Source organism: Alkalispirochaeta alkalica DSM 8900, assembly GCF_000373545.1.
Classification (GTDB): domain Bacteria; phylum Spirochaetota; class Spirochaetia; order DSM-27196; family Alkalispirochaetaceae; genus Alkalispirochaeta; species Alkalispirochaeta alkalica.
Map to the genome: position 1 here is coordinate 57,672 of NZ_KB891691.1, position 57,671 is coordinate 115,342.

General features: G+C 58.6%; 48 protein-coding genes, 2 tRNA genes and 1 riboswitch (2 of these 51 cut by a window edge). Of the genes, 30 read left to right on the forward strand and 20 right to left on the reverse strand.

Annotated elements, in window-relative coordinates:
* A protein-coding gene (locus B071_RS0100240; protein ID WP_438829511.1) for an MBL fold metallo-hydrolase crosses the window boundary here: on the forward strand, positions 1-369 show its 3' portion. The gene continues 447 nt to the left of window position 1, outside the view; the window shows 369 of its 816 coding nt (coding positions 448-816); its start codon lies off the left edge, out of view; its stop codon occupies positions 367-369.
* An 839-nt stretch (positions 370-1,208) separates the two neighbouring features.
* Here B071_RS0100240 and mgtE read toward each other — a convergent pair.
* From mgtE to B071_RS0100270, 4 genes are all read right to left on the reverse strand, one after another.
* Positions 1,209-2,594, reverse strand: a complete 1,386-nt coding sequence (gene mgtE, locus B071_RS0100250; RefSeq protein ID WP_018525094.1) for a magnesium transporter — start codon at positions 2,592-2,594, stop codon at positions 1,209-1,211.
* Between the two features lie 99 nt (positions 2,595-2,693).
* Positions 2,694-3,368, reverse strand: coding sequence for an MgtC/SapB family protein (locus B071_RS0100255; RefSeq protein WP_026244856.1), 675 nt, complete (start codon positions 3,366-3,368; stop codon positions 2,694-2,696).
* 328 nt (positions 3,369-3,696) lie between these two features.
* A riboswitch (M-box (ykoK) riboswitch) is annotated at positions 3,697-3,877 on the reverse strand.
* A gap of 103 nt (positions 3,878-3,980) precedes the next feature.
* Positions 3,981-5,108 carry an alanine dehydrogenase gene (ald, locus tag B071_RS0100265; RefSeq protein ID WP_018525097.1) on the reverse strand — a complete coding sequence of 376 codons (1,128 nt, stop codon included), beginning with the start codon at positions 5,106-5,108 and terminating at the stop codon, positions 3,981-3,983.
* Positions 5,109-5,225: 117 nt separating this feature from the next.
* Positions 5,226-5,310: transfer RNA gene (locus B071_RS0100270), tRNA-Leu, on the reverse strand.
* Positions 5,311-5,450: 140 nt separating this feature from the next.
* Between B071_RS0100270 and B071_RS0100275 the strand changes: the two genes are divergently transcribed.
* Entirely contained in the window at positions 5,451-5,930 is a 480-nt protein-coding gene (locus B071_RS0100275; RefSeq protein WP_040586773.1) for a peptidylprolyl isomerase, read from the forward strand.
* Between the two features lie 84 nt (positions 5,931-6,014).
* Here B071_RS0100275 and B071_RS0100280 read toward each other — a convergent pair whose 3' ends face one another.
* Positions 6,015-8,111 carry an ATP-dependent helicase gene (locus B071_RS0100280; protein ID WP_026244857.1) on the reverse strand — a complete coding sequence of 699 codons (2,097 nt, stop codon included), beginning with the start codon at positions 8,109-8,111 and terminating at the stop codon, positions 6,015-6,017.
* 93 nt (positions 8,112-8,204) lie between these two features.
* Positions 8,205-8,996, reverse strand: coding sequence for an RsmB/NOP family class I SAM-dependent RNA methyltransferase (locus B071_RS0100285; RefSeq protein ID WP_018525100.1), 792 nt, complete (start codon positions 8,994-8,996; stop codon positions 8,205-8,207).
* Positions 8,997-9,037: 41 nt separating this feature from the next.
* Here B071_RS0100285 and B071_RS0100290 point away from each other — a divergent pair, with 41 nt between their 5' ends.
* The 7 genes from B071_RS0100290 (at position 9,038) to B071_RS18030 (ending at position 17,031) form a co-directional block, all read left to right on the forward strand.
* Positions 9,038-9,703 (forward strand): HAD family hydrolase, encoded by a 666-nt coding sequence (locus B071_RS0100290; RefSeq protein WP_018525101.1) that lies wholly within the window; start codon positions 9,038-9,040, stop codon positions 9,701-9,703.
* Between the two features lie 112 nt (positions 9,704-9,815).
* The gene (locus B071_RS0100295; RefSeq protein ID WP_018525102.1) at positions 9,816-11,591 is read left to right on the forward strand and encodes a phospho-sugar mutase; all 1,776 of its coding nucleotides are present in this window, start codon (positions 9,816-9,818) and stop codon (positions 11,589-11,591) included.
* Positions 11,588-12,160 (forward strand): 3'-5' exonuclease, encoded by a 573-nt coding sequence (locus B071_RS0100300; protein ID WP_018525103.1) that lies wholly within the window; start codon positions 11,588-11,590, stop codon positions 12,158-12,160. Before B071_RS0100295 ends, B071_RS0100300 begins: the two co-directional genes overlap by 4 nt.
* Positions 12,161-12,172: 12 nt before the next feature.
* Positions 12,173-13,000, forward strand: coding sequence for an MlaE family ABC transporter permease (locus B071_RS0100305; protein ID WP_018525104.1), 828 nt, complete (start codon positions 12,173-12,175; stop codon positions 12,998-13,000).
* Between the two features lie 185 nt (positions 13,001-13,185).
* Positions 13,186-13,977, forward strand: a complete 792-nt coding sequence (locus B071_RS0100310) for an ABC transporter ATP-binding protein (RefSeq protein ID WP_040586815.1) — start codon at positions 13,186-13,188, stop codon at positions 13,975-13,977.
* A complete protein-coding gene (locus tag B071_RS0100315) occupies positions 13,962-15,467 on the forward strand; it encodes an MlaD family protein (protein ID WP_018525106.1) in 1,506 nt (501 codons plus the stop codon). The genes B071_RS0100310 and B071_RS0100315 overlap by 16 nt, the downstream gene beginning before the upstream one ends.
* Positions 15,468-15,516: 49 nt before the next feature.
* Positions 15,517-17,031, forward strand: a complete 1,515-nt coding sequence (locus tag B071_RS18030; RefSeq protein WP_051075232.1) for a sensor domain-containing diguanylate cyclase — start codon at positions 15,517-15,519, stop codon at positions 17,029-17,031.
* On the opposite strand, the gene B071_RS0100325 is transcribed toward B071_RS18030, so the two are convergent.
* The 4 genes from B071_RS0100325 to B071_RS18035 all read right to left on the reverse strand — a co-directional run bounded on the left by B071_RS0100325 (position 17,028) and on the right by B071_RS18035 (position 19,055).
* The gene (locus B071_RS0100325) at positions 17,028-17,627 is read right to left on the reverse strand and encodes a DUF2284 domain-containing protein (protein WP_018525107.1); all 600 of its coding nucleotides are present in this window, start codon (positions 17,625-17,627) and stop codon (positions 17,028-17,030) included. The two genes, B071_RS18030 and B071_RS0100325, sit on opposite strands and share 4 nt — an antisense overlap.
* Positions 17,624-17,803: an FMN-binding protein gene (locus B071_RS20215; protein WP_157702967.1), complete on the reverse strand. Its 180-nt coding sequence runs from the start codon at positions 17,801-17,803 to the stop codon at positions 17,624-17,626. The genes B071_RS0100325 and B071_RS20215 overlap by 4 nt, the downstream gene beginning before the upstream one ends.
* 187 nt (positions 17,804-17,990) lie before the next feature.
* Positions 17,991-18,064: transfer RNA gene (locus B071_RS0100330), tRNA-Ile, on the reverse strand.
* A gap of 145 nt (positions 18,065-18,209) precedes the next feature.
* Complete coding sequence (locus B071_RS18035) at positions 18,210-19,055, reverse strand: septal ring lytic transglycosylase RlpA family protein (protein WP_094354926.1); 846 nt, start codon at positions 19,053-19,055, stop codon at positions 18,210-18,212.
* Between the two features lie 63 nt (positions 19,056-19,118).
* Between B071_RS18035 and lysS the strand changes: the two genes are divergently transcribed.
* Together lysS and B071_RS18040 are read left to right on the forward strand one after the other, a co-directional pair.
* The gene (gene lysS, locus B071_RS0100340; protein WP_018525109.1) at positions 19,119-20,726 is read left to right on the forward strand and encodes a lysine--tRNA ligase; all 1,608 of its coding nucleotides are present in this window, start codon (positions 19,119-19,121) and stop codon (positions 20,724-20,726) included.
* Positions 20,727-21,058: 332 nt separating this feature from the next.
* Positions 21,059-22,681: a sensor histidine kinase gene (locus B071_RS18040; RefSeq protein WP_498365788.1), complete on the forward strand. Its 1,623-nt coding sequence runs from the start codon at positions 21,059-21,061 to the stop codon at positions 22,679-22,681.
* On the opposite strand, the gene B071_RS18045 is transcribed toward B071_RS18040, so the two are convergent.
* A complete protein-coding gene (locus tag B071_RS18045) occupies positions 22,614-24,380 on the reverse strand; it encodes a sigma-54 interaction domain-containing protein (protein WP_083914210.1) in 1,767 nt (588 codons plus the stop codon). The genes B071_RS18040 and B071_RS18045 overlap by 68 nt on opposite strands.
* A gap of 159 nt (positions 24,381-24,539) precedes the next feature.
* On the opposite strand from B071_RS18045, the gene B071_RS0100360 reads away from it, so the two are divergent.
* From B071_RS0100360 to B071_RS0100375, 4 genes are all read left to right on the forward strand, one after another.
* Positions 24,540-25,640 carry a sulfate ABC transporter substrate-binding protein gene (locus B071_RS0100360; protein ID WP_018525112.1) on the forward strand — a complete coding sequence of 367 codons (1,101 nt, stop codon included), beginning with the start codon at positions 24,540-24,542 and terminating at the stop codon, positions 25,638-25,640.
* Between the two features lie 2 nt (positions 25,641-25,642).
* Entirely contained in the window at positions 25,643-26,473 is an 831-nt protein-coding gene (gene cysT / locus B071_RS0100365) for a sulfate ABC transporter permease subunit CysT (RefSeq protein WP_026244860.1), read from the forward strand.
* 11 nt (positions 26,474-26,484) lie between these two features.
* Positions 26,485-27,339: a sulfate ABC transporter permease subunit CysW gene (gene cysW / locus B071_RS0100370; protein ID WP_103679939.1), complete on the forward strand. Its 855-nt coding sequence runs from the start codon at positions 26,485-26,487 to the stop codon at positions 27,337-27,339.
* Position 27,340: 1 nt separating this feature from the next.
* A complete protein-coding gene (locus tag B071_RS0100375) occupies positions 27,341-28,438 on the forward strand; it encodes a sulfate/molybdate ABC transporter ATP-binding protein (protein ID WP_215730259.1) in 1,098 nt (365 codons plus the stop codon).
* A 510-nt stretch (positions 28,439-28,948) separates the two neighbouring features.
* Here B071_RS0100375 and B071_RS0100385 read toward each other — a convergent pair.
* The gene (locus tag B071_RS0100385; protein WP_018525117.1) at positions 28,949-29,374 is read right to left on the reverse strand and encodes a GNAT family N-acetyltransferase; all 426 of its coding nucleotides are present in this window, start codon (positions 29,372-29,374) and stop codon (positions 28,949-28,951) included.
* Between the two features lie 5 nt (positions 29,375-29,379).
* Positions 29,380-30,828: an FAD-dependent oxidoreductase gene (locus tag B071_RS0100390; RefSeq protein ID WP_018525118.1), complete on the reverse strand. Its 1,449-nt coding sequence runs from the start codon at positions 30,826-30,828 to the stop codon at positions 29,380-29,382.
* A 461-nt stretch (positions 30,829-31,289) separates the two neighbouring features.
* Here B071_RS0100390 and B071_RS19485 point away from each other — a divergent pair, with 461 nt between their 5' ends.
* Both B071_RS19485 and B071_RS0100400 read left to right on the forward strand, forming a co-directional pair.
* Positions 31,290-32,387 carry an alpha/beta hydrolase family protein gene (locus B071_RS19485; RefSeq protein ID WP_438829513.1) on the forward strand — a complete coding sequence of 366 codons (1,098 nt, stop codon included), beginning with the start codon at positions 31,290-31,292 and terminating at the stop codon, positions 32,385-32,387.
* Between the two features lie 23 nt (positions 32,388-32,410).
* A complete protein-coding gene (locus tag B071_RS0100400; protein WP_157702953.1) occupies positions 32,411-33,859 on the forward strand; it encodes an MATE family efflux transporter in 1,449 nt (482 codons plus the stop codon).
* A 74-nt stretch (positions 33,860-33,933) separates the two neighbouring features.
* On the opposite strand, the gene B071_RS0100405 is transcribed toward B071_RS0100400, so the two are convergent.
* Genes B071_RS0100405 through B071_RS0100425 form a run of 5 tightly spaced genes read right to left on the reverse strand, consistent with a single transcriptional unit; the run spans position 33,934 to position 39,535 of the window.
* Positions 33,934-35,163: a CaiB/BaiF CoA transferase family protein gene (locus tag B071_RS0100405; protein WP_018525121.1), complete on the reverse strand. Its 1,230-nt coding sequence runs from the start codon at positions 35,161-35,163 to the stop codon at positions 33,934-33,936.
* Positions 35,160-36,332 (reverse strand): YkvI family membrane protein, encoded by a 1,173-nt coding sequence (locus B071_RS0100410; protein WP_018525122.1) that lies wholly within the window; start codon positions 36,330-36,332, stop codon positions 35,160-35,162. Before B071_RS0100410 ends, B071_RS0100405 begins: the two co-directional genes overlap by 4 nt.
* 2 nt (positions 36,333-36,334) lie before the next feature.
* Positions 36,335-37,495, reverse strand: a complete 1,161-nt coding sequence (locus tag B071_RS0100415) for a 2-hydroxyacyl-CoA dehydratase subunit D (RefSeq protein ID WP_018525123.1) — start codon at positions 37,493-37,495, stop codon at positions 36,335-36,337.
* Positions 37,496-37,499: 4 nt separating this feature from the next.
* Entirely contained in the window at positions 37,500-38,735 is a 1,236-nt protein-coding gene (locus tag B071_RS0100420; RefSeq protein WP_018525124.1) for a 2-hydroxyacyl-CoA dehydratase subunit D, read from the reverse strand.
* Between the two features lie 2 nt (positions 38,736-38,737).
* Positions 38,738-39,535: an acyl-CoA dehydratase activase gene (locus B071_RS0100425; protein WP_281109783.1), complete on the reverse strand. Its 798-nt coding sequence runs from the start codon at positions 39,533-39,535 to the stop codon at positions 38,738-38,740.
* A gap of 254 nt (positions 39,536-39,789) precedes the next feature.
* On the opposite strand from B071_RS0100425, the gene B071_RS0100430 reads away from it, so the two are divergent.
* Together B071_RS0100430 and B071_RS0100435 are read left to right on the forward strand one after the other, a co-directional pair.
* Complete coding sequence (locus B071_RS0100430) at positions 39,790-41,004, forward strand: CaiB/BaiF CoA transferase family protein (RefSeq protein ID WP_018525126.1); 1,215 nt, start codon at positions 39,790-39,792, stop codon at positions 41,002-41,004.
* A 713-nt stretch (positions 41,005-41,717) separates the two neighbouring features.
* A complete protein-coding gene (locus tag B071_RS0100435) occupies positions 41,718-42,959 on the forward strand; it encodes a methyl-accepting chemotaxis protein (protein WP_438829514.1) in 1,242 nt (413 codons plus the stop codon).
* Positions 42,960-42,964: 5 nt separating this feature from the next.
* Here B071_RS0100435 and pflA read toward each other — a convergent pair whose 3' ends face one another.
* Together pflA and pflB are read right to left on the reverse strand one after the other, a co-directional pair.
* Complete coding sequence (gene pflA / locus B071_RS15005; protein ID WP_018525128.1) at positions 42,965-43,777, reverse strand: pyruvate formate-lyase-activating protein; 813 nt, start codon at positions 43,775-43,777, stop codon at positions 42,965-42,967.
* A complete protein-coding gene (gene pflB / locus B071_RS0100445; RefSeq protein ID WP_018525129.1) occupies positions 43,777-46,053 on the reverse strand; it encodes a formate C-acetyltransferase in 2,277 nt (758 codons plus the stop codon). The genes pflA and pflB overlap by 1 nt, the downstream gene beginning before the upstream one ends.
* Positions 46,054-46,306: 253 nt before the next feature.
* Between pflB and B071_RS0100450 the strand changes: the two genes are divergently transcribed.
* From B071_RS0100450 to B071_RS0100505, 11 genes are all read left to right on the forward strand, one after another.
* Complete coding sequence (locus B071_RS0100450; protein WP_018525130.1) at positions 46,307-47,443, forward strand: acyl-CoA dehydrogenase family protein; 1,137 nt, start codon at positions 46,307-46,309, stop codon at positions 47,441-47,443.
* Positions 47,444-47,460: 17 nt separating this feature from the next.
* On the forward strand, positions 47,461-48,261 hold the full coding sequence (gene etfB / locus B071_RS0100455) for an electron transfer flavoprotein subunit beta (RefSeq protein ID WP_018525131.1): 801 nt from the start codon (positions 47,461-47,463) through the stop codon (positions 48,259-48,261).
* Positions 48,262-48,277: 16 nt separating this feature from the next.
* The gene (locus tag B071_RS0100460; protein WP_026244863.1) at positions 48,278-49,456 is read left to right on the forward strand and encodes an electron transfer flavoprotein subunit alpha; all 1,179 of its coding nucleotides are present in this window, start codon (positions 48,278-48,280) and stop codon (positions 49,454-49,456) included.
* 260 nt (positions 49,457-49,716) lie between these two features.
* Positions 49,717-51,327: an AMP-binding protein gene (locus B071_RS0100465; protein WP_018525133.1), complete on the forward strand. Its 1,611-nt coding sequence runs from the start codon at positions 49,717-49,719 to the stop codon at positions 51,325-51,327.
* Entirely contained in the window at positions 51,324-52,082 is a 759-nt protein-coding gene (locus B071_RS0100470; protein WP_018525134.1) for a YczE/YyaS/YitT family protein, read from the forward strand. Before B071_RS0100465 ends, B071_RS0100470 begins: the two co-directional genes overlap by 4 nt.
* Positions 52,036-52,800, forward strand: a complete 765-nt coding sequence (locus B071_RS0100475; protein ID WP_083914223.1) for a FadR/GntR family transcriptional regulator — start codon at positions 52,036-52,038, stop codon at positions 52,798-52,800. Before B071_RS0100470 ends, B071_RS0100475 begins: the two co-directional genes overlap by 47 nt.
* Positions 52,801-53,053: 253 nt before the next feature.
* Entirely contained in the window at positions 53,054-54,157 is a 1,104-nt protein-coding gene (locus tag B071_RS0100485; RefSeq protein ID WP_018525137.1) for a BMP family lipoprotein, read from the forward strand.
* A 311-nt stretch (positions 54,158-54,468) separates the two neighbouring features.
* Positions 54,469-55,485 carry a LacI family DNA-binding transcriptional regulator gene (locus tag B071_RS18050; protein WP_018525138.1) on the forward strand — a complete coding sequence of 339 codons (1,017 nt, stop codon included), beginning with the start codon at positions 54,469-54,471 and terminating at the stop codon, positions 55,483-55,485.
* Positions 55,486-55,530: 45 nt separating this feature from the next.
* On the forward strand, positions 55,531-56,160 hold the full coding sequence (locus B071_RS0100495) for a YgjV family protein (protein ID WP_018525139.1): 630 nt from the start codon (positions 55,531-55,533) through the stop codon (positions 56,158-56,160).
* Position 56,161: 1 nt separating this feature from the next.
* Positions 56,162-57,010, forward strand: coding sequence for a purine-nucleoside phosphorylase (locus tag B071_RS15015; RefSeq protein ID WP_215730260.1), 849 nt, complete (start codon positions 56,162-56,164; stop codon positions 57,008-57,010).
* 64 nt (positions 57,011-57,074) lie between these two features.
* Positions 57,075-57,671: the 5' portion of an ABC transporter ATP-binding protein gene (locus B071_RS0100505; RefSeq protein WP_498365789.1), read on the forward strand. 906 nt of this gene lie beyond the right edge of the window; 597 of the gene's 1,503 nt are visible here — the first part of the coding sequence; its start codon is at positions 57,075-57,077; its stop codon lies beyond the right edge, outside the window.

The following is a 57,671-nucleotide window of genomic DNA, read 5'->3' on the forward strand; positions in this document are numbered from 1 at the left end:
CACGCACCCGAGTTCGATTCTCTGGTCTATGCTGTTTCCGACGGAGAGAAGCATCTCTTCTACGGAACCGACACGGCCGGGATCGACGAGNCGGTGTGGGAAGATCTNAGGGCCAGGGGTGCGACCTTCGATGTGGTGGTTCTGGACCAGACCTACGGNATAGGCTTCCCCTCGTCGGACCATCTCTCTGCCGAGGGCACCGCTGCCACGGTGAGGCGCTTCAGGGAGGAGGGGCTTCTTGCCCCGGNAGGGCAGATTTTTGCAACTCATCTCTCCCACGAGGGAATTCTGGAGCATCACCAGATGGAACACTGGTCTCTGGAGAGGGGGTATCTCATCGCCTACGACGGACTGACGCTTACCATCTGAGGCGCAGCCCTTCGCCTCGGCCGAAAGTCTCTGCCTGGAGGCGCTCCGGACCGATCTNTTGAATTCTTGTTTACNAAAAACGATAATTCACAGTGGAGGGGGCCATGATTGTTCGGAAGGGTCTGGCTNTGTTTCTCCTGCTGGTCGGTGGAGGGGGGCTGTTCGGTGCGCCNTCGGGGTATCGGGCGCTGCGTCTGACCCTTGGTCCCGAGAGCCANGAGTATTCCCTGAACTCCCGGGTCTCCACGGGTGTGGGCGATTTTCATCTGGGTTCCTCCGATGAATCCTGGGATTCTGCNTGGGCCCTTCACGGACAGTATCTCCGTTCCCGCCGGTCCTTCCTCATCTACGGCGCGTCCCTCGGCCTGGCCCACGCCGAGGCCCGGGAGGGCACCAGAAAACTTGTCATGGAGTCGACCCTTGTGAGGGGGTACCTGGGAGGGGTGTTGCTGAACCGTCCCTCCGTGACTGTGGAGGTTCTCCCCTTTCTCGGNGCGGGTCACAGTCGCCTTTCCTTCGAGTCGGGACCGCTCTCTACCACAATGGAGGGCTACGTTCTTGAAGCAGGGGGAGATCTGAACNTTCTCTATCGGGGAATGGCCCGGCTGGATATCGGCTTTGGGGTGGGNCTTCTCTCCCGCCAGAATCGCTTCAGCGAAGGGCTGGCGGGAGGAAGCACGCTGGATGTCGACATCGACGCAGGCCTGGTCCGGGTCTTTTGCATCGCCGGGTTCCGCCTGTAGCACCTGAACCGGCGGGGATCTCCGGGCTGTTCCCCCCGGGGCGCCGGTGGGTTTCACCGGCGTGCCCGCAGGGCTCCCGTCGGGATGGTGCGGTACCTACAACAGAACCTGGGGCAGGAGGAGCGTTACCGCCGTAAAGTAGATCATCAGGCCCGTTACGTCCTTGATCGTAGTAATGATGGGGTCTGCTCCTGCCGCCTGGTCAAAGCCAAGCTTTACCAGAATCCAGGGAACGAAAAAACCCAGACCCACGGCGATGGCGATTGTCANAGCCAGAGAGATNCCTACNGCAACTCCCAAAGCGGGCATTCCCATCCAGAGGCCGGCGATAANTCCACCGACAGATCCCAGGNNGATCCCCATGCCCACGCCGTTTCTCAGTTCTTTCAGCCANTGGCGGAAGAAGTTCCCCATGCTGATCTGGCCCANGACCAGGCCCCGAGTGAAGATCGTGGATGATTGCGTTCCCACGTTTCCTCCCATGTCCATAATGACGGGAATAAAGATCGCCGTGGCGGCTACCGCATCGAGGAGTTCTTCGAAGACCCCGATCACCGCTCCGGCGAGCATTCCCCCTGCCAGGGTGATAAGCAGAAAGGGCATGCGCACCCGCAGAACGTGGGCGAAGCTCCCGTTGATCATGTTATGGCTNCGGTCAGATTCCCGTTTGGTGATATCGATCAATCCGACCTTGTCGTACATATCATCGGTTGTCTCTTCCCTGATAACATCCATGGCGTCGTCGGCGGTGAGTACTCCCACCAGGCGGTTTTCCCGATCCACCACTGGTAGTTCGAAGGCATCGGCGCGCTGCAGGAAGCGGGCTGCATCCTCCTGGTCATCGCTGGTGCTGAGTACGTCCAGATCGTAGCTCCCCAGGAGCTGGGCGACCTGCGTTGCCGGCTCAGCCACGACGAGTCTGCTCAGGGGGATCATGCCCTCGATATGACGCGTCTCGTCGGTCACGTAGAGCATGGTTACGGGAAAGTCGATCTCCTTTTTCTTCATCCTCAGCCGGTTGAGGGCTTCCTCTACCGTCATGGTCTTGGTCACCTGAAAAAAGACGGGTGACATGATGCGGCCCACCGTGCCATCGGCGTAGCCCATGAGCTGGGCTGCGGCCTGGCGCTGCTCCCTGGGAAGTCCCTCCAGAAGNCGCTTGGCAACTTTTGCCGGAAGCTCATCGAGGAACCGGACCTGATCGTCCGGGTCGAGCTCGGTGAGAAGCTGGAGCGTCTCTTCCTTTGTNAAGGATACCACCAGGTCCTTCTGCATGACCGGGTCCATCATCTCGAAGACATCGATGGCAACATCCTTGTCGAGGAGCCGGAACACCACGGCGCGGTCGTGCTCCTCGCAGTCCTGAAGTCCGTAGAGCAACTCTGCGGGGGTCATATCCTTCATTTCTGCTTTCAGGGGTTCGAGGTTCTGCCTCTTCACGTGGTCGTGTGCGAAATCTGCAAAAGTATCGGTTATGTTCATTCTTTTCTCCCGTTTCTGTCTGGCCTGTGTGTGTCCGTGGCCGTTATGTGCAGCCACGGCCTCTCCTGGTCTGGTGCGCGACCTGGATCGCGCTGCCGGTTACGCGGCGTCCCAGTGGATCGCCTGAACCGATTCTTCCAGACCAATCCTGGAAATAATCTGTTCCAGCTTTGCTGCTTCGTTCCTCTTCATCATCACACGAGCTGTGATAGCGATGCGGCCGTCCTGATCGGACTCCTCGCGGGATACTCCCCGGAGCGGGATCGCTTCGGCGCTCATCATGGCGTGCAGAACGCTCCGGATGTGGGGCTCTTCGGCGACTCCGCAGAGAATCGAGAGCTGGTACTCGAGAAATGGCTCTTCCCGGCCCGCTCCGTGGATTCCCGTGGAGAAGCGCAATACAGTGTTAGCCACCACAATCACCACCGTTCCCAGCGCAGCAGGAGCCATAAACCCGAAGCCCGCCAGAGCGCCGATCGCGGCTGCAGACCAGATTGTGGCGGCGGTGTTCAGCCCGGAGACGGAGTAGCCTTCCTTGAAGATTACTCCCGCACCGAGAAATCCGATTCCCGATACGATCTGGGCGGGTATCCGCGTGGGGCTGGTATCGCCTTCCACCATCACCGAAAGAAGGACAAAGAGAGCTGCACCTGTTGCCACCAGACCGTTAGTCCGGATTCCTGCGGTGCGGTTTCTCCACTGTCGTTCGGCGCCGATCAGCATCCCCAGCAAAAGCGCTGAGACAACTCGTAATGTGAAAATGTGCAGTGCCATGGGCACCTCCCTTGTTCATCACCCTCGCGGGTACGTCTCCGGGAAATGCCTGCAGGGAGGTTTCAGAAGACAGGTACGCTGGAGGATGGTTTGTCGGGTTTTCGTGAAAAATTACACAAATCCGGTAAAGGATCGCTGTCCATTCATCCTCCTTCCTGTTGTGCTATCGGTTGGGTTTGATGCCGGCCGGGGAGATCTCTCGGGAGAACTCGAGCACCACCGATAAAAAAAGGCCTTCTCCGGAAGATCCGGGAAGGCCTCTGGTTGCCACGTCTGGTCTCCCGAAGCGGAGATCTGACGGAGCGCCCTGTTGAGTTTTCTCGTCAGGGCAGGCCTTCCTCGTTGCGGTTTTAGCACTGCGGGGCGTTTGGAAACCCGTAACGGGGTTTGCCCGAGCCGCGTTATGCAGATCCTTAATCCGAATCTGCCTGTTCAACCCCTTGGTGTCTCTCGACATTTCGGGGCAGCGGCGTGTATCCACGCAGGAGCCTCACCTCACAAAGGCAGGGGTAACATACTCAGAAGATGTGCGTGTGTCAAGCCCTCTTCCTCCGGACTTTGTTTTTTGACCGGCTACCCCCGATGAGGCGATGGTCCCCCTGTGGGAGGGATTCAACGGGGGGCAGTACCCAGCGCTTCCTGAACCTCCCGACAGGGCAGGGAGAAGGCCCGGGCCACGCCGGGGCAGGTCAGGTGATGGTCGCAGGTGTTTACTCCCAGAGCGATTCCCCGGTTCTTTCGGGCCGCCTCTTCCAGGCCCAGGGCGGCTATTTCCAGGCCGTAGGGCAAGGTCGCAGCTGTGAGGGCCTGGGTTGAAGTTCGCGAGACCGCTCCAGGCATATTCGCCACGCAGTAGTGAAGAACCCCCTCGACCTCGTAGACGGGATCATCGTGGGTTGTGGCCCGGGCCGTTTCCACGCATCCGCCCTGGTCAATCGCCACATCGACGATCACCGACCCCCGTTTCATCTGCTTCAGATCGTTGCGGGTGACGATCCGGGGCGCCCTGGCGCCTGTAACCAGAACTGCCCCGATTACGAGGTCGCTNTCCCCGAGCACCATCTCCAGGTGGCCACGGTTGCTCGAGAGAGTGGTCAGGCGNCCCTGGAAGATATCGTCCAGATAGCCCAGGCGATCCATGCGGATATCGAGGATGGTGACCTGGGCTCCCAGTCCGAGCGCAATCTTGGCAGCGTTGGTTCCCACGATGCCGCCCCCCAGGATGGCGATCTTTCCTTTTTCCACACCGGGGATGCCGCCCAGCAGTACACCTCGCCCCCCCTGGGGGCGTTCCAGAAAGCGGGCTCCTTCCTGAACGCTGAGCCTGCCGGCGATCTCGCTCATGGGTTTCAGGAGCGGCAGTTGACCCGGCCTGGGCTCGACCGTCTCGTAGGCCACTCCCGAGACACCCTGTTCGATCAGGGCTTTGGTAAGGGCCTCGTCTGCGGCCAGGTGGAGGTAGGTAAAGAGAATCTGCCCCTCCCGCAGGAGGGGGATCTCCGAAGGCAGGGGTTCCTTTACTTTCACGATCATGTCGCAGGATGCGTAGATCTCTTCAGGGCTTTCGCACATCACGGCGCCGGCCCGGGCGTATTCCTGGTCGGTGAAGCCCGCTCCCAGGCCTGCTCCGGCCTGGATCAGCACCTGATGCCCCTCCCTGATGTAAGCACGTGCGCAACCCGGGGTTATTCCNACCCGGTATTCCTGTCGTTTCACTTCGGTAACAGAACCGATCTTCATGTTCAGCCTCCACTGGTGTAGGTCCGGGATCGAGAATGGTCTCGGGTAACACCACGATTTTACGGCGACCTGAAGGAGAAAGGAAGCGNCAAGGGCAAAAGTCTGTGAGATTTGTTCTGCCGGAGACGGGACTTGAACCCGTACAGCTGNAATAGCCGGGGGATTTTAAGTCCCCTGTGTCTACCAGTTCCACCACTCCGGCAACAGCGGAAGTCTATTCCGGTCCGCTCGTGCTGGTCAAGGAAATGATCGGNGAAAGCAGNCAAGAAACCCCGAGGGAAAGAATGGAAGAAGGGCGGCGAAATGGTTGTCCGGGAAGGGTGAAGCTGGTACGTTACAGCCATGAGCATACAACAATGGGACTCCGCTCCCGCGATGACGATCGAGACCGATCGTGTGTACACGGTAACGATGGAAACCTCCAAAGGTTCCATCACCCTGGAACTGTACCCCGAGCATGCCCCGGTAACGGTGAACAACTTCCTCTTTCTGGCTGGGGAGGGCTTCTACAACGAGGTCACCTTCCACCGGGTGATCAGCAACTTCATGATCCAGGGGGGGGACCCCACCGGTACGGGTCGGGGAGGCCCGGGATACCGCTTCGCCGATGAGACCAGGGGAAATCCCCTTCGCCACGACGCCAAGGTAATATCCATGGCAAATGCGGGCCCGAACACAAACGGAAGCCAGTTCTTTATCACCCACGCGCCCCAGCCGCACCTGGACGGCAAGCATACCGTCTTCGGCAAGGTGACCTCCGGGGCCGACGTGGTGGACGCTATCGAACAGGGAGATCGGATCACCGCCCTTGTTGTGAGCTGATGCCCCTGTGCCCCCTGCGGGGCACCCTGTAAACCGCTCCGGAAACCGGGGGAGGGCGACCCCTTCCTCCGGTCCGGGGTCGCGTCAGGATCCGAAGTGCGCCTTCAGGGCGGCAAAGGGATCCTCGGGCATCTCCACCCCTGCCGTCGGATCGGCCAGGGTTTTGAGCATGAGTTCCGCCGGTATCTCTTCAATGAAGGGTGAGGGCACGGCCTCGATCATCTCACCCTGAACCTGGCGTCGTCGGCAGCTGGTCATGTAGAGCTGTTGCCTGGCCCGGGTGATGGCCACGTAGAAGAGGCGGCGCTCCTCTTCCAGGTTCCCCTCGCTCTCTTCCACGGCCCGCTGGTGGGGAATAATTCCCTCCTCCACCCCTGCCAGGAAAACCACATCAAACTCGAGCCCCTTCGCGGCGTGGATCGTCATGAGGTTGACCTTGCCCGCGGCCTCCTCGGGGGAGAGCTCGTCCCGGGTCTGGAGGCTGATCCGGTTCAGGTAACCCTGGAGGGTAGGTTCCAGTACGTCGGGATTCTGTTCGTATCGATCAATGGAACGGATGAAAAAGCCGATGTTTTTCCACTTTGCCTTGGCAGCCCGCTCGCTCTTCTGGAACTCCTGGACCAGATACCCCCAGTAATCTATCTCGGTGGCGAGGCGTTCCGTGGTGGCCGCCAGATGCTTGCTCTCGGAGAATCGTTCCTGATAGCGCGCCGTCAGTTCCAGATATTCCTCCAGCGCACCCAGGGGGCCTTTGCCAATGGAATGGTCTACCTCCCGGTGAACGGCCAGGGTAATCGCTGAATAAAGCGATATCTTGCGCTCGTCGGCGATCTCATGGAGCGCCTCCACGGTGCGACGGCCGATTCCCCGGCGGGGGGTGTTGATTGTGCGCAGGAGACTTACGTCGTCGTCGGGGTTCAGAATAATTCTCAGGTAGCCGGCGATATCCTTGATCTCCTTGCGCTGAAAGAAACTCTGGCCGCCGGACATGCGGTAGGGGATGTCCGCCTCCAGAAGGGCCTCTTCGATCACCCGGGCCTGGCTGTTGGTACGGATCAGGATGCCGAAGGAATCGTAGGCCAGGCTCTCCTGATAGGCCCTGAGCTTGATTTTTTCAGCGATGAACGACGCCTCAGCACCGTCATCATCGGGGAAAGAGAGTTCCAGAAGGTTCCCCCCATCGATCTGGGTCCAGAGGGCTTTTTCCTTGCGGTTGGTATTGTTGGAGATTACGGCGTTGGCAGCCGAGAGGATTCCTCCCGTGGAGCGGTAGTTCCGCTCGAGTTTTATCTCCTTGACCCGGAGAAAATCCTTCTCGAACCGTTCGATGTTCGAGTAATCGGCTCCGCGCCAGCTATAGATCGACTGGTCGTCGTCGCCCACAACGCAGACGTTTTTCCATTCCCGGGCAATCTGGTAGAGCAGGTTATACTGGGGTGTGCTGGTGTCCTGAAACTCGTCTACCAGAACGTAGCGGTACAGGTCGGCATAGTGGCCCTGTACCTTGGGGTGTTCCCGGAAGAGCGTCAGGGGCTGCATGATCAGGTCGTCGAAGTCCACGGCGTTAAAGGTGATCAGGTGCTCCTGGTAGCTGCGATAGAGCTCCTGGAAGGTGGATATGCTTCCGGCCCCCCGGGAGGGTTCTTCGCCCGATTTGTCCTGGGAGGACTTCCCCGAGGGGTTGAGCATGGCGTACCAGCGCTCGTCCTGCCAGGTGATTCGTTCCGTTTTTATCCCCGAGAAGAGTTGGAGCAGGTTGTACACTTCCAGCTCTTCCGGATCGATCCGGAGTTCCCGGGCGGCCTCCTTCAGGAGGGCCACCTGATCGCCCGTGTCGTAGACGGTGAAGTTGGGGCGGTACCCCAGAAGTCTGCCGTAGCGCCGGAGAACCGAGAGTCCGAAGGCGTGAAAGGTGCTGATCGTGAGAGCCGATGCGGTTTTCCCCGCGCCTTCTCCCAGGATCTCCTTGACCCGTTCCTTCATTTCGCCGGCGGCCTTGTTGGTGAAGGTCATGGCCAGGATCGATTCCGGGGGGATTCCCCGGGAGAGCATATAGGCGATGCGTGTAGTAATAACGCCCGTCTTTCCACTGCCCGCTCCGGCAATAATAAGCAGGGGGCCATCAATAGTGAGCACAGCGTCACGCTGTTGCGGGTTAAGTCGTTCGAGTAGGTGATCCATCGGGAGCGCCAGTGTAGCGAAGCGTCCTCTCTGTGGGTAGGGGGGCGGGGATGGGGAACGGAAAAATTTACGGGGTTGCGGTACGCCCCGGGTCTAGTTTCGCCGTCGCAGAAGCGCGCAGTAGAGCGGCCCTGCCCCGTCGCAGCGATCGGGGAGGATCTGAAGGCCCCAGGTTGTCGCCTCGGGGCTGCTGAGACCCTCTCCCGATAACGATGCGGGATCCAGGGAAAGCGCCTCCACACGCTGGCCCCGCCGGGCCAGCGCCCGTTCCAGAAGGAGATCGTTCTCCTGGTCCGTGAGTGCGCAGGTGACGTAGAGAATGTAGCCGCCCGGCCTGGCGCTGTCGATTGCGGCAGCGAGAATGGCAAACTGGGTCGTTGCGATCCGCCGTATCCTCTTGGGGTTCCATCGTGCCAGTTCCAGAGGATCGGCCAGGACGTGCCTCTCCGAAGAACAGGGGACGTCGGCCAGAATCGCGTCGTACTGGTTCGGCTCGTGGAGCCCCCAGCGCTGCGCATCGTGGCCGGTCACGTGCAGGCGAGGGTGCAGATCCCCAGGCAGGTGTTCTTTCAGAACCCGCCGGAGCCGTTCTCTCCGGGCGCGGGAACGCTCGTTTGCCGTGAGGGTCGCTCCCTCTCCGAGGCGGCTCGCCAGAATCAGGGTTTTTCCCCCGGGGGCAGCACAGAGGTCGAGATTTTTTTTACCCAGGGGGAGCAGCCGCGCCACCGCAGCCGAGGCAGGGTCCAGATAATAGGGGGGATCACCCAGGGCAATTCGGGGAGAGTCCCCCGCCAGGGCGTTCCGAAGGGAATCCCAGCGATCGCCAAAGAGCTCCCGATAATACTCGTGAAAGAGGGCCTCTCCCGTGGGTTTCCTTGAGGACACCGCATTGACCTTTCCGCTCCCGGCCGGTACCGTTCCTGCCTATGACCTCGAGAGCTGTTATTTTTGATCTTGATGGAACCCTTCTGGATTCCCTGGCTGATATCGCCAGTGCCCTGAACGCGGTTCTGGTGCACCGGGGGTACAGCCCCCTCTCGATCGAGCAGTGCCGCCGCCACGTGGGGTGGGGCATGAGGGAATTGGTGCGTCGCAGTCTGGACGCGCAGATCGGCCCGGGAGTTCCCGATGATCTGGTTGACCAGGTAACCACTGCTACAGAAGAGCAGTATCGGCAGAGACCTGTTGTTCAGACCAGGCCGTACCAGGGCATTCCCGCGTTGCTCAGGGACATGAGAGACGCTACAATAAAAATGGCCCTGTTGTCCAACAAGCCCGACCCCCTGGTTCAGACGATCGTGGAGCAGACGATCGGAAGGAACTGGTTCGGTCGGGTCCTGGGGAATGTGCCGGGCGTCCCGCACAAGCCGGACCCCCGGGCTGTTCGGGAGATTCTGCTCTCGCTGGAGGTTTCTCCCGGGGAGTGCCTCTTTGTCGGTGACTCCGAGGTGGACATGGAAACAGCCCGCAACGCCGGGTGTGTTCCTGTGGGCGTCTCCTGGGGGTTCCGGGACGAGGAGGTCCTGGGGCGGGCGGGGGCCAGTCATATATGCCACGATGTGGAGGGCCTCCGGGCGCTCCTGGGAATCTGACAACCGGGAATCTGACAACCGGGAGTCTGTCCCGCAGAATCGACCCCGCAGGGTCTGGCCGGGGGCAGAAAAGACACGACGAAGACGAGGGAAACAGAGGGAGGACCACGGGATGACCCAGGAAGAAATCAGAAAAGCTGCCGAAACCTACATCGAGGCCGAGCAGGATCAGGTCTTTGCCGATGAGGTAAAGGATCTCCTCGGGAAAGAAGACTGGCCGGAGCTCTCGGACCGGTTTTATACGGACCTCGAGTTTGGAACGGGAGGGCTGCGCGGTGTAATCGGCGGGGGCTTTAACCGGATGAACCCCTTTGTGGTTGCCCGGGCTACCACGGGTCTTGCCCGATATACCGCCAGGGCCGGGGCTCTCCGCAGCGATGGCTCCCGGGCTGCCGTCATATCGCACGATAACCGCCGCTATTCCCGGGAGTTCGCGCTCTCGGCTGCGCTGGTCTTTGCTGCCCACGGCATCAAGACCTATCTGGTGGATGCGCTCCGACCCACGCCGCTTCTTTCCTTTGCCGTTCGTTATTACAAGGCCTCGGTGGGAATCATGGTTACGGCCAGTCACAACCCCCCGCAGTACAACGGCTACAAGGTCTACTGGGACGATGGCGCCCAGGTGGTCTCGCCGGACGACACGAATATTATCCAGGAGGTAATGGCTGTAAAGCCCGGGGAAATCCGCCAGATGGAGAAAGACGCCGCCCTGAAAGAGGGGCTGCTTGAGTATATCGGGGCCGAGATAGACGACGCCTTTGTCGCCATGGTCAAGCGCCAGTCGGTTCAGCCCGATTTGCTCCGGCAGAAAGGCAGCGAGGTGAGGGCCGTTTATACCCCGCTCCATGGTACGGGGGCTCCCCTGGTGGAGCGGGTCCTGGGGGAACTGGGGGTGCAGGTCATGACCGTTCCCGAACAGCGGGACCCCGATACGGAGTTTCCCACCGTGGCGTTTCCCAACCCTGAGGAGGCGAGTGCCCTGGAAATGGCCCTCGACCTGGGGCGTCGGGAGAAGGCCGATATCGTGATCGGCACCGACCCCGACGCCGATCGGCTGGGTATTGCCGTCCCCGACGGCGACGATCTGGCTCTCGTGACGGGGAACCAGCTGGGAGTTCTGCTGGCCGATTACGTCCTGGGGCAGCGCAAGGTTCTGGGCACGCTTCCCCCGAAGCCGGTTTTCATCACCACCATTGTTACCACGGCCCTGCAGCGCGCCGTGGCCGAGCACTACGGAGCGCAGGTTCACGAAACCCTGACGGGGTTCAAACACATCGCCTCGGTCATGAGGGATCTTGAAAAAGACCCCGAGGGTCCCCGGTTTGTCCTGGGTGATGAAGAGAGTTACGGCTACCTCATCGGTACGGAAGTTCGTGACAAGGATGCCATCACGGCCACCATGCTCACCGTGGAAATGGCGCTGCACTGGCGGAATCAGGGGATCTCCGTGATGGACCGGTTGCGTCAGATCTGGCAGAAATTCGGGTATTACCAGGAGCAGACCATCTCCAGGAACTTCGAGGGCCAGGCAGGGAAGGCCACCATGGATGCCCTGATGCAGCAGCTCCGCACCACCCCGCCCGCCACGCTGGGGGGAACAGCGGTAGAACGGATGTACGACGTCAAGACCGACAGGGTCTTTTTCCCGGCTTCCGGAGCGAGCGAAGCCGGTCCCGGGCTGGGTTCGTCGAACGTGCTGCAGTTCTTCCTGGCTGACGGAACCAGGGTGAGCGCCCGACCCTCGGGAACGGAACCCAAGATAAAGTTTTACATCAGCGCCTGTAGCGAGCCCGCACAGGATCTGACCGCTCTTCAGTGTGCTGTGCGCGACCGGATCGCCGCCATCGAGGAGGATATCCTCACCATCATTGAGGAGGCCTCCCGATGATCGTCGATACCACCGTCTCCGTCTCGTCCTGCACCTTTGTGGCCTTCGACTTCGAGACCACGGGGCTCTATCCTGCCGTGGACCGGGTTGTAGAGTTCGGTGCGGTGCGGTTTACCCCGGGCAAGGAATTCGCTGATTTCAGCGAACTCTGCAATCCCGGGATGGCGATCCACCCCGAAGCATCCCGGGTGAGCGGTATTACCGATGCCATGGTCGCCGACAAGCCCGCTGTGGCAGATATTTTGCCCGGCTTTATGACCTTCATCGGCGAGGCAATCCTCGTGGCCCATAATGCCGAGTTTGATACGGCCTTCCTCCGGGCCGAGCTGCAACGGGCGGGAATGCCCACGGTGCCCAACCTCATCATCGATACCCAGGTCCTGGCCAAACGGGCCTTTCCCGGAAAGAAGAGTTATTCCCTCCAGAATCTTGTGGATATGCTGGGGATTCCCGCAAATACGGCGCACCGTGCCCGGGATGACGCCCGGCAATGCGCACGGCTCTTCGAGCACTGCGTCGGTGCCATGAGCTTTATGGGGGATCTGGAACTCTCGGAGGTCCTCACGTGACCAGGAGGGGCGGTGCAGGAATCGCGTGAGACGACCGGGGGACCAAAAACGCCCCTGGTCCTGGTGCCTATAGAGAATCTGGGACGGCGGGTGGTCCGGAATCTGGAAGAGCTGGGCCGATTTTATGTCTTTCTGGGCCATACTCTGCGGGGCCTCTTCCGGTCACCCGTCCGGTGGCGCCTCTACGCAGAGCAGATGGAGCGGATTGGCGTCCACTCTGTGGCGATTATCGCGCTCTCCAGTGCTGCCATTGGGATGATCTTCGCGCTCCAGATGACCATGGTCATGTCCATGTTCCAGGCCGAGGCCATGGTGGGTGCCGCCGTGGGGCTTACCCTGGCGCGGGAGCTTGCCCCGGTGGTGACCACCTTGATGCTGATCGCAAAGAACGGCTCATCCATGACCGCCGAGCTGGGCACCATGCGCGTAACCGAGCAGATCGACGCCATGGAGACCATGTCGGTCGATCCGATTCATTACCTGGTTGTTCCCCGCCTCGTGGCCAGCGTTATTGTCTTCCCCATCCTTACCGGCCTGGCGAATCTGGTGGGGATTCTCGGGGCCTACCTGGTGGCCGTGGAGATGCTGGGTGTCGATCCGGGGGGGTTCGTGGAACAGTTATATACGCTGGTTAACCCCGTTGATGTCATCTCGGGTCTCATCAAGGCGGCAGTTATGGGCTTCATGATGAGCGTGATCTGCGCCTACTACGGATTCTACTCTGCGGGAGGGTCCAAGGGGGTGGGGGAGTCGGCCACCCGGGCGGTGGTCACCTCCTCGGTAGGCATCCTGATCGCCGATTACATTATGGCCGACCTGATGCTGCAGTTTCTCTATTAGCCAGCTGCTGTAGTTAGCGAGCTGTCGCAGCAGGTGTATGCCTCACCGCGCCGGAGGATCCTCTCTGCTGGAACTGGCTCCACAGAGGCGACGCGTCTCCCGGTTTGGGTATGCGGACCGTTTCCCGGATAACAAAGGGTTGATTTTTTTATCCCGCCGTGTATCTTTTTTTAATATCGGATAGGATGGGGCTGGTGGACACAACGATCGTCTCGGTGCAGGACATTCACAAGCGCTTCGGGGAGAACAACGTCCTCCAGGGTGCGACCATCTCTTTCCCCAAGGGGAAGATCACGGCGATCATCGGCCAGAGCGGGACCGGCAAGAGCGTCCTCATCAAGACGATCATCGGGGTGCTCACACCCGACCGGGGCCAGATCTTCTACGAGGGTGAGGAGATCACCGCAGCGTCGCCGGAACGCAGGAGAATGATCAGGCGGAACTTCGGCTATCTCTTTCAGGATTCGGCCCTCTTCGACTCCATGAACGTCTACGACAACATCGCGTTCCCCCTGGTGGAAACACTCCGCATGAAGGACAAACGCAAGATACGGAGGATCGTAGAGGAGAAACTCGAGTGGATCGGCCTGCCCGGCATCGAGCGAAAACTCCCGGCGGAGCTCTCGGGAGGGATGCGCAAGCGCGTGGGGCTTGCCCGGACGCTGGCGCTCCAACCCTCGGTACTGCTCTTTGACGAGCCCACCACGGGACTCGACCCGGTTCTCTCGGAGAGCATCAACGATCTCATCGTGCGGGTTAACCAGGAGTTTGGAATCACCTGCATTCTTATCACCCACGACATCCAGGCGACCTTTCGCATCTCCGATTACATCGGCTTTCTCTACGACGGTGTTATCCAGGAGGAGGGAATCCCCGGAGACCTTGTCGGTGCAGAGCATCCCGTGCTAAAGAAGTTCATTGACAATTCCTTTTCGGCACCCCTGGAAGTTGAGGTACAGCCATGTCCCGATATCTGAGCATCGGTCTCTTTGTCACCGCTATCGCCACCGCCACCGTGGTCTACGTGCTCCGTACGTCCAGCTCCATCGGCCTGGGCGAAACCTACACCGTGTACGCCTACGTGGACGACGCCAGCGGGCTTCTGGTGGATTCCGTGGTGCGCCTTGCCGGGGTCGATGTGGGACGTCTGGCGGCGATCGAACTCGAGGGAAGCCAGGCACGTCTTACCCTGCGGATACGCCGGGGGGTCGAACTCTACGAGGATGCCATGGTCTCGAAGGCAACCGAGAGTATCCTCGGCACCGCTACAGTCTCGATCAACGCCGGGAGTGGCCGGGGCGCCCTGTTGCAGGACGGCCACCAGGTGCAGCACGTGCGGCAGATGGCGAACGTGGCCGATGCCGTGGAGAGCGCCAACCAGCTTGCTACCAGCGCCACCCGCCTGGTGGACGAGTTCCACGCCTTTCTCCAGGACGGCGAGACCGTGGACGCCCTGAACGATATCGTGGCCGTGGCCAGGGAGACGGCCTTTTCCGTGAGCATGCTGCTCCAGGAAAACCTCGTCATTGCCCGCGACACCCTGCTGACCATCCAGTCCATGACCGGCAGGGTCGATGCCGGAGCCGATGACAAGCTCGCTCTGGTTCAGGAAATTCTCGAGTCCACGGCGCAGCTTACGGCGCGTCTGGACCGGATTGTAGGGGAGAACGAGAGTGGCATTGTTCGGAGTATCGAGGAGGTAGAGGGTAATCTGGTGGCTCTCCGCGATGTTCTGGCCTCCGTTCAGGGGAGCGCCGATAACGTCTCGGACATCACCCGGGTAGTTCGCGACGGAGAAGGCAACCTGGGACAGCTCATCCACGACGACGAGCTCTATACCCGGGCGGTGCGGATCACCGAGAAGGCCGAGGAGTTCCTCGATGCCACCGTGGGCATGGGCGTCCAGGTCGATTTCCGTTCGGAACTGCTTATGGATCAGCTCGAGACCAAGGATCGCTTCGACCTTCGTCTGGTGCCCCGCGCGGGTGACCGCTACTATACCTTCGGTCTGATCAATACCCCCGTTCCAACCACCACCGAAACGATCGTAGAACGCGATGTAACAGGCGGTGGATCCCCCGGACAGACGGTCACGCGCACGGTAAAGCAGGAAGAGGAGATGAAATTCAACCTGCAGATGGCGCGTGTCTGGGGCCCCCTGACGGTTCGCGCCGGCGTGATGGAGAGCTCTCCCGGCATCGGGATCGATATCTCGCCCGTCAGGAGGGTGATGCTCAGCGGCGAGGCCTTCGATTTTGGTGCCGACGACGGGATCTATCTGCGGGCCTTCGGGCAGTTCTATCCCTTCTACGACCCCGAGAGCAGCAATCCCCTGCAGTGGCTCTATCTCACGGGTGGGGTCGACGACGCCATGGACGTGTACCATCGGGATTTCTTCCTCGGTGCGGGGGTCCGTTTCACCGATCATGATCTGCGGGGGCTCGTGGGATTCATCCCGGTACAATAGGGGCCTCGTTCCGGTTTTCCTGGTCCGGGGTGTTGTATATTAGTACACCATGGATCGTCCTCAGGAAACAGAGTCGGCTACGCTTCCGCTCTCGGTCTCAACCCTCTCCAGAATGGGCCTCTTCGTAAAGGACCAGGCCGGGGCTCCCGTGCTGGTAAGCCGCGTCTGGACGGACCTCGGCTATACCGGGGAGGAACTCCGGGGGGAAGAGTGGTTTGAAAAAGTGCACCCCCACGATCAGAACGAGGTCCGTCGCCTCCGGAAGGATCTCCTCGCAGGAAAACGGGAGCACGGCCGTCTCATCTGCCGTATCCGGTCAGCCCGGGGTGCGTGGCGGTGGTGTGTCGCCTCGGTGATGGTAGAGGGCGATCTGCGAAGAGGGGACGCGCTCTTTGTCGGGCACGTCCAGGATGTAACCTACCTGAAAGAGCTCCAGCAGGCAGCAGAAGAGGCCCGGGCCTGTGCAGAGGAGCGGGCGGCCGAGGCGGAGTCGCTGCGCTACGCCGGAGCGATCATCGCGGCGAGCCTGGATAAACGCGAGATGGTGCTCCGCGTGGCGCATCAGCTGGGGAGGATGATTCCCCTGGAGCAGTCGGTTGTCTTCGAGCGGTCGGGGCGCGAATTAAACGCCCTTGTCGATGACCAGCCAGATCAGAATCCGCCGGATCACGCCGAGTCGTGCTGTAGCCAGCCCGGCTATAACCAGTCGAACCATAACCAGTCCGGCCATAACCAGCCCAGCCAGACAGGGGCAGGATTTTCCCTGAAGATCTTCGAGCAGGGGATCGGCCACGAAGCGCTGCTACGATGTTTGCGATCAGCCCTTCCGGAGTCCTTCCAGGACCCGCAGCTGGCATCGCGGTCCTGGCTCCTGGTTCCCCTGGTGATCCGGGGCGGCCTCGAAGGAGTGTGTGCGCTGAGCCGATGCGACGGGGCGACCTTCTCCGAAGGGGAGATTCGAAAGGCGCTGGGAATCGCCGATTTTCTGGCCCTGGCCCTGAACAACGGTCGTCTCTATGAGGGGATGAGCCTTCTGGCCACCACCGATCAGCTCAGTGGCCTGGCGAACCGCCACGCCTTCTTTCTCGAGGCCGAGGTAATCCTGGCAGAGTCCTGGCGACGGGGCCAGCCCCTGGGGTGTCTGCTGATCGACCTGGATTACTTCAAGAAGATCAACGACACCTGGGGGCATCTGGCAGGCGATCAGGTCTTGCGGGAGGTGGCGGGCGCTATCCGCTCCTCCTTCCGCGATGGTGATCTGGCGGGGCGTTACGGGGGAGAGGAGTTTGTTGCGCTTCTTCCCGGTGCAGGAGAAGAGGCTTGCCGTGCCGTGGCAGAGCGAGTGTGCCGGAAGGTGCGGGGGCTCCAGGTATCCGCGATCGACCGATCCATAACCTGCAGTGTGGGGGTCGCCGTCGTCCCGGGTGACGGCGAGGGGGATATCCCCGGTCTCGAGACAGTTCTGGCGACCGCCGATGAAGCGCTCTACAAGGCGAAGGAGGCCGGCAGGGACCGGGTGGTTCTGGCCGTGTTGCAGCAGGCCGGGGCCACCAGGGAGTGCTAATGCTTTTTTTCCGGCGGGCCGGCGAAGCGTTCCAGCGGAGCGGCCTCGTGCGACAGGATCAGGGCCACGGCCACAAGAGCGGCCGGTTCCTGTCCCGGTGAGGGCCACTCCAGGGGGAGGTCAAGAAGCTCCTGGACCATGTCGGACACGAGAAATCCCAGCGATTCCAGGGAGTATTTCATCTTCCGGGGGAACCTGCAGGGTTTCCCCTCATCGCGGCTGCACCGGGAGCAGTGGTAGCAGTTTCCCGCGATGAGAACCTCCAGGGAGCGTTCCTCCCCGGGGGGCTGCACCGAGAGAAACCGCAGCAGTTCCTGGCCCAGCTCGCGTCGGGACTCCTGAAAGATCTCCTCCAGGGGTCGCCGGGGATGAACCCGGGGATCACGGGTGATTCTCTCGGCCACCACCAGAGCCCAGGAGAAGGGCCTCAGGAAGGCTTCACCCGAGAAGGGGTGAGGCGGGCAGGACCAGAAGGAGCCGTAGAAGGGACAGGCCCGGCAGTAGCCTTCAACCCGAAGGGGCTCGTACCAGGCCAGAAGGGTTTCCGCTGGCACGAGCCTGGTGGAGCGACTGGTCAGGTAATCGCGGGGAATCATGGTGAGGATTCTCTCCTCCTGAGGGCATCGGCCACTGCTATCAGATAGCCCTTGCTGGTCATGGTTGCTCCCGAGACGGCCTCCAGGAGAGGCTTTTCGCGGGAACTGTCAAAAATGGAGGCCCTGTCTTTCGCATCGCCTTTCCTTTTCCTGAAACCTTTCTGGCCGAGGATAATGGCTTTTCCCGGCGGGGTGAAGACCCTTTCGGGAGGAGGCGTTGCTGCGCCGGGGCGTTCGGGTTTTTTCGGAAGAGCTCCGGTGCACGTCGGGAGGAGTGGCCGAGATCGGGGTAGTTCCGGCGTGTGCCGGGGAACCGCCCCGGGGAGCCGGGGTACGCCCGGTCAGGGCCGGGAAGGTCGGGTATGGGCCCATTCGGACTTGAACCGAAGACCCGCGGATTATGAGTCCGCTGCTCTAACCAACTGAGCTATGGGCCCGAAAGAGGCTTGAACACACGGAGACCGACTGTGATGAAAAACGGTGCGTGTTCAAGCCTGCAAAATGATACGCCCGATAATGCCACGCCGGACGCTCTGCGTCAACCCCGCGTTCCCCGGCAGGGCAGGGCGACAAGGCTGGGCTTCAGGATTGGGGCCTGTGGCGGCGTATCAGGACGTTCTGATGGCCGACCGAGGCCAGACGCCGACGGATTTCCGGAAGATCTTCCTCGGGAACAGCAGGAATAATCACCCGGTAGATGTTCTGATCTGGTACATCCTCGATAGCGGGAGCGAGACCAGCCCGGGAGAGTCTCTCCAGGAGGTTCCGGGCACCCGCAGGGGAGGAGAAGGATGCGATCTGCACCGTCCTGAGGGTGCACTCCGGCTCGTAGTGGAGAATTTCCAGGTTCACCGGGGCGATTCCTGCCGAGGTCATGTCGATGGCGTCGGCTGCGGCTCGGGAAAGATCGATCACCCGATTATCCACAAAGGGGCCGCGATCGTTGATTCGCACATCGACACTTTTCCCATTTGTCTGATTTGTTACCCGCACAATTGTTCCGAAGGGTAACTCCCGGTGGGCCGCGCTGATCTGGTGGGTATCAAAGACTTCACCGTTCGCCGTGAGACGTCCCTGAAACTTTCCTCCGTACCAGGATGCGACCCCCTGGAGCTGATAGTCCCGTGAAGGCCGGGGAGATTCCCCGGAAGAACGATCCTGCGGAACAGTTCCTGCATTTCCGGCATCCCGGGCGTCTCCCGTGGCCGTCGTCACGGGAGACTGTACATTTTTTTCAGCCCTCCGGGTGCGATCGGTGCTTCCCTCCGGGGGTGCAGTATCTCGGGGTGCAACAAAAGAAGGCAAGGGCGGTATTCCGTAGACCCCATCGGGGGAGGCGGGATCGGCCCGGAGTGGTTCCGGGAGCCCCGGAACCCCCAGAAGGCAGAGAACCGCCACGACCGCTCCCGGTAAAGTAGATCGTTTCATGAGGACTGTATCGGCCCCTTGGCGTTGTCAATTTACCCCGCTCCCGGGTATAGTGCGAGATCTATGGCACATTCTACGGGACCCACAAAACCAGCTAGTACCCACTGGGCAGATATCAACGCTGCCAAAATCATACGCGAAAAGGGCGAGAAAGCCCGCTATACCTGCGCCTCGGGGATAACCCCCTCGGGGACCGTCCACGTGGGCAATTTCAGGGAAATCATCTCGGTTGATCTGGTTGTTCGGGCCCTGCGGGACCTGGGCAGGGAGACTCGATTTCTCTATTCCTGGGACGATTACGACGTCTTCCGAAAAGTTCCGGGGAACGTCCCCGATCCCCAGGCATGGCAAAAGTATCTTCGTCAGCCCATCACGAGTGTCCCCGATCCGGCGGGGGGTTCCACAAGCTATGCCCGGGCTAACGAGGAGGAGCTGGAGAGCCAGCTCGCACGGGTGGGTATCGCCCCGGAATATATCTACCAGGCCGAGCAATATCAGGCATCCCGCTACGCTCCGGGGATACGCACTGCCCTGGAGCGCCGGGAGGATATCCGTGAGGCCCTGAATCGCTTTCGTACCGCCCCCCTTCCGCAGGACTGGTGGCCTGTGAGCGTCTTCAGCCGGTTTACCAACCGCGATACCACCACCGTTCTTGGCTGGGACGGGGAGTGGGCGCTTCGCTACCGCTGCGACGAGACAAACCAGGAAGATACGGTGGATCTTCGTGAAACGGGTTGCGTGAAGCTCCCCTGGCGGATCGACTGGCCCATGCGCTGGAGCGTAGAGGGGGTTGATTTCGAGCCGGCAGGGAAGGACCACCACAGCGAGGGGGGGAGCTTCGACACAGCTCGTCTGGTCTCACAGGAGATCTACCGCTTCGATCCGCCCGTGACCTTCCAGTACGATTTTATCAGCATCAAGGGGCGCGGGGGGAAGATGTCCAGTTCCTCGGGTGAGGTCATCAGCTTGCGCGATGTCTTGCAGGTCTATCAGCCCGAGATCGTGCGCTACCTCTTTGCCGGGACCAGACCCAACTCGGAGTTTGCCATATCCTTCGACCTCGACGTGATCAAGATCTACGAGGACTACGACCGGTGCGAGCGTATCTACTTCGGCCAGGATCAGGTGAACGAGAAGCGGGCCGAGAAGGAGNGCAGAATTTACGAGCTCTCCCAGGTGGAATCGGTACCGCAGGAACTCCCCGGTCAGGTGCCGTTTCGCCATCTTTGCAACCTTCTGCTGATTCACGACGGGGTTCTGGAGGCCGCGCTGGCAGCGATGCCCGGGTATGGGGAGTTCGACCAGGAGTTGCGTCGTCGGGCAGAGCAGCGTGCCCGGTGCGCCTGGGAATGGATCACCACCTTTGCTCCCGAGGAGTTCCGTTTCTCCGTGGTGGATCCCCGCGAGACCGAGCCTCTCCCGCTCTCCGGACCGGAACGTGCCGCTGTGGCTGGTCTGCGGCGTCTTGTGGCGGAGCAGCTCCAGGAACTCGACGAAAAGGAGCTGCAGGATGCCCTCTACGCAATCGCCCGGGAGGAGGGGCTGGAGCCGAAGGATTTCTTTGCCCTGCTGTATCGCATCCTTGTCCGCAAGGAGAAGGGGCCCCGCCTGGCGGGTTTCCTGAAGACTCTGGGGGATCAACGGGTCTGTGCCATTCTGGCACCCTATTGAGCAGCAGGATCTCCGGCAGAATCCCGCTCTCCCGGGAGCGTTCTGCCGGGGGAGCAGGATCCTGCCGGGGGCGTGCGTTCCCGCCTCTCTTCCATTACACTTGAACGTGCTATGACAGCCTCTTTCGGTATGGCAGCTTCTTTCGTCATGACGGATTCTTTCGCTATTAGAGACCTCTTCGGTATTCCCGGGAGGTGCCCATGATCACTTTTTTCTCGTTGCGCGCCAGGATGGTTCTTGCCTTTGGGGGCATCTCGGTATTGCTCCTGACCGCCGCCGGAGGAATATCCCTGATCCAGACAGGGCGTCTCCAGCGGCAGACCCTGGATGTCATGACTCGCCAGATCGTGGAGGCCCGGGCTGCCGAGGTGGGTCGTTGGCTCGAGGGCCACCGAAACGAGGTCAGAATTCTCAGCCGTTTTGAGATTTTTCGGGCCGGCTCCCTGAGCGAGATAGCCCGCTATCTGGAGATGGTCCACGGCGAGAGGAACCCGGAACAGGAAAATATCTTCTTTGTGAATCCCAAGGGTGATTTTATTACCAGCGACGGTCGCGGCGGGAGTCTCCTAAAGCGCCAGTACGTTCGGGATATTCTCACGGGTCGGAAAACCGCTGCTGTCAGCGACGGCCTGCTGAGTCTGGGGACGGGAAACCCGATCGTGGCTGTGGCACAGGAGGTGCTGAGTCCCGGCGGTGAGCCCAGGGGGATCATCGGAGCATCGGTTACCCTCCGTGCTTTTAGCAGGCTTACCCGGAGCATGAAATTTGGTGCCGAAGGGTATGGTGCGATCGTTGACGGCCAGGGGCTGATCATCGGGCACCCCGATCCCTCGCTGGTGATGCGCATGGACACCCTGAACGCCCCCGACTGGGAGGGTGTGCGCGAGGTGGGGCTCCGGATGGTGGCCGGTGAGGCCGGGTCCAGCGATTACCGAACGCCCCAGGGGGTCCGTCGCCACGCCGTCTTTTCACCCGTTCCGGGGGCGCCCGGTTGGAGCGTGGCCTATTTGATGCCCCACTCTGACATTGCTGGCCCGGTCTGGCGGATTGTGCGAACCGCCATGGTTTTTATTCTGGCAGCCATTCTGGGGGTGGTAGCCACGGCGGTGGTCTCGGCGAACCACATCGCCTCACCGATTCTGGAACTCCAGCGGGCAGTGACAGCCATCGACCTGACCAACCCCGTGGTCTCCGGGGCCTTTGCGTCACTGGTGAGGCAGCGGAACGAGATCGGCCTGCTGGCCCGGGCCGTACTGGGAATGAACGAACGGATTCATCAGGACTACCAGCGCATCCAGGATGCGCTGCACGAAAAAGAACTGCTTCTGAAGGAGATTCACCACCGGGTAAAGAACAACCTGCAGATTGTTTCGAGTATCATCAGCCTTCAGGGAGAGGCCCTGGCCGATCAGGCAGGGCGCGACGCCCTGCGGGAGTGTGAGAACCGCATCCACGCGATCGCGGCGGTGCACGAATGGTCCTATCAGTCATCGGACTTTTCCCGCGTTCCCATGGATCACTATCTGCAGGAACTCTGCGGATCTCTCCAGGGCGGTCTTCTCGATTCTTCCGACGCGGTGGAGATCTTGGTGCAGACCGACGAGCTCTTTCTTCCCATGGAGCAGGCGATCTCCTGCGGTTTTATCGTGACCGAAGTGGTGACCAACTCGCTGAAATACGCCTTCCCCCGGGGTCGGGCAGATAACGAGGCGNCGACGGTCACCGTAGAGGTGCGTCTTTCCGGTGAGCGCTGCGTCCTGCGCATACGAGACAACGGGGTAGGGCTGGGGCCGGTTTCTTCCCGTCGTGAAGGGCTCGGTTCGGAGCTGGTGGCAGCCTTTGCCGGGCAGTTGGGAGGGGATTTGGAGGTAACGACCGGGAAGGGCGTCACCGTGGAGGTTTTCTTCTCTCCTGACCAGAGAGGTCCCGGCTCCGGCGGTATTCACCCCATCTGATCCCCTGGCGACGCATGCGTGCGCGCAGCGTGTGGGGATTGATCCCCAGAAGGCGGGCCGCTCCCTCCGGACCCTCGATCGTTCCCCGTGTTTTTTCCAGGGCCCTGCGGATGTGGCGTTCCATCGCTTCGTCCAGTGTGGGGAAGGCAGGGGGGCCGGCCCCGAGGGGGGCGGGAGAAATATCGCTTTCCCGGGGAGTATCTGGAGCCAGAGGTACGATCCGCTCCAGGGCCTTGTGAAAGTCCAGGGCACCGCCCTCACTCAGGAGGACGGCCCGGTCCATTACCGATGCAAGTTCGCGGATGTTCCCCGGCCATTGGTATGAGCGCAGTATCTCTACATCGGCCCCGGTGATGGATTGGGTTCTTATTCCGAATTTTCGGGACGAACGCTGACAGAAGTGATGAGCCAGAGCGGGAATATCCTCCTGTCGCTCCCGCAGGGGAGGAATAACGATGGGATACCCGCTGAGTCGATACCAGAGATCCTCCCTGAACGCTCCCTGCTGGATCATTCCGGGAAGATCCCGGTGGGTTGCCGCAACAATTCGCACATCGACCGATATCTCCTCTTCGCCTCCAACCCGTTCGAAGGTGCCTTCCTGAAGAACGCGCAGGAGTCGTACCTGGGCCGGCAAGGGCAGGTCGCCGATCTCGTCAAGGAGCAGCGTGCCACCGTGGGCTCTCTCGAACCAGCCGAGTTTTCGCTTGACCGCGCCCGTAAAGGCGCCCCGCTCGTGGCCGAAGAGTTCCGAGTCGATGAGCTCCGGTGCGATCGCACCGCAGTTTACCCTGATGAAGGGCTGATCGCGCCGGGGGGAGCGGCGGTGGATCCTGCGGGCGATCACCTCCTTCCCCGTACCGCTTTCTCCCAGGAGAAGAACAGGCAGGGAAGACGACACCACCGATTCTATTCGCTTCAGGACGCTTCGCAGGCCGCCTTCTTCCCCAATGAGGTGCTCTGTCAGGGCCGCTCTACCCTCCCTGTATGCTCCAGGAACGCTGGGGGGGGCTTCGGAAAGATCGAGGCTCCCCTCTGGAAGATCGTGGGGCGCAGGAGTCCGGGGGGCGCTGCGCCCGATCCTGGCATTCTGAAGAAGTCCTGCAATCGGTGGGGCCAGGACCGTCTCGAGATGCTTTCTGAGCGCTTCTTTGCTCCTGGTGAGCTCTTCTCCGGCTTCGATCCCCCCGGCGGGAACGGCCAGGAGCGCCCCCGGGAAGATTCGTCCAGGCAGGGATGTATCGGGCCTGATCAGGGGAACCGCCACAGCCCTCGACCATGAGGAATACCCCGGAAGAGAAGTCAGGACCCTCTCCATTCGCTCTTCTCCGCGAGCATCCTCCATCATTGCCAGGATGGCGGGGTCAGAGGACCGGGTATACTCTGTTTCGGGGGGGTNCCCCCGGAAGGTGCGGTAAAAATGGACATTCCCGGTGTCGTTGCTGCAGAACGATCCCCGGGGGAAGACGATCAGAGCCAGTTCCGAGCAGGATACACGATGCGCCTCGTCCGGAAAGGTGTCCGAAGGATCCTCCGGAAACGCTTTGGAGAAGGAGAAAGAAAGAAACTGCGCCAGGGTTTTTTCGCAACCTTCGGGAAAGAGACTCTTTCGGCAGGCCTCCTGCCACAGACAGGTCAGGGTTGAGGAAAAATTCTGCTCCATAAGCTGTATTATATAACGGCTCCCGTTAAATAACATAGCTAAAAAGGTCTTTTCCCGGGATATATCGCGGCTTTTGTCTGGTCTTTCCGATTATCCAGGGTGATGAGGATCTTAAGGTATGATCAGGCCGCGATTTACCGCTGTCTTTGTTTTTTGGCACGGAAATTGCTNATACTCGATGGAGGTACATGAATCATGAAGCATCCCCGAAAAAAGACTATTTCCACGGTGATTCTCGTGGCCCTGATAACGGTGTCCACCGGTCTTATCCTGATACTCGGCGCCTGTGGCGGCCAGGAAGACTCGCGAAGAACGCTCCTGAATGTTTCTTACGATCCAACCCGGGAACTCTACCGGGAATATAATGCGGCCTTTGTCGAACACTGGAAAAATACCACCGGTGAAGATGTCGTCATCACCATGTCCCACGGGGGATCGGGGAGTCAGGCCAGAGCGGTCATCGACGGGCTCGAGGCCGACGTAGTTACCCTGGCCCTGGCCTACGATATCGATGCTATTGCCCTGCACGGGCAACTCCTTCCNGAAGGTTGGATCGGAACACTCCCGAACAACAATGCTCCCTATGTATCGGCCCTGACCTTTCTGGTGCGGAAGGGAAACCCCANGAACATCACCGACTGGGATGACCTGGTCCGCGAGGGAGTCTCGGTTATCACGCCAAATCCCAAAACGTCGGGGGTGGCTCGCTGGAACTATCTCTCTGCCTGGGGTCATTCGCTCCGTCAGGATCTGGGACCGGACTTTGCGGATATTCTTCAGGATCCGGGGCGTCAGGAGGAGGTTTACGAGGCTCAGGAGAGAGCCCGAGATTTCGTCTATCGTCTNTACAGGAACGTTCCTGTTCTGGATAGGGCTGCCCGGGCGGCAACGAACACCTTCATCCAGCGCAAAATTGGTGATGTTCTGATCAACTGGGAGAACGAGATACTTCTGGGCTCCCGGGAACTGGACGAAGCGGGTCTCGAGATGGTAATCCCCTCGACGAGCATCCTCGCCGAGCCAACGGTAGCGGTGGTTACGGGGAATGCCGATCGTCGGGGTGTGTCGGACCTGGCCGAGGCCTATCTGCGGTATCTCTACGAAGAGGAAAGCCAGGAAATAATCGCCCGCAATTACTACCGCCCCTGGGATGCGGGGGTTCTGGAGCGCCATCGCCAGACCTTCCCCGACCTGGAGTTCTTCACTATCGCCGATGTGTTTGGAGGGTGGGGGGAGGCAAATCGCACCCATTTTGTTGACGGCGGCATCTTTGATCAGCTCTATCTGGAGCAATAGGGATGTCACGGAAGAACAGTTCCTCGCCTTTGCCCGGCTTCGGACTCTCCTTGGGGATTTCTCTTTCCTATGTAGGATTGATCGTGATGATTCCCCTGGGCGGGCTTGTAATCTCGGCCTTCCGGATGAGTTTCGGGGACTTCCTGGCTGCTGCAGTTCGTGATCCCCGGGTCCTTGCCTCCTATCGGGTGAGTTTTGGCTCTGCCCTGGCAGCCGCCGTGATCAATGCCTTCTTCGGGTTCATCGTAGCCTGGGTTCTGGTCCGCTACCGGTTCCCGGGAAGACGATTTCTCGATGCCCTGGTGGATATACCCTTCGCCTTGCCCACGGCGGTATCGGGTATCGCCTTGACTACCCTCTATGCCTCCACAGGATGGATAGGCCGGTTTCTGGCCCCGGCGGGTATCCAGGTTGCCTACGCACGCCCGGGAATTGTGCTGGCCCTGATAGTGGTAGGGCTACCCTTCACGGTGAGAACCCTCCAGCCTGCTCTCCAGGAGCTCGACAGGGAAGTGGAGGAAGCCGCCATGAGCCTGGGGGCGTCTTCCCCCAAGACCTTTCTCAGGGTAACCCTCCCCACGCTCATGCCCGCCGTGCTCACGGGGTTTTCCCTCGCCCTGGCTCGGGGGATTGGCGAGTTCGGGTCGGTTTACTTCATTGCGGGAAACCTGCCAATGAGAACGGAGATCGCACCTCTTTTGATTGTGATGAAGCTCGAGCAGTACGATTATCAGGGCGCCACAGCGATCGGTGTGGTGATGCTTTTGGTGTCGTTTCTGCTTTTGCTGGCAGTGAACATACTACAGTGGTTGAGCCGCAGGAGCACCCTATGAGCGAAAAAACGATGATAAATCCCTCGGGAAGTCTTCGGATCTTTTTCCGGGGGATCGACGGGGGAGTCTTGATACGGCGGGGACTTATCGGGATCACCTGGGCCTTTCTCTCGATCTTTCTGATTCTTCCGGTTATTCTNGTCTTCAGATACGCCTTTTCCCTTGGAGTTGTGGCCTATCTCCAGTCTTTTTTGACCCGGGATGCCCGATCCGCNCTGGGATTGAGTGTTTTTACGGCCCTGATCGTTGTGCCGGTCAACGCCGTTTTTGGAGTCGTCATGGCCTGGGCTATCGCGAAGTTCGAGTTTCGGGGGAAGAATATCCTCCTCACCGTTCTGGATGTCCCCTTCGCCGTATCGCCCGTTATCGCAGGGATGATGTTTCTTCTGCTCTTCGGCTCCAGGGGATTGCTGGGCCCCTGGCTGCAGGAGGCAGGAATTCGTATTGTCTTTGCCCGACCCGGCATCGTCCTGGTCACGCTCTTTGTGACGCTCCCTTTTGTGGCGCGGGAGTTGATTCCCCTGATGCACACCCAGGGGACAGAGGCAGAGATATCGGCTCTGACACTGGGGGCAACGGGACTCCAGACCTTTTTCCGGGTAACCTTGCCCAGTATCAAATGGGGGTTGCTCTACGGCATCCTTCTGAGCAATGCCCGATCCTTTGGGGAGTTTGGCGCTGTCTCGGTGGTGTCCGGCCACATTCGCGGCAAGACCAACACCATCCCGCTTCATGTGGAGATCCTCTTCAACGACTATCAATTCGCTGCATCCTTTGCCATGGCCTCCCTCCTGGTGTTTTTGGGAGTTCTCACGCTGATTGCAAAGGGAATTGCCGAATCAAGGGAGAATTACCGTGAGCATTGAAATGCGAAATCTGAATAAGACCTTTGGAACCTTTCCCGCTGTGCGTGACGTTTCGCTCAAGATCGAAACGGGGCAACTGGTGGCGCTGCTGGGCCCTTCCGGGTCCGGGAAGAGCACCCTTCTGAGAATGATTGCGGGGCTGGAGATACCCGATGAATCCAGGCAGGCCGGGCCTGAGGTCCTTTTTGATGGCAATCCCGTGGGGCACAAGCCTGTTCGGAAACGGGGTGTGGGGTTCGTGTTTCAGCATTACTCCCTGTTCCGGCATATGACGGTCTTCGAAAACGTGGCCTTTGGATTGAGGGTTCGTCCCCGGAGGACTCGTCCCGACCGGGCAGAGATCGACCGAAAAGTAAAGACTCTGCTCGAGCTCATTCAGCTTCAGAGTCTGGCCGGGCGTTACCCCCACCAGCTTTCGGGGGGGCAGCGGCAGAGGGTGGCCCTGGCGAGGGCTCTGGCAGTGGAGCCCCAGGTGTTGCTGCTGGACGAGCCCTTCGGAGCTCTCGATGCCCAGGTTCGGGTAGACCTGCGAAGCTGGTTGAGAAAGCTCCACGACGAGATCAACGTGACCAGCGTGTTTGTCACCCACGATCAGGAGGAGGCGCTGGAAATCGCTGATCGGGTTATCATCATGAACAAGGGCAGAATAGAACAGGATGGGACTCCCTACGAGGTTTTTCATGCGCCGGAAACTCCCTTTGTGATGGGTTTTATCGGGGCGGTGAATACCTTTCGGGGACGTTTGAACAGCTCCCGGGGGATCTTTGGTCCGCTTACGATTGAGCGTCGTGATTTTCCCGACGGGTATCCGGTCGCGGAGGCTGCAGAGGGTGGAGATATTCCCGCCGAGATGTTTGTCCGTCCGCACGAGATAGAACTGAAGGATAAACGGGAGGGAGCGCTCTCGATCCCGGTTCGGATAATCAGGGTTCAGCCCGCAGGAGCCCTGGTCAGGGTAGAGCTCCGCACCGAAGGGGGAGAGGTCCTGACCGCCGAGATATCNCACGAGAGATTCAGAAAGGAAGTCCTGAGCCCCGGCTCCCTGGTGTTTGCAGAGCTGAAAAAGGCCAGGGTTTTTACCCGGACCTCCCCGGTATAGCGCTCGTGCCTGGCGNCCCCTTCCGGTGACCGGCGTTTTTCGGGAATTATTACGAATTTGTAATGCTCCCGCAAGGCGGGGGTAAGTATGACGATCTATCCTTCTGATCCAGGAAGGAGTTCGTCATGTCAGAGAAAAGCAAGAAAATACGCTTGATCGAAACAAAAGAGGAGATCCTTGTTACCATCACCGACGCTGCCGAGGAGNTGCATTTTTCCGGGGTCCTCCCCCGGGGGGATGGAGAGTTTCCCGGTTCCTCGGGACGGNNCCTCCTGGAACCTGCCCGGGAAGGAGACGAGATGATTCTTCGCTTCTCTTTTCAGGGTGGTTTGGGCGACTCCGACGGTCCCCGTGACCGGGAACAGGGNCCCCTGAAACGCTTCGAGGCCTATATCAAGGACCCCCTGGTCACGCTTCGTGACGAAGGATTCCTTCTGGAGGGCACGCTCACGGGCTGGGTTGCCTCCGTGAGCGCCCGGCGGGTCGTTAAATAGTGTTCCGGGCGGACGGTCAGTCGCCCGGGAGATGGCGGATCATCCTGATGTGCCGCAGATCAGCTTCGGTGAATTCCGGTCCCTCGGGTTCGAAGCCGTAGCTCCTGTAGAAGGGTATCGCCTGAATCTGGGCGTGAAGATAGACCATGTCCAGCCCCTGACGGCGAGCCGAGTCGAGGAGCGCCGTCAAAATGTGTCCTCCCGCGCCCTGGCCTCGCCAGGCCGGGAGGACAGCCATCCGGCCGATCTTGCCGGTCTTCTGTAGTCGTCCCGTTCCNAGGGGTGTTCCGTCCTTCTCCAGAGCCAGGGCGTGGGTGCAAAAGCTGTCNTCGCCATCCCAGTCAATTTCCCGGGGTACGCCCTGTTCCGATCCAAAGACCTCGTCGCGAATGGCGCGGATCTCCCCCTCTGCTTCGGCGAAGGAGACGATTCGGATCTCCATGGGTGCTATTTCCCCCCTCTCTGTTGTGCCGCTGCCTCGTAGTCCAGCCCGATAGCCTTGAGGATCGCCGTAAGAATGAAATTGAAGGGCTTGTTGAAGTGGGGAAGGAAGTAGACATCGGTGAAGGCGATCTCGGGAAGGGTCATCTTTTTCTGGATCGCCAGGGCGAGGAAATAGATGACCTCGGTGTGGTTTATCTCACCGTGACTTCCGATCTGGGCCCCCAGGAGACGAAAGGTTTCCCGGTGATACACCAGCTTTATCCGGGTTATGCCGTAGTCGTTCATGAANTCCGGGCGGTCGGCATCCTCNATATAGCTCGATGCCACGGGGAGACCCAGCTCCCGGGCAGCGGCCTCGCTGAGCCCGGTTGAGGCCAGGTTGTTTTCGAAGACGCAGATCGCGTTTGTTCCAGCCACGCTCTCCACGGACACGCCGGGTATNCCGTTGATGGAACTCGCCGCAGCGATTCCCGATTTTACCGCGTTTGTGGCCAGTGCTACCTGCTGGTGCCGATCCAGCGCAGCGTGGTACATGGCGACCGAGTCTCCCACGGCCCACACATCGGGAAGGGAAGTTCGCATGGACCCATCCACCACGAGGGCTCCGTTTTCTGTCTTCTCCGCTTCCTTCAGAAGATCCGTGTTGGGACGAAACCCCACGGCGGTGATCACCAGATCGGCCGGGTAGCGGCCCCTGTCGGTGATAACCTGCCCCACGTGACCGGGGTTATCGGGAGCGGGAGAAAAGCCTGTCACTTTTTCTCCCAGGGCCAGGGTTATCCCGGCCTTCTGCATATCCTCTTCCAGAAGCCGGGTAAATTCGGTGTCAAAGTAGCGGGGAATAACGCGCGTTTCGTAATCGATGAGCGTTACCTCCTTTCCCTTCTGTCGATACGCCTCGGCAAGTTCGATACCAATATAGCCGGCCCCGATCACGGCAACGGAGGATATTTCCGGCTCGTCGGCCTTTTTTATCAGTTCCTGGGCGTGCTGATAGAGTTTGCAGAGCATGATGTTTTTCAGCGCCGCCGATTCCGGGGGAACCCCCGGAATATCCAGGGGCCAGGATCCCGCAGCGTAGACCAATTTGTCGTAATTATCCTGAAACTCCTCTCCGCTTTTGAGGTTCCGCACCAGAAGGGTTTTTTCTCCCGTATTGATGGCGTACACTTCGTGTTCCATGAAGACCCGGGCCCCCAGAGCATCGAGCTGGACCTGATCACAGTAAAAGAGGTCTTCCGGGTTCTTCACCGTCCCTCCCACGGCCAGAGCGATACCACAGCCGAGGAAGCTGATATTGCTGTTTCTGTCGTAGGCGTTGATCTCCAGCTCCGGGTTCTGGGCAAGAAGAGTTCGGATCGCCGATGTCCCCGCGTGATTTATGCCGACCACGACGACCTTTTGCCTCGTTTGTGTCTCTCCGCTCTCCCGGTTCCGCTCTTCTCCTGCCATGGGTGCCGCTCCTTCGCATCAGTGGTTTTGATTTATCGATAATGTAGGTTCGCAAAAGGATGAAGTCAAGAAAATCAGGAGTCCTTTTGTCAGTTTTTTCCGTTCCGGCAGACCAGAGGGCTTCCAGGGACGTCCGGGGTATCTTGACTTCTCCCGGGAGGTATGTTCCATAGTACCCCGAGGAGCTTCCCGTGTTTTTATTTCTGAAGTGCATCACCCTTCGNTTCTGGGTCTTTCTGGCAGTTGTTCTGGCTCTGGCATTTCTTGGTTTTCTCCTGGGAGTTCTGGTNTCNCGTCACGCCGGAGGAGTATCTCTTCTCGGGGTGCCGGAAGGNTCCGCCTCACCAACTTCGGGGCACAGTCCGGCCAGGGATGCTCCAGGAATCGTTTCAATCAACGCAGTCCGTCCCGANGCTCCCGAACTTGCCCGGCTTCAGCGGGCAGGGGTGGGGGTGCGCACCATGGAATTTATCAATCCCGATCAGCTGGACGTGGAAGCCCTGATCCGGGGAGTCGGCGAAGCACGGTCCGATCGCCCTCTTCCTGTAGAGATCTGGTATCCCGCCACCGGCGAGGGCCAGGGGTCTCTCTATGAGGTGACGGGACGCGACGGAAAGCCCTTGACCCTTCGGGGATCGGCCCGCCGGGACGCCCCCGCCGATTATTCCCGGGGCCCGTTCCCCCTGGTGATTCTCTCCCACGGCTATCCGGGGANCCGCTTTCTTCTGAGCCATTTCGGTGAATTTCTCGCNGGTATCGGCTACGTGGTGGTTTCCATTGACCATACGGGTAGTACCTACACCGATCAAGGCTCCTTTGCGGGGACGCTCCGCAACCGCCCGCTGGATCAGAACTTTGTACTCCATGAGGTGGACAGGCTCTCCCGGGAGGGAGCCGGCACCTTTCTGGAGGGGCTCGTCGATCCCGAGAGGACAGGTATCATCGGCTATTCCATGGGAGGGTACGGCGTGCTGAACGCCCTCGGTGCGGGGTTGAGCGATGCTGTCCTTGAGGCCGATTTCGCCCCTCCGGGAGCACTCCAGGATCGCCTGGCCTCTTTCCCCGGTTACAGCGAGACCGTAGACCCCAGAGTTCGGGCTGCCGTGGTGATCGCTCCCTGGGGTGTCCAGGTGGGACTCTGGGATGCTCCTGCCCTGGAAAAGATCAGGGTTCCGCTCTTCTTCATGGCAGGGACGGCCGATTCCGTCTCAGGCTACGACGAAGGTCCCCGGGCAGCCTTTCTCGGGACCCGGGGAACCTCCCGCTATCTGCTCTCCTACGAGCAGGCCGGTCACGCCGTGGCCGCTCCATTTTCCGTGCCCGCTGANGTATGGGCAGGAAGAAGCGGCTTCGGTCATTACGCAGATCCCCTCTGGGACACACTGCAGATGAACAATATCGCTCATCACTTCGTGGCCGCCTTCTTCGGAGAGATCCTCAAGGGGGATCCCTCCATGGCCCGCTTTCTTCGGCATCGATCAGGCCAGGAGGAGACGAGGGAGCTTCAGCTTCCCCGGGGAACCCGCCTGGAGTTTCTCCGGGAAGGAGAAGAAGGATGAAGGCCCTGCGTTATAGGGGCAGGATGCCGCAGATACTACGGAAAGGCCCCTTCAGGGAGGTTCTCTCTCCCCGTGAGGGGCTTGGTACCCACGTACGGAAACTCTTCCTGCTCGGCGGACCGCTCCTTCTGGGGCAGGTGACGCATTATTTTCATCAGATCGCTGACTCGGCGATGCTGGGCCATTTTGGNGACGACAGCCTGGAGCTGGCAGCGGTGGGGATCGCCGGACTCGTTACATGGATTCTGATGACCCTGCTGTGGCCCCTCTCCTCGGGTGTTCAGGCTCTTGCCAGCAGGCGCTACGGGAGGGAACGCCGGCAGAACAGGGCAGACCGTTTTCACACCGGCCAGGTTCTCGACAACGGGATCGTAGTCACCGCAGGAGCAGGTATTATCGCGGCGGGAGCAAGCCTTATCTTCGGGCCGATTCTGGGACTGCTGGTGGATTCTCCCAAGGTTCTGGAGCTCTCGCTGGAGTACATCTCGATTATCCGCTTCGGTCTGCTCCCCATGGGGGTCTTTCTTGTCTGTCAGGGGTTTCTCGGCGCGATTAACAAGACCCGGGCGGTGATGTACGCCGGAGTCCTGAGCAATCTTTTGAACATCCTTCTGAACTGGGTGCTGATTTTCGGTCATTTGGGCTTCCCCGCTCTGGGTGTGCGGGGTGCTGCCCTGGGAACGGTTGTCTCCACGGTCATCGCTGCCTTCTATCTGCTGATTGTGCTTCTCCTTGGCGAGGGACGGCGCGACTACGGGGTTTTTCGCTTCTCTGCCCTGGAGAGAACGCTCCAGGCAGATATTCTTCGGATCGCATCGCCCCAGGCAGTTCAGAACGCCGTGGCGCTTCTTATCTTTCTTGTCTTCCAGACCCTGGTGGAGAGTTACGGTGCGATCTACCTCGCCGCCACGCACAGCATTTTTGCCTTCATGCGCCTGAACAAGACTCTGATCGGTGGGTTCGCCCGAGCTGCATCGATCGCCGTCGGAAATGCCCTGGGCCGGGGTGACAGAGCCGAAGCCCTGGCGGTGATGAGGGACGCTGTCCTTCTCGGAGGCTGTCTTGCCCTGGCTGTTGCCCTCCTTGTGCTGGGAGGGTGCGGAACAATCGCTGCATTTTTTACCAACGATCCCGCTACGCGGGAAGTACTTCGTTTGGGNCTGCTCTTTTTTACGGGGTTCTTCTTTCTCGAGGCTCTGGGATTTACCTTTGAGATTGTCTTTACAGGGAACGGCTTTGGTTCCTACGTGCTGGCAAGCGAGGTTGCAACGAACCTGGTTTTCATTCTGGGGGCAACGCTGGTGGCACGGTTTTTCTATCCCCACCAGATCATGTGGGCCTGGTTTTCCTTCGGTCTGTACCAGGTATTTCACGCCCTCTTTCTTGCCGCAGGCTTTGTGCGCGGCCGCTGGCTCGATGTACGGGTCGAGTCCCCCGGTGCTGTCTGCCTGGACCACCACGATGCCGTCTGATGCGGGAGAAGGCAGCCTGGGGCTGACCCTCTCCCTGGATTCCTGTTACCCGAAGAAGGGTGGGCGGAACCGGATCAGCTTCGGGATTGAGCCGCTCCTGCCTCGATCATGGCCGATATCTGTTCCCGGGAATACCCCAGCTCTTCCAGGACGGCCCTGGTCTGCTCACCCAGATAGGGTCCCCGGTTGTATTCCGGCAAGGGTGTCTCGGCAAACATCACGGGACTTCGAACCAGGGTCCGCGAGTTGCCCGTGGGGTAGGTCATCTCGTGGAAGCAGTTGCTCTCCCAGGCCTGCCGGTCCTGGAGCAGTTCGTCCCAGGTCTGGGCTACCGCATAGGGAATATCGGCCTCTTTCAACGCCTGCACCCATTCGTTCAGATCACGGGTAGCAAAACGCCCCTCGAGTATTTCATAGAACTCTTCCAGGTTGTCCTGCAGCCGGGCCTGGGGAAAGAACCGGTCATCGCCTTTCAGCTCGGGAACTCCCAGGATCTCCATGAAACGATCATAAAAGTAGTCGTATCGGGGCATGGCGATTTGTATCCACCGGCCGTCGCGCGTCTTGTGGGCCACGTTCAACGGATTTGCCAGATGTTTTCTGGAAAGGGGAAACTGCGTTGAGGGATGGCCGTATTGCGAGCTCTGCAACATGATGGCGATGTCCCAGATCGCTGTATGGAAGAGACTGACCGTCACCTTCTCGCCTCGACCCGTTTCCCTGGCCCGGTAGAGCGCGGCCAATACACCCGCTGCCAGATACATCCCTACCTGCTGGTCTCCGAAACCGGGGATGGTGTTCATGGGCACATGATCCTTGTCGAACATGGTCCCCAGTATTCCTCCCCGGGCGTAGAAGGCCGTGAAGTCAAAACCGGGGAGATCCTTGTCGGGGCCTGTCTCGCCATAGCCGCTCACGTACCCCATGATCAGGGAGGGGTATTTTTTCTTCAGCCCCTCGTAGTCCAGTCCTGCCCGTTCCAGAGCGCTCTGTCTCCAGTTTGTTATGAAGATGTCGCTCCCGGCGATGAGTTTTTCCAGGGCATCCCGGCCCTCGGGGCTCTTTGTATTCAGGGCAACGGAGATCTTGTTGCAGTTCTCCAGGTCAAAGCTGGTGTTCTCCTCTTCGCCTGCCGGGCGCCCTTCGTTGACGGCAGTGTATCGCAGGGGATCTCCCTCGAAGGATTCCACTTTGGTGACCTCGGCTCCCATATCGGCGAGGAAGCGAGCGCAGCAAGGAGCTGCGATGAAGGTCGCCAGTTCGACGACCTTTACATTCTCCAGGGGCCTCTGATGGTTCTTCATGCCTGTTCCTCTGCCATGACTGCCACGGAGGCGGGTCTGACGGTATCACCCTTTGTTACAATCATATGCACCACGTAGGGGATCATGACGATGGGTATGGTGAGGTATCCCAGGTAGCCGTATCCCTTTGCCACCAGCGCCAGCAGACCAAACTGGGATATCCCCAGGGCAAGCAAGGTAAAGGCCAGTGTTGTCAGGATCGCCATCTTTGTGGGGCGTCCCGAGGCTTCGCTTGCAGAGAACTCTCCGGGCTGGAACTTGTTACATACCCGGGCTGTAACCCCGGCAATCATGTTCACTGCCGTGGAAACGGCCCCCAGAATGATCAGAGTGCTAATGATTGGTGTCAGAATGGGTGCCCCAACCCCTGTCTGGACAAGGAGGAGTACGGGTACAGCCGAGGTGGCGTATTCTGGGAGGTGCAGAACAGCCATAAGTCCCAGGGTGGACAACATGACGATCACGCTGTTTACACAGAATCCCCAGATCATGCTTTTGTGGGCATCGCTCTGATCCCGGAAGGGCTTTGCGTGCTGCGGCATGAGGCCGATCGAGGCCAGCTGAAAACAGGCGTAGACAAAACAGCTCCACAGGGCAGGGCCGATCGGCGCTGCTGCTGCGGCGGTCACGGAGAGGTTTCCCCTGATGTTCGACCACTGGGCAAAGATGTTGGGAATAAAGATCAGCAAGAGTCCTGTGATAATCAGAACAGAGAGAGTTGAGGCAACTTTCCGCACGATGTTTGTACCGAACACAGCCACGATGAAGATGAACCCGCCGATAATGACGGTACATATCCAGTAGGGGATTCCCAGAAGGGCTGTCATCGTGGCGCCACCCGTAGCAAAGGCAACGGAAGGAGCTACGCAGAGCAGCACAAAATACAGAAGCTCGTAGAGATTGGAGAACACCGGCGCGAACTTCCCGTAAAAACTGTCGTTAAAGCTTCGGTAGTCGTACACTTGGTGGTTGTGGGCGTAGCGGAGTGCGTACCACTGATAGATAGCCCCGATACCTTGGGCAATCACGGGCATGATAAGGCACCAGATTCCATAGTTCAGGAAAAAGGCCTTGAGCTGCGCCCCCGAAGCAAAACCGCCACCAAACTGCGTGGTGAACCAGACGAAAGCAACCCCGATGACAACGGGAAACTTGTCCTTGGTGATCATAACTACATTCTCCTCTGTTCTATCATTTCTTTAAAGGTTTCCAGAGCCGTTCTGGCCTGGCTAAAGTTCGACATCTGTCTATCAACCTCTATGGAGAGGAAGGGAATTCCCGCTGCATCGCAGTTCCGTTTGACCGGCACAAGATCAAACTCCTCGGGGTCACAGAATTTGGTCATGAAATAGATCACGCCCCGGGCGTTCTCCCGGGTAGCGAGGTCGGCCAGGTAGGAGGCCCTTCCCTTTCCGGGGTCAAAAAGGACAGAGCAATGCTGCTGCTTGCAAAATCGCTCTACCAGCGCGTCCAGGGGGGCTCCGCCGGTGGGCGCGTCGGTCCGGTATTGTCTTGACTCGTGGGCCAGGTCATCGGCCACCAGATGGAAACCCGTCTCGTCGAGGATGTTCAGTAACCGGGGGTGATCAGCCAGTATCCCGGTGGTAATCACTCTGGTTCTGGAAGCGGGGCCATCCTCCTTCCGGTGGGGTAAACCCCCGGACTCCTGGTCGGACAACCCCTCGATAAGTCCCTCAACCAGCTCCAGATGATCCTCTTTCCTCATAAAGTGGGCGCTCTTGAAAATATCGCTTCTTTGCCGGGCGCTGATCCGGGGGTGCTTTCCCAGAGTACTGGAAAGTTCCCGCATGGCCTTCCGATGGCGGTTGTAAAGATCAATCGATTTCGCGAGGGCCTCTTCCGAAAAGGGGGTGCCTCCCAGTTCTTCCAGCTTTTCCGAAATCTGCACGAAACCCGATTTCAGATAGTCCTGTGCCGCGGGAATGCCCCTGTTCTGGGGGTAACTGGTGACGATAAGAGGAATGGAGGGAACCGCGTGCTTCCAGTTTTGGGTCAGTACTTTCAGGGAATCGCAGAGCGTTGGAATGACCATGGCGTGTATTCCCTCGTAAGCACCCCGAATACCCAGCTCCACAATGGACTGGGTTATGGAACAGATAAAGGCCGGAAAGAAGGCCTTCGCCTCCTGCAGTTCCAGATCTGCTCCCCAGGCACCCATGGGGACGAATCCCTGGGAATGGATGAGCTCCTCCGGAGCGTAGACCGGTGCAAGGGCGACCACCTTGCGTCCCTGACTGAGGTGATGGTGGAGTTGTTTTTTGGGATTCCCCGCTGCCTCTGCAAGGACCGAGAGTATTTCCTGGTTCGTCATGGTGTCATTCCCCCTTCTTCCGTGCTTCCATGAGTTCTGCGAGCCCCTGAACGCGGGTCTCGTACTGAGCTGCCGAGAAGTTTCTGGGATCTGCCTGGTCTCCGTCGAAGGAGACCACCGGAATGTCGCAGCTTTCGCCTATCTGCTTGCTCATTTCCTGCATGAAACCACTCCAGAGTTTGCAGGAGCGGTTGGTATGGACCAGAAGCCCCTCGGCTCCGGTCTTTCTGACAATCCCGATGCGGGTGTCCCTGGCTTTTTCAAGGTTTACCGCGTTTGGTACCGAGCAATACCCCCGGATCAGTCCATCCAGATCCTGATACACCTGGCCAAAGGCGTCTGCGTAGATCGTGGCCACCATGTTCATTCCCCTGTTTTTCAGCGCAGAAAAAGTGGTTCGCAGGTGGGGCCAGCAGGCGATTCCCTCAAACATGAAACGGTGTTTTTCTTCAGCCCGAAAGGTGCTGGTTCCCTTTTCAACGGCTTCTTTATATTCCTTTACCAGCGTTTCAAAGGCCTCGGCGGCCTCCACGGTTCCCCGTGCGCAGACAGCAACGGCCATGTGGTTCAGGAGGTCGAAGCCGCTCAGGGGGCTTGGCTTGTAGCGGGTATAGCCAGTTGCTTCCAGCCAAGCCCTGGAGCTCCGGTTGGATATATCCATGACTTCCCTGAAACGGTCCTCGCTCCAGGTAGTTCCGGTGATCCTCTCGAGCTGGCTGATGGCATCCATGAACTGGGCTTTGACGTAGGCGATCTGGTCCGGACCTGGCTCATAACCGGTATTGAAGGGGATATCGATGAGGATGAGTGGGATATCCAGGTCTTCTGCAAGATTTTCGTACCATTTTATCATGCAGTTACAGATGTTGTTGCAGCAGAGCAGAAAGTCGGGCAGAGGCATGTTCTGTTCGGGCACATCCTTCACCCTGGTGTAGGCCAGACTGATTCGGGCGTAGGCACAGATATCGTTTGAATATCCCTCGCTCTCGGCGATCTCGCAGAGCTTCTGTCCTGCGCCACGGGCAGCGATTGCCGCCGCCTGGTTCTCCGGATAGCAGACCTTGACTCCCAGGGTCTGGAAGATCTCCTGGGGAAAGTTGCTGGCGCACCATCCGATTTTCTCTCCCCGGGCCTTTGCTTCGTGAACTTCCCGATAGTGTTTCTCGATAATTGCCCCGAGTTTGAATCGTGCCGAATCGGGATCGGGTGGTGCGGGTTTTTTCCTGACTTCTTCTGCCATGTTCAATTCTCCTTGTTATATGTTTGGTAACCGTACAGGGCTGCGCCGAGGCCGCCAAAAAACTGGGCCAGGGGAGAGAAGAGAATTTCGACTCCCAGATATCGGGACAGAGCGCCGCGGACTCCCTCATTCAGGGCAACTCCGCCGCTCATTGCCAGGGGAGGGGTCACTCCCACACGTTTGGCGAGAGAGCCTGTCCGGGTGGCAACGGACTCGCATATTCCCGCAACCAGATCCTTCCGGTTCACTCCCTGCGCCAGGTGCGATATAACCTCCGATTCTGCAAACACAGTGCAGGTGCTGGAGATGGGGCAGATCGACTCGGCCAAAGCTGCTTCTCCTGCCAGATCACCGGCGCGAAGCTGGAGTATTCCGGCCATAACGTCCAGAAAACGGCCCGTTCCTGCGGCACATTTGTCGTTCATTTGAAAGTTGCTCATTCGACCCGCTCCATCCAGGGAGATCACTTTTGCGTCCTGCCCTCCGATATCGATGAGCGTTCGAATTCCCGGGAAGATGAAATGAGCTCCCAGCGCGTGGCAGGTCAGCTCGCTCACCCGGTAATGGGCTTCGGGGTACAGGGTTCGTCCGTACCCCGTTGAGACGGTGACACCGATCTGCCCCTCGTCCAGATCACTCGCTCTCAGGAGTTCCTTCACCACTTCCTCGGGGCCATCTGTTCCAATCCCGGCATTCCTGAGGGCCGTGGCGACGATCCGGTTTCCATCGGCAAGAAGGGCCCCCTTCGACGTGGTCGATCCAATATCTATTCCCAGGCTGTACATTCCTTCGTCCTTCACCAAATTGGGGGTGTCCAGGCTCTCTCGGGAAAGATCCCGTTGAACGAGCTGGTCAATTTTGATAACCTAGTTAACTGGTAAGACCGAGTATAGTCGTGGTATAGTGGGGTGTCAATAATTAATTATCAATACACCGGGATTCATGAGAGGAGATCCGGAAGGAGGAGGGTCACGGGCAGAGAGAAGGGGAGAAATGTCTGTTAAAAAGGTAAAAAAATATATATAAACGAATATCACATGAAGGGAGAATAGCAATGGAACGAGTTCTGGAAGGACTGAGGGTTGTCAGTTTCGGGTTGGTTATATCGGCGCCGAGTGCTGCCCGGATGCTCTGCGATCTGGGGGCTGAGGTTATAAAGATAGAGCCCCATCAGGGTGACACCATGCGGATGATCAGGCCGGTGAAGAAAGATAGCCGGGGAAAGCTCCAAAGCGGAATTTTCACTGCCCTGAACTGCGGAGAGAAGTCTCTGGCCCTGGATCTCAGGACGGAAGAGGGACAGGAGATCGCCCGGAAACTCATTCTGGAGTGGGCCGATGTGGTGATTGCGAATTTCAAGCCCGGCACACTGGCGAAGTTCGGGATCGACTACGAAACCATCAAAAATCTGAAGCCCGGGATTATCTACGGAGAAGTTTCCGGCTATGGTCAGAAAGGCCCCTGGGCACAGAGGGGGGCTTACGATATCTGCGTCCAGTCAGAGTGTGGCATTGCCGCGCAAAACGGGCCCTGGGGAGAGAAACCTCACCGCGTGGGGTTTTCGGTTCTGGACTACCTTTCAGGACGGGATCTGGTCATAGGGGTCCTGGGAGCGCTTCATTATCGGGAAAAAACCGGTCGGGGGCAGCACGTGGACATCAGTCTCTATAACAGCGGAGTTACGGTGCTGGAGGATGCTATCCCGGGGTACGATATGGAGGGAGTGATCGCAGGAACGGTAGGGAGTCGACACCCTTCAGCGAGTCCTCATAACCTGTACAAGACCAGGGATGGCTACATTAACATCATCGCCATAAACAATTTCCTCTGGAAAAAGCTGGTCACGATTATGGGGCGGCCTGATCTGGAGAAGGCCGAGGGTCTCTCCACGGGTCTCGAACGGCTTGAAAACATGGACAGGATCGATGAAATAATCGAGGAGTGGACATCCCGCCATACCACCGATGAGATCGCAGGGATGATGGATGCTGCAGGATTGCCCCGGGGAAAACTCTGCACCGTGAAGGATGTCATTGAGTCAGAGCAGACCCGGTTCTGGAACATGGCTCCCCGAATAGAGCAGCCCTTTCTGGGAGAGGTCCGAATCAACAATTGTCCCATCAAATATTCGGAAGCTGAAACCGATATCAAGGGGCCTGCGCCTATGTTGGGAGAGCATAACCGGGATGTTGTCTGTGACGTCCTGGGGTACGCTCCCGAGGCCTTCGATCAGATGAAGTCCAGAGGTGTCTTTGCAGACGATCTCTAATGTGATGTATTATTATTCCGTAATATCAAGGGCCGCCCGGCGCGGCCCCTTTATCAGAAAGCGGGATATCATAACCGATGAGAGAGAGTAAAAAAAAGTCTGGCTGTGCGGGGGTCCGTGGATTAGTGGTTGCGGGTTTTCTTTTGCCGCCACCGATATGGTTGCTCCTGCGCTTTGCCTCGGGGCTTCTTGATCCAGCCACGGCTTTCGCCATGGTTCGACATCCCGTGACGCCCCTGATAAGTCTTGGCTGTTTCATCATGGCTTTTCTGGCGGTGGACCGTGTTCGGCAACGGATCGATCGTTCCCGAGGCAGCGATGATCCGGCATCTTGCATGGCCGTGATACGGGATCTCCGGGGAGTGCTTCTCCGCTTCGTTGCCCCAAGCGCGGTGAACATTGTTGCAGGGCCCGTTTTTCTCACCCGGATTTTTTTCCCCCATGATCCTCAGCTTCTTGCGAGTGGGGTTTTGGTGGGGACCGGTTTGATCGCTTTGGTCATTTTGCCCCTGGGTATTGCCATAAGCAACCGGCTCGAGCGCTCGGCAGACTGGTTTCCTGTTACCGCCCGGGGACGAACAATCAGCATTGGGTGGAAAACGGCGATCGTCTCGCTGGCTCCTGCTTTGGTTGGTGCCTTGCTCGTGGTCGGGTTCAATCTGGACCTGGGAGTTGCCCAGGCACGCGGATTGGTAGATGCGGGGTTCCGTCCCATGCTCTTCAGAAATACCGTGCCTGTTCTATTTCTTGCTTTCGGAACGATCATTACGTCTTTCCAGTTTTATACAACAATCCTCCGACCCCTGAGCTCTCTCCTGGGCGCTATCAATGCAGCGGCCACAGGGGATCTCACGGTGCGGTTGCAGCCCGGTCTTCGCGACGAAATTGGTGTTNCCCTGGAAGCATTCAATCACATGGCCACTTCTCTGAATTCCAGTCTTGGAGAAATCCGNTCAATTGTGGCACGGGTGGAGGAGTCCAGTGGCATACTACNCTCCAGCGTTCGAGCCATGGTAGAGGCCGTTGAGCAGGTTGTTGCCCACACCGCATCGACCAGGCAGCAGATGGAGACTCAGGTGGAGAGCGTAGACCAGACATCGTCGTCGATCGAGGAAATTGTCTCCAGTGTGAAGAGCCTGGATCAAGCCATTGAATCCCAGGCATCGGGTGTAACAGAATCCAGCGCGGCCATCGAAGAGATGATCTCCAGCGTTGAATCCCTGCGCAGATCGAATAACAGGGCCGAAACTGCCGTTCATGAACTGGTCCAGGTTGCTCAAGGTGGGAAAAGATCGCTCGATTCTGCTTTGGAAGAGATTCACCTTCTGAGTGATAACTCGGCAAATCTGCAGCAGGCAAACAAGCTGATCGCAGAGATATCGGCCAGAACAAACTTGTTGGCCATGAACGCAGCAATTGAGGCTGCCCACGCCGGAGAGGCGGGTTTGGGCTTTACGGTTGTGGCTCAGGAGATCAGAAAACTGGCCGAGGCTGCAGCAGATCAGTCCAAGGCGATTGCCCGCAATTTGAAGCGGGAGATAGATATCGTAGGATCCGTGGTAGAAACGACCCGAGCAACGGCGGGGAGTTTTTCGGCTATTCTTGAGAACGTGGGGTCCGTAAGCGAGATTGTGGGTGAGATAAAACGAGGGATGGATGAACAGAGTTCAGCGGGAACCCAGATTCGCTCCGCCCTGGTTGATATTAACACCATCACGCAGCGTGTCCACCAGGGCTCCCGCGAGATGACCGATGGATCATCGCACATCCTCTCTGCTGCCACGTCCTTGTCTGGGATCAGCGAAGAAGTTCGGGAGGCCATGATCCGGATTGATGAGGGGGTCGCGGTGATGCGCAGGGCCATCACCGAGATCGACTCCCGGACACAGGCTACGCAGGAACATCTGCAGGATGTGGTTCGGGATATCGAAGCCTACACGCTCCAGAAACTGTAGTTCTCTCAGGAGGATTCAACGTGCGGCCCCTCGGAATAATGAACGGGAAGGTTCCTGTCATGAAACGCCGAGGCTACGTCCCGCATCTCCTTCTGTGAGGGGGGGCGAAGATTCCCCAAGGGGTACGTCTCGCCCAGGGCCTCCCACTTGTGTTTCCCCAGCTCGTGGTACGGGAGAAGCTCTACCCGCTGGACCCCCTTGAGCCGGGACACGAAGGCTGCGAGGCTCTGCACATCAGCCGGCCGGGTGGTGTGCCCGGGGACTACAACGTGCCGTATCCACAGGGGTTTTCCCAGACGGGAAAGGGTCTCGGCAAAGGCCCTGATCTTCTTGAAAGAGACACCTGTAAGTTCCTCGTGAGCCCTGTCATCGCCGTGCTTCAAGTCGAGGATAACCAGATCGGTGAGGTCCAGAACCTCCCTGATCAGGGGGGTGACCGTTACNTATCCGGAGGTATCCAGGGCAGTGGAAAGATTCATGGTGCGCACCAGGGCGAAGAGTTCTTTTACCGGGCCGGCCTGAAGCAGGGGCTCTCCACCCGTGGCAGTGACGCCGCCACCGGAGGGGCGCAGGAATCCTGCATAGCGCTCGATATCGAGGGCCAGGTCGGTGACCCTTGTAACCGTTCCACCCCTTTGATCCCAGGTATCGCGATTGTGGCAGTAGGCGCACCGCAGGGGGCATCCCTGCAGGAAGACAACGTAGCGGATCCCGGGTCCGTCGAGGGTGCCGAAGGTTTCCACGGAATGGATTCGAATCGTCTGGCCTGTTTCGGGGGTTGCCCCGGAGAGGCCTCCCCCGATTATTGTTCCCCTCATCAGATCCGCGCGTGGAAGGTCCGGTTGATCACATCGAGCTGCTGCTCCCTGGTCAGTTTGACAAAGTTCACGGCGTACCCCGATACCCTGATCGTCAGCTGTGGATAGCGCTCGGGGTGTTCCATGGCATCACGAAGCATCTCCCGGTCCAGGACGTTCACGTTGATGTGATGTCCCCCCTCGGTGGCGTAACCGTCCAGGAGCGCACAGAGATTGCTCACCCTGGTGGTATGATCTGCGCCCAGGGACTGGGGTTCGATGGAGAAGGTATAGGAGATCCCGTCCTGGGAAAACTCGTAGGGGAGCTTTGCCACAGAACTGAGTGAGGCCAGCGCACCCTGGGTATCCCTGCCGTGCATGGGATTTGCTCCTGGTGCAAAGGGCTCCCCCGCCTTTCTTCCGTCGGGGGTGTTGCCGGTTTTCTTTCCGTACACCACATTCGACGTGATGGTGAGAACTGAAAGGGTAGGATCGGCACTGCGGTAGGTGCGGTTTTTCTTCAGTTTTTTCATGAACCGCTCGACCAGATCCACGGCAATGTCGTCCACTTCCGGGTTATTGTTTCCGAACTTCGGCCAGGTTCCCGCATTTGGCCCCTCAATGGCGAAGTCTACCACCATGCCTGTTTCGTCGCGGATGGTGCGCACCTTGCTGTACTTGATCGCAGAGAGTGAATCGGCACAGACTGAGAGACCAGCGATACCGCAAGCCATAGTGCGGTATACATCCCTGTCGTGGAGGGCCATCTGGATTCGCTCGTAACTGTACTTGTCGTGCATGCAATGAATAACATTCAGGGTGTTGATATAGAGGTTTGCAATCCAGTCGAGGAAAAAATCAAACTTTTCCATTACCTCGTCATACTCGAGGTATTCTCCGAGGATCGGCTCAAAACGGGGGCCTACCTGGATGCCCGTGGTCTCATCGCGCCCTCCGTTAATCGCGTAGAGCAAAGCCTTGGCCAGATTACAGCGAGCTCCAAAAAACTGCATCTGCTTTCCCAGACGCATGGCCGAAACGCAGCAGGCTATCCCGTAATCATCGCCCCAGTAGGGTCGCATGAGATCATCGTTCTCGTACTGAATCGAGCTGGTGTCAACCGAGACCTTCGCGCTATACCGCTTGAAATGCTCCGGCAGGCTTCGGGACCAGAGTACCGTGAGGTTCGGTTCCGGGGCGGCTCCCAGGTTATAGAGGGTATGAAGAAAACGATAGGATGTTCGTGTTACAAGGGTTCTGCCGTCGGTTCCCATTCCCCCCAGGACCTCTGTGACCCAGGTGGGGTCTCCGGAAAAGAGCTCGTTGTACTCGGGGGTGCGCAGAAACCGCACCAGCCGCAGTTTCATGACAAAATGGTCGATCAGCTCCTGGGCTTCCGGTTCGGACAGTTCTCCCCGGGAAATATCCCGGTCGATGTAGATATCCAGAAAGGTAGCAACCCTGCCCAGGCTCATGGCTGCTCCGTTCTGCTCCTTCACCGCAGCCAGATAGGCGAAGTAGAGCCACTGAATCGCCTCCCGGGCGGTTGAGGCGGGACGGGAAATGTCAAAGCCGTAGCTTTCTGCCATGACAAGGAGTTCTCCCAAGGCAGCAATCTGTTCCGAGAGTTCTTCCCGAAGCCGGATTGCTTCCTCTTCCAGAGAACCGATCTCGACGGAGCTCTTTTGCTCCTCCTTGTCCCGGATGAGTTGATCGACCCCGTAGAGGGCAACTCTTCGGTAATCTCCGATGATTCGCCCGCGACCGTAGGCATCGGGAAGGCCCGTAATGATTCCGGCGCTCCGGGCAGCCCGCATCTCCGGCGTATAGGCATCGAAGACCCCGTCGTTATGAGTTTTTCGATACCGTGTAAAGATGTCCCATACCCGGGGTTCCAGATCATGACCGTAGGCCTTGCAGGCATTCTTCACAACCTTGATCCCGCCGTTGGGAATGATAGCTCTGCGGAGGGGTGCGTCTGTCTGAAGTCCCAGGATTTTTTCGAGTTTCCGATTGATATATCCGGGACCGTGGGAATCGATGGTGGAGATTGTTGAGGAATCTACATCAAGNGTTCCTCCGGCAGCCTGCTCTTTTTTGAGAAGCTCCAGAACCTCTTCCCAGAGTTTGTTTGTCGCCTCCGTAGGGCCCGCAAGAAAGGTCTCGTCGCCCTCGTAGGGCGTATAGTTCTGTTGTATGAAGTCCCTCACATCGATGTGATCGATCCAGCGGCCCGATCTGAAACCTGTCCATTCTGCCGGAGCAGTCTTTGTTCTTGTGACGTCTGTGTGCATCATGGAGTCCTCTCATTCTGATGTGTCGTGNGGTCTTACCACCTGACTGAATAGTACAGATCTTCCTGTATAAAGTAAACCGGATATATCAGGAATTGGTCCTCGAGGCCCGGATAGCCTCCGGGGAGAGGTGAAAGAGGGCAATGTTTAAAATATCGATACAGAGGGCACGAATATGGGTAAAAAACGGTTTACTTAGTATACTAGGTGTGGTAGGTTTGTCTGGTAAAATCTTCTGGATTGAGGAGCCGATGCAATGATCTTTGCAGAAAAGTATGAGTTGATACGCAAGCTGGCCCGGGAGTTCGCCCAGAAAGAATTCTCTTCCGAGATTCTTGATGAGGTTGAAGAGACCTCGGTCTTTCCTCCGGAGTTGCTGAAAAAAATGGGTGATGCCGGTTTTTACGGGATCAAGGTCCCGGTCGAGCTGGGCGGGCAGGGAGGCGATACTCTGGCTTACGCGATCGTCATGGAGGAGATTGCCCGGGTGAGTCCTGTGGCGAGTCTCTATGTCTCCAGCCCGAACAGCCTTTCCGGTGGGCCCCTGTTACTCTCGGGGAACGACGAGCAGAAGGAGGCGTATCTCAAACCTGTTGTTCGGGGGGAGAAGATGCTCTGTTTTGGCCTCACCGAGCCGGGGGCTGGATCAGATGCGGGAAGCATGACCACCTCGGCCCAGCGAGAGGGAGATTACTACATTCTCAACGGCCGAAAAACCTTTATTACCATGGCCCCCCTGTCTGATTACGCGATCATCTACGCCAAAACCGATCCCTCCAGGGGCAGTAAGGGAATCTCTGCTTTTATTGTCGATATGAACCTCCCCGGCCTCTCCTGCGGCAAGCCCGAAAACAAGATGGGGCTCAAGGGATGCGCGACGAGCGATATCATTCTGGAAAATGTCAGGGTTCACAAGAGGGACCTTCTGGGTGAGGAAGGCAAAGGCTTTATTAACGCCATGAAAACCCTGGACGTGGGCCGGATCGGGGTGGCCGCTCAATCTGTCGGAGTAGGCCAGGCTTGTCTGGACGAGGCGATAAAATACGCAAAAGAGCGAAAGCAGTTCAGGAAGCGCATAGCCGATTTTCAGGGAATCTCTTTCATGCTGGCCGATATGGCCACAAAACTGGCTGCAGCGAGGGAGCTGGTCTATAACGCGGCAGTCCTGAAAGATCAAAACAGGGACGCCAGTATGGCCGCCAGCATGGCCAAATACTACGCCTCGGAGGTATGCAACGAGATCGCCGGGAAGGCCCTGCAGATCCACGGGGGGTACGGGTTTATCAAGGATTATCGTGTGGAACGGCTCTATCGTGACTGCAGGGTTTTTACAATCTACGAGGGGACGAGTCAGATACAGCAGTTGGTGATTTCGAATCAGTTGCTGAAATGAGTAAAGAGGATAAAGCGATGCATATCATTGTCTGCGTTAAACAGGTACCGGATACCAACGAAGTTCGTATTGATCCCGTAAAGGGTACGCTCATCCGGGACGGGGTGCCCAGCATACTGAATCCCGACGATGCCAATGCCCTGGAAGGAGCCCTGGCTATAAAGGATTCGGTGGAAGGCACGCGAGTGAGCGTTGTCTCCATGGGGCCTCCCCAGGCAACGGCGATGCTGCGGGAGTGCCTGGCCATGGGGGCCGATGCGGCCTATCTGCTTTCGAGCAGGGTTTTTGGGGGAGCTGATACATACGCCACATCGACAACGCTCGCAGCGGGGATCAGGAAGATAGAAGAGGTTTCGGGAAGAGCTGATCTTGTCTTTGCCGGCCGTCAGGCTATCGATGGCGATACTGCCCAGGTAGGTCCCCAGGTTGCGATGCGGCTGGACCTTCCTGTAGTGAGCTATGTCCAGAATATTCGGGAACTGAAACCTTCGTCGGTTATCGTAGAACGACAGCTCGAAGATGGGTTTGAGGTTGTGGAAGTCCAGTCGCCCTGTGTTCTGACTATGGTCAAGGAGTTGAACCAGCCTCGATACATGACAGTACGCGGAATTGTGGACGCCTGTAGCCAGGAAATAGTGATCTGGGATGATCTGGCTGTCGAGGTGAGTCCCGATCAATGCGGGCTCAAGGCCAGCCCGACCCAGGTATTTCGCTCGTTTACTCCGCCACCAAAAGATCCCGGCGAGATTCTCCAGGGCAATCCCGGCGAGGTGGCCTCTTTATTGATTAACCGGCTCAGGAAGACCCACGCGCTTTAGGAGGGAGAGATACACTATGGCTATTACGATAATTAATGAGAAGTGTCGCGGCTGTCGGCTCTGTGTAAAGGGGTGTCCCTTCGACGCAATTGTCATGGAAGGAAAACTCGCTGTGATCGAGTCGGGGTGTACCAATTGCGGCGCCTGTCTTGATCTGTGTCCGTTCGAAGCGATCATCCGGGAGGAAGAAAAAAACGGATGCATCGATATAGCCGATTACAGCGGGGTTTGGGTCTTTGCTGAACAGCGGGGAGGTGTCCTGCAGCCGGTAGTGTTCGAACTGCTCGGAGAGGGCAGGAAGCTCGCCGACCAGATCGGCTGCAGCCTCTCGGCCATCCTCTGCGGAGAGGACGTAGCAGCTCTGACCAGCGATCTCTTCGAGCACGGGGCCGATTGTGTCTACGTCGCTGATGCTCCGGAACTGGCAAACTACACCAGTGATGGGTACAGCAAGGTGATTGTTCAGGCTATTGAGCAATACAAGCCNGAGATTGTTCTCCTTGGGGCGAGCCACATCGGTCGTGATCTTGGACCCTGTCTGGCGGTGAAATGCAACACCGGGCTCACGGCAGATTGTACAAAGCTCGAGATCGATCCCGAGGACAAGAAGATTAAACAGACCCGGCCCGCCTTCGGCGGAAATCTCATGGCTACGATCGTGTGTCCCAACCATCGGCCCCAGATGTCGACGGTACGCCCCGGGGTCATGGACAAGCCCGAGGTCCAGAAGGGGCGTCGCGGAGAAATTATCCATCTCCAGGTGGAATTTTCGCCTGCCGACATCAGGATGCAGGTGCTCGAGGTAATCAAGAGTCTGGAAGAAAAGGTTTCACTCACCGATGCCGAGATCATTGTGGCTGGCGGTATGGGACTCGGGAAGGCCGAGGGATTTGATCTCCTCAAGGATCTGGCAGAAAAGATGGGCGGGATCGTTGCATCCAGTAGAGCCCCCGTTGATGCCGGGTGGATCGACCACAGCCGGCAGGTCGGCCAGACCGGCACAACGGTGAAGCCGAGAATCTATTTTGCCTGTGGCATTTCAGGAGCAATCCANCACATTGCCGGAATGCAGGGATCGGAGTATATCGTGGCCATCAACAAGAACGAAACATCTCCCATCTTTGAGGTTGCCGACTACGGGATCGTGGGCGATCTCTATCAGGTGATCCCCGAGCTGATCAATGCCCTGAATTGACAGCCCGAGCCGAAGGAAGGGCCTGAACAGANACAGGTAAAGATTCAGGCCTGGAGAGACAGGAACCGTGGTGCATCGCTGAAGGGCCATCGGGAGAGNTCCGCCGGGAGAGATCCCGGGGAGGTCTTCCCGATGGTCTGGCCCGGTCCTGAAAAGGGAGCCGTGTCGAAAAACACCGGAGACACCGGACCTGTCGCAGAAACTGTCAGACCGGTTATTCACGCGAGACATTCAAACGAGCTGTCAAGGGAGAAGGACCTATGATTCCCCTGGAAGATATCAACCTCGGCGAGTTTATCTCCCGAGCAACCCGAAGGTACTCCTCGCTCTGCGCTGTTCACTGCGATGGGCGCTACTGGAGCTACGCCGATCTGGGAGAACGCAGCGACCGGATAGCATCGGGTCTGCTNGCCCGGGGGGTTCGGCCGGGAGATCATGTGGGCATCCTGGCGGAGGACCAGCCCGATACACTTTTTTTCTTTTGCGCTGTCATGAAGGTCGGGGCCGTGGCGGTCATGCTCTGCACCAGCCTTCAGGCGAAAGAGCTGGAAGACCTGCTGCGCCTTTCTGACGTGAACTATCTTGCTCTTGGCGAGGGATACAAAGACGTAGATTTCCTCTCCCTCTTTGAGGATCTCGGACCACTTCCCTCTCTGTCCCATGTGTTCTATCTGGGGAAAAAANCCTGCAGGATTCCCTCTCTGGTCAGTCTGGNCAGCCTTATCCAGGCTGGCCAGGAGNANCTGTTGNAAGATGGAGCGGTGGGGGACCGGGGCCGGGTCGATCCCCGGAGTACAGCCTCGATTCTCTTTACCTCGGGAACATCTTCCAGGCCCAAGGCTGTGATGTCGAGCCATTTTTCCCGGGTAAACAACGCGATCCAGCAGGCCTCGGATATGGGGTTGACCTGGGGCGACAGGATTTGTGTTGCCCTGCCCATGTTTCACTGCTTCAGCCTCTCGGTGAANATTCTGGCGGCTTTTTCCGTGGGGGCCTCCCTCCATTTCCCCTCGGGAAGACGGACCCTCGCCATTCTTGAAANGCTTCAGAAAAACCGGTGTACCGTTCTCAATGCAGTGCCGACTCTCTTTCACGCCCTGATCTCGCGCCAGGACTTTCATGAGTTTGATCTTTCAGCGTTGCGTCTCGGTCTGATAGGGGGGGCGCTCTACAGCCCCGAGCTTTTCATGGAGATTGAAGAACAGATGGGCATGACTCTCCTGTCCAGCCTTGGTCAGACCGAGTGCACCGCCGGCCTNACGATCTGCAGACCCGATGAGCCTCGGGACGTGCGTGCTACCACGGTGGGGAAGTTTATGGACCACCTGGAGGGAAGGGTAATAGATCCTGCCACGGGCCTGGATAGGGATCGGGGAGAGTCCGGAGAGATTCTGGTCCGGGGGTATCTGGCTATGCAAGGGTACTACAAACAGCCCGAGGAAACGCAGGCGGTTCTCGACCCGGAGGGGTGGGTTCATACCGGTGACTGCGGCTATCTGGACGACCAGGGCTATCTTCATCTCACGGGGCGCCTGAAGGATCTGATAATACGGGGAGGGGAGAACATCAGTCCCGCAGAACTGGAATGGGTGATCGGGCAGGACCATCGCGTGGCCGACGTCAGGATTATTGGAGTACCCGATGACCACTACGGCGAGGAACTCGCTGCGTGTCTTGTCCTTCGGGAGGGCCAGAGTCTGGATGCTGATGAGTTGCGAGGGCTTGTTCGCTCGCAGCTGGCTTCCTTCAAGGTGCCCCGCTTCGTCTTCTACTTTGATGAATTTCCCAAGACTCCCGTAGGGAAAATCCGCACCGGTGAGCTGAGGCGTCGTGTTCTGGCTCAACTTCTCTCAACAGCAGGTACAACATGAATAAATGGTATCGATTTGGCCTCAGGGTTGCGATCTACGCGCTGGGGCTGCTTTCTCTGGCTTTTTCCGTGGTTTTCAGTATCAACTCCCGCTTGGGTGTCTCACCGGTGAACTCCTTCCCCTACGTTGTTCACCGCATCATTCTCTCGCGGTTTCCCGAGTCGACCTTGACGCTCGGGGCGGGGGTAACTGCGTTCTTCTGTTTCTACATTCTCCTGCAGATTTTGATACTTCGCAGGGAGTTCAATCCCCTGAATCTCTTCCAGATACTCTTCAGTACGCTCTTCGGGTATTTCGTCAATTTTGCCCGTCTCGTGGTGGGGGATTTCTCCCTTCCCGGTTATGCAGGTCAGCTCTGTATGCTGGGTATCAGTATCTTTCTGATCGGACTGGGGCTGGCGCTCTATCTGAATGTGCGTCTGGTGCCCATGCCCGCCGAGGGATTTCTGGGGGCGATCGTTTCCAGATCCCGGGGAAGGCTCGAGTTGCATCGCCTGAAGGTTCTCGTCGATTGCCTTGTTGTCGGAACGGGTGCTATACTGTCCTTCGTATATATTGGTGATGTTCACGGTATACGCGAAGGAACCGTCATAACCGCAATTATGGCCGGCAAGGCCCTCGGATGGATTCAGAAGCCCCTTCTGCCCTGGTTCCAGAGACTATGTTCATCGCCAGTATCACAGAAACCCTCAGAGGATCCGGGAGTGTATGTTGGAACCGAAGAACAATTTGCTGGGCAGCCTGCTCGACCTTAAACCCGTTGAAACCAAGCGGGCCAGCGAGGTGATCTACGATCAGATAAAAGAGATGATCACCTCGGGGCGCCTCAAACCGGGAGACCGGCTGCCTTCGGAACGGGCCATGATGGAGATGCTGCAACGCAGCCGCCCCACCATCAGGGAGGCCCTGCGGATGCTCGAGAGAACCGGTCTGATTCGTACCGTGGCGGGCTCAAACGGGGCGATCGTTCAAAAGCCGAACACGCGTTCTGTGGAGCAGGCGCTGGAGACAGCGCTTCAGACTCAGGCGCTTTCCATTTCCGAGATTTGGGAATATCGTCATCTCAACGAGACGGCGATCGTGGAGTGGGCAGCAGACCGCCGGACCGCCAGGGATCTGGAAGCGCTGGATTCGATCCTGGGGCAGGCCCGGGAATCGCTGGAGGATCCCGAGGCGTTTATAAAGTACGACCCGCTCTTTCACGCGGCTCTGGCCAGGGCATCGAAGAACACCGTGGCGTATCTGTTGTCGCAGATTCTGGCCAGTTCCATGGTAACGCTACTGGACCAGCGCATGGCGGAACTCGACATGAAAACCCAGCAGGCCATGTGCCGAAAGGTGCTGGCCATGCACGAAGATATTGTGGCTGCCCTGAGGGCCCGGGACAAAGAGTCCGCACGGAGGGCCATGGAAGCGCATATTGAAGCGTTCCATGAAGACCTGAAGCCGGGAAGCGCCTTCGTCTACGACTAGAATTTAACCGCTCCGGGTCTTCCGGAGCGGTGCTGCCGGGAGCTCATCCCGGACTCCTCTCCTGACAACGGAACCGGTAAACTCCCTGTCTCTGGTATCTGCTTCATGGGTCTGTCCCGCCCCAGGTGACTCCTCGTAAGGAAAGAGAAAAAAAACTTGACAGCTCCGAAAAACCGTCATAGCCTTCAAGAAAAGCTTTGCGAAAAGGTTTTCTTGCACGAGAGGCCTCTTCGTGATCCCAAAGGAGTAGAAAATGAAGAGATTCGGAATGGGTTCTTTTCGGGTGATGGCAGCGGTTGCTCTCCTGGCAGCCGCCGTTGCACTCGTTGGCTGCGGAGGGTCCGGCTCGGACGAAGGCGAAGGCGCTCTCCGCGTTGGAATGGTGACCGATGCGGGCACGATCGATGACCGATCCTTTAACCAGGGAACCTGGGAGGGGATTGTACGAGCCACGGACGAGTTTAATCTTACCCGGCGTTATCTTATGCCATCGGGAACCACCGAGGCCGACTACATTCGGGAGATAACGAATCTTCGGGACGCCGGATTTCCCCTGATCATCACACCGGGGTTCAAGTTCGAGACGGCGGTCTACCAGATGCAGGCTCGCTATCCCGAGGTAAACTTTGTTCTCATCGATGGCGTTCCGAATAATGGTGTCTTTGGTGATGGCCGTTCGGAAAAGGTGGCTCCCAACACGGTGTCGATCTTTTTTGCAGAGCACGAGGCCGGATTTCTGGCAGCCGTGGCTTCGGCGGTAGAGATCGGCGAGGGCGCCTTCGGCTTCATCGGAGGTATGGAGATCCCCCCCGTTCAGCGGTTTAACTGGGGATTCCAGCAGGGAATCGCCTACGCCAACGAACACCTGGGCACTTCGATTTCCCTGAATCCCCGGGATGTCCTGTATCAGGGGTCCTTCGATAACGTCGCCGCCGGACAACAGATCGCCGCCCAGATGTTCGATCGGGGAATCGATGCGATTTTCTGCGCAGCCGGTGGTGTCGGGGTCGGGGCTATCAACGAGGCTAAGGCCCGCGCTGCCGACGGTGCCTGGATCATCGGAGTTGATTCTGACCAGTACGAGCAAGGCGTATACGCTGATGGAAAATCGGTGATTCTCACCTCGGCCATGAAGGGTGTCGATGTGGCTGCCTACGATATGATCGCAGCCCAGCTGGAGGGAACCTTCCCCGGAGGAGAGACTCTCATGTTCGATGCGGCTTCCAACGGTGTGGGAATCCCCGAGGTGAATCCCAACCTCAGCGAGAGGACGGAAGAGAAAGTGGCCCAGGTGTTGGCCAGGATTCAGAGCGGTGAGATTGTGGTATCTGCTCAGCAGGGAGATCTGATTCGATAAGATCTTTCCCGGTTCTGTCCCGGGCTGGTATCAGCCGGGGCAGAACGGACCGCGCCGCCGGGGGCCTGTGAAGAACCCTCAGGGGGACGGACAGCGGGCGAGGTAAAGATTGGCCCGGGGACACAGGACCGGATGGGGCAGAGGCCCCGGAGGGGCAACAGTCCTGGGGAACAAAGAACCCCGCCGGACCGCATAACACGAATATGGGAAAAAATAGTTTTCTGCGGGAACTCTCTTCCCGGGTATAATCACAGGTATGCTTCAGGGATACAGGGACCCGATCACCGGGCCATTAGAAGAGTGAGGGCGTCATGAACATCAAGGAGCTGGCCAGACGCGCCGGTGTATCGATCTCCACAATCTCCCGGGTCATCAATAATTCTGCCTACGTAAGCCCCGAGATACGGGAGCGGGTGGAGGCGATTATTGCCGAGACGGGGTATCGGCCCAACTCGCTGGCCAAGGATCTCCTGCGGAACAAGACTGATACCATCGGCGTGCTTCTCCCCCGAATTGATCTGCCCACCTTTGCAGCCATGTTCGAGGGAGTCACGGACGTACTGAACCAGAACGGATACAATATCCTTCTGGCGAATACCCGGGACCAGCACGACGATGAGCTCAAGTATTTTCAGCTGTTCTACGAGAAACGGGTCGACGGGGTGATCTATTTTGCCACGGGCATCACCGAGGAGCACGTCCGGTTGGTGAAGCAGATTCGCATGCCCCTGGTTGTCCTGGGTCATTCCGGCGAGGCCTTCTCCTGTTCAGCCGTGAGGCTCGAGAACTTTGGTGCCGCCAAGGCGATGGTCCAGCATCTTCTTGAGCTGGGCCACCGGCGTATCGGGTGTATCGCTGTTCCCGACCACGACGTGGATATTAGTACCCACCGCAAGCAGGGCTATCGGTCTGCTCTGGAAGAGGCGGGTATCGACTTCGACGAACGGCTCGTTTCGATCGGTGACTTCGAGTATCCCTGGGGGGAACGGGGAGCCGCTGCCCTGATGTCGCTTCCCGACACGGCCGATCGTCCCACGGCGATCTTCTGCATCACCGACCGACTTGCTGTTGCCGCCTCGGGGTGGCTTCAACGGAGCGGGTACCGGGTACCCCAAGACGTCTCCGTGGCCTGCATCGACGACCCCGTGCTGCTCTCCTATACCCAACCCCGGGTGACCACCATGAGTTTTGATTATCACCGGGCCGGGGCTACGGCGGGGCAGATGCTCATAAATAGAATAAATGGAACACAGGCGGAGCCGAGGGAAACCTTTATGCCCTTTTCTTTCCGCCTGCGAGATAGTACGGGGCCCTGTCCGTCGGGATAGAGAATATCTCGGAGAATACGGGGAAACCGGGAAAGGAAGAATATAGTGTATCTTGGACTGCCTGCAATTGAATGGTTCGGTTATCTTGCGTCGATTCTGGTAGCGCTCTCGCTTACCATGAGCTCTATCGTGCGTCTCCGGTGGGTGAACCTCACGGGTTCTGCGCTCTTTGCAACCTACGGGTTTATCATCGGGTCTTTTCCTGTGGCGCTGTTGAACCTGTTTATCGCGCTCACGAATATTTTTTATCTGGCAAAAATGCATCGGGAGCGGGACGATTTCAAGATTATTCAGCTTTCCGGATCTGATCAGTACGTGGCGTGTTTCCTCGAGACGCATCGGGACGAGATTACAGAGCTCTTTCCCCTGTTTCAGGATCAGGAGCTACCCCGCCTCGACGTGTTCTACCTGGTAAAGAACGCCGTCCCGATCGGGATACTGGCAGGTCACAGGGTCGATGAGGAGACCTTCTGCATCGACCTGGATTTTGTCCGTCCCGCCTACCGCGATTTCAAGATGGGGCGCTTTGTGTACGATCCGGAAGGATTTTTCCGAACCAAGGGGATTGGCCGCCTTCACGCGCCGGTGTGCGGGAGCAGGCACGATCGATATCTCGAGCGGATGGGCTTCTCGCGAAGGGGCGATATCTACGAAAAACAGTTGGGAGGGCGTTAGCATGCAGGGTATGTACGAGCAGCTGGGGGAAACCCGCGAATGGATCCAGGCACAGACGGACCTGGTTCCTTCGGTGGGGGTGGTTCTGGGTTCCGGTCTGGGAGGGCTCGTCGGGCATCTTCAGGTGGAGCGGGAGATATCCTACCAGGATATTCCGCACTTTCCCGTATCTACCGTGGCAGGTCACGCTGGCAAGCTGGTTTTCGGATCCCTGGGGTCAACCAGGATCGTGGCTATGCAGGGGCGTCTTCACTACTACGAGGGGCACCCCATGCGCTCTCTGGCCTATCCCATCGCTCTTATGAAGATGCTGGGGGTGAAAACGCTCGTGGTAAGTAACGCAGCGGGGGGGATGAACCCCGCTTTTGAGCCGGGGGATCTCATGGTGATCACCGATCATATCAACCTGTTCGGTGATAATCCTCTGATCGGGCTGAACGATGAGCGTCTGGGGCCCCGGTTCCCCGATATGACCGAGGTTTATTCCCGGGGGTTGATCGATCTGGCAGAGGATCGCGCCCGCGCTCTGGGGGTCTCCCTCAAACGGGGTGTGTACGTGGGGCTCTCGGGCCCGGCCTACGAGACGGCTGCAGAAATAAGGTATATGCAGTCTATCGGGGGAGACGCCGTGGGTATGTCCACCGTTCCCGAGGCGATGACCGCACGGTATCTGGGACTCGATGTGCTGGGAATTTCCTGCATTACCAATATGTCTACCGGCCTTGCCACGGAAAAACATTCTCACCAGGAGGTGCTGAAAACCGCCCAGGCAGCGGCGGAGCGGTTCTGCAAACTCGTGGCGAACGTTGTACGAGCCTTGGGAGATGAACAAGATGGCACATCCTTCTGAAGCTGCCGCGAGGAATCACGTGGCGGGAACCGATCAGGTGGCAGAGATGAACCACGTGGTGGAGATGAGAAACATCACCAAGGAGTTTCCGGGGATTCGTGCCAACGATGACCTGACCCTGGAACTTCGCCAGGGAGAGGTGCTGGCCCTGCTCGGCGAAAACGGTGCCGGCAAATCCACGCTCATGAGTATTCTCTTCGGTCTGTATCAGCCCGATTCCGGTGTGATCCGGGTGCGTGGCACGGAGGTGAACATCGATAACCCCACCGTAGCGAACGGTCTGGGGATCGGGATGGTGCACCAGCATTTCAAGCTGGTGCACAATTTCACCGTTACGGAAAATATCATCCTGGGGATGGAACCGCTCCGGGGAGCTCTGGTGGACCGGAAGGGTGCGGCCCTGCGGGTTCAGGAGCTCTCGGAGCAGTACGGATTGCGGGTCGATCCCTACGCACGGATAGACGATATCTCCGTAGGTATGCAACAGCGGGTGGAGATTCTCAAGATGCTCTACCGCGAGGCTGAGGTCCTGATCTTCGACGAGCCAACGGCTGTCCTGACCCCCCAGGAGATCAAGGATCTCCTGGCTATCATGGAGAATCTGATCAGGGAGGGAAAATCGATTATCCTGATCACCCACAAGCTGAAAGAGATCAAGGCG

What these genes read in the sequence shown, in the direction of transcription:
- B071_RS0100255 (WP_026244856.1), bottom strand. Translation starts at nt 3,368, where the DNA reads ATGGCACTGCACATTTTCACATTACGAGTTGTCTCAGCGCTTTTGCTG.
- B071_RS0100275 (WP_040586773.1), top strand. Translation starts at nt 5,451, where the DNA reads ATGAGCATACAACAATGGGACTCCGCTCCCGCGATGACGATCGAGACC.
- B071_RS0100280 (WP_026244857.1), bottom strand. Translation starts at nt 8,111, where the DNA reads ATGGATCACCTACTCGAACGACTTAACCCGCAACAGCGTGACGCTGTG.
- B071_RS0100290 (WP_018525101.1), top strand. Translation starts at nt 9,038, where the DNA reads ATGACCTCGAGAGCTGTTATTTTTGATCTTGATGGAACCCTTCTGGAT.
- B071_RS0100295 (WP_018525102.1), top strand. Translation starts at nt 9,816, where the DNA reads ATGACCCAGGAAGAAATCAGAAAAGCTGCCGAAACCTACATCGAGGCC.
- B071_RS0100300 (WP_018525103.1), top strand. Translation starts at nt 11,588, where the DNA reads ATGATCGTCGATACCACCGTCTCCGTCTCGTCCTGCACCTTTGTGGCC.
- B071_RS0100310 (WP_040586815.1), top strand. Translation starts at nt 13,186, where the DNA reads ATGGGGCTGGTGGACACAACGATCGTCTCGGTGCAGGACATTCACAAG.
- B071_RS0100315 (WP_018525106.1), top strand. Translation starts at nt 13,962, where the DNA reads ATGTCCCGATATCTGAGCATCGGTCTCTTTGTCACCGCTATCGCCACC.
- B071_RS18030 (WP_051075232.1), top strand. Translation starts at nt 15,517, where the DNA reads ATGGATCGTCCTCAGGAAACAGAGTCGGCTACGCTTCCGCTCTCGGTC.
- B071_RS0100325 (WP_018525107.1), bottom strand. Translation starts at nt 17,627, where the DNA reads ATGATTCCCCGCGATTACCTGACCAGTCGCTCCACCAGGCTCGTGCCA.
- B071_RS18035 (WP_094354926.1), bottom strand. Translation starts at nt 19,055, where the DNA reads ATGAAACGATCTACTTTACCGGGAGCGGTCGTGGCGGTTCTCTGCCTT.
- cysT (WP_026244860.1), top strand. Translation starts at nt 25,643, where the DNA reads ATGTCACGGAAGAACAGTTCCTCGCCTTTGCCCGGCTTCGGACTCTCC.
- B071_RS0100405 (WP_018525121.1), bottom strand. Translation starts at nt 35,163, where the DNA reads ATGAAGAACCATCAGAGGCCCCTGGAGAATGTAAAGGTCGTCGAACTG.
- B071_RS0100410 (WP_018525122.1), bottom strand. Translation starts at nt 36,332, where the DNA reads ATGATCACCAAGGACAAGTTTCCCGTTGTCATCGGGGTTGCTTTCGTC.
- B071_RS0100415 (WP_018525123.1), bottom strand. Translation starts at nt 37,495, where the DNA reads ATGACGAACCAGGAAATACTCTCGGTCCTTGCAGAGGCAGCGGGGAAT.
- B071_RS0100420 (WP_018525124.1), bottom strand. Translation starts at nt 38,735, where the DNA reads ATGGCAGAAGAAGTCAGGAAAAAACCCGCACCACCCGATCCCGATTCG.
- B071_RS0100430 (WP_018525126.1), top strand. Translation starts at nt 39,790, where the DNA reads ATGGAACGAGTTCTGGAAGGACTGAGGGTTGTCAGTTTCGGGTTGGTT.
- B071_RS0100450 (WP_018525130.1), top strand. Translation starts at nt 46,307, where the DNA reads ATGATCTTTGCAGAAAAGTATGAGTTGATACGCAAGCTGGCCCGGGAG.
- etfB (WP_018525131.1), top strand. Translation starts at nt 47,461, where the DNA reads ATGCATATCATTGTCTGCGTTAAACAGGTACCGGATACCAACGAAGTT.
- B071_RS0100470 (WP_018525134.1), top strand. Translation starts at nt 51,324, where the DNA reads ATGAATAAATGGTATCGATTTGGCCTCAGGGTTGCGATCTACGCGCTG.
- B071_RS0100475 (WP_083914223.1), top strand. Translation starts at nt 52,036, where the DNA reads ATGTTGGAACCGAAGAACAATTTGCTGGGCAGCCTGCTCGACCTTAAA.
- B071_RS0100485 (WP_018525137.1), top strand. Translation starts at nt 53,054, where the DNA reads ATGAAGAGATTCGGAATGGGTTCTTTTCGGGTGATGGCAGCGGTTGCT.
- B071_RS18050 (WP_018525138.1), top strand. Translation starts at nt 54,469, where the DNA reads ATGAACATCAAGGAGCTGGCCAGACGCGCCGGTGTATCGATCTCCACA.
- B071_RS15015 (WP_215730260.1), top strand. Translation starts at nt 56,162, where the DNA reads ATGCAGGGTATGTACGAGCAGCTGGGGGAAACCCGCGAATGGATCCAG.